The sequence below is a fragment of the Streptomyces sp. NBC_00984 genome, from assembly GCF_045162475.1.
Classification (GTDB): Bacteria; Actinomycetota; Actinomycetes; order Streptomycetales; family Streptomycetaceae; genus Streptomyces.
Window position 1 is genome coordinate 4,860,834 of record NZ_CP108734.1, and the last position, 57,671, is coordinate 4,918,504.

Genomic DNA, 57,671 nt, shown 5'->3' on the forward strand with positions numbered 1-57,671 from the left:
TACGAGGAGTTGGGCGATGGAGCGCTGAACTCCGCTGATGCCCTGGGGGGCAGGGTCGTACGGGAGCTCTTCCAGAAGGGGGGACGCACGGTTCCACAGCTGTTCGAAGACCTTGATCAGGTACTCGACCAGTCCCGGGTGGCGCAGTTCGAGGGCGACCTGGTCGTCGTCGCTGGCCGGGATGAACGCGACGGCCCGGTCGAAGACGATCAGGCGCGAGATGAGCTCTTCCAGCGTGCGGATCTCGACCTTGCCGTCGGCCAGGCGCTCCGCGTAGGCCCGGGTGCCCTGGCTGTGCCGGACGGTGTGCTGGTAGAGGGTGCGCATGCCGACTCCGCGGTCGACCACCAGCAGTGCGCGCTCCAGGCCCTCCCGGAGGCGGTCCTCGCCCCGGTCGCCGCCCGGCTGGACCGTGAGGACCTCGGTGCGGCACTCGGCGGTGGCGAGGTCGAGGGCCGCGTTGATGCGGTTGCTGCCCTCCAGCACCGTGATGGCGTGGGTGATGGGGGGATCCTGGGCGCTGATGTCCATGAAGGGTTCGAACGATTCGGCCAATTCCAGGGACAGTCTTCTGCGTTCCTGGATCTCGCGTTCGATGGGGTTCAATCGCTGTGCCAGCGCCGCGGACGGCGGGACGGGGCGGAGCCACTCGGCGTCGTCGGGGTCGGGGTGCAGCAGGGCGAAGTCCATCAGACAGGGTGCGGTGGCCACCTCGGCCCGCGATATCCGGCCGGAGCGCAGCGCACTGGCGTAGAGACGTCCTCCGTCTTCGCATAGTTCGGTGATCCCGTGAGGATGCGTACCTTTTGTGTTGCTTGTGGTCATATCTCCACCCCCCAGGTTCCTGAACATGCAGGAACATGATGCATCGACTCGGTGGTGTTCGTGTGCCCAGGTGAGACATCGTCTTAGGTGCGGGGGAGAAGAATCCACAAGTGAGGACGAAGCCGACTATGTATAAGCGATTGCTTCGCTCGGCGCTTGCCGTCTCATTCGTCGCGGCCCTGGGCTTCGGCGTACTGGGAAGCGATGAGATCAGCTGGGGTTCGGGGGCCGCCAAGGCCGACGGTGAAATCAGCTGGAGTACCGAAGCGGGCGCCGGGCCGGGCGAGATCAGCTGGAGCGTCGAGGCCTCGGGCCCTGCCGGCGAGATCAGCTGGCTCTCCGGGACGTCGGTCGCCTCCGACGAGATCAGCTGGGTCGTCGCACCGGCCCGACCGGGCGCATGACCATCCCGCCGGACGACCGGACCTTCCGGCGAGAGATGGCCACGGCCTACCGATCAGGCTGGCATTTCATCGATCTCGTCACTGCCATCCCCCACTGTGGCGACTCGTTGATGGTCACTCTGTTCGGCGACCCCATCGTTGTCGCACGCGAAGAAGACGACGAAGTACGTGCCTACCGCTGCCTCCGCAAGCCGCGTGGAGCCCCGCAGCCCGTTCGCTGTGCGATTCGGTACGACATGATCTTCGTCAACCTCGACCGGCGGGACCACCAGCTGTTCGAGCCAGAGACTATTTCCGCCACCCCCCGCAGTGCCTGAGCGATCCCCCGTCGTTCCATGTCGCTCAGTCACTCCCCCACACAACGGCGCCATCGTGACCTGAACACGATGGCGCCGTTGTGCTTTTCCCGGCCGCGCCCGCCCCGCCGGGCGCGGCTCACGGGCCGCGGGCCGGTCAGGCCCTGCCGAGCGCCCGGTCCACGGCGATCTCGATGACGATCCGGTCCGGGTTGGGCTTCGGCGTGCGCTCGTAGCGTTCTGCGTAACGGCGTACGGCGTCGGCCACCGCCTCGGGTTCCGTGCGCACCGTCGCGCGCCCCTCCAGCGTCGCCCAGCGGCGCCCGTCGATCTGGCAGACGGCGACCCGTGCGCCGTCCGGGCCCGCGGCCAGGACGTTGGCGGCCTTCCGGGTGTTCTTGCCGGTGATGACCCGCGCCAGCCTCGTCTGGGGGTCGTACGTGACACCCACCGGCACCACATGAGGTGTGCCGTCGGGGCGGGGCGTGGTCAGGGTGCACACATGGCGTGCGCGCCAGAAGGCGAGGTACTCGGGGCCGGGGTTCGTCACGTCGACTGCCATGGGGACAGCGTAGGCAGCGCGGGCGCGGCGCCGGCCCCGCCGTGGGCCCCGCTGCGGTGGCGGCGGGCCGGTGCGGCCGGTTCACTCGAAGCAGCGGATCAAGGGGCGGTTCCTGGCGCGGACAGTTCCCGGCATCAAGTTGAGTGGATTGGACTCAACATCGCCTTGAGTGGAATAGACTCAACTTTATACACGTTGACTAAGTCAGTGTTGTGGAGAGAGCCAGCCACCGCAAGGAGGAGAAAGCGCACGTGGACGCCGAGCTGACCAACAAGAGCCGGGACGCCATCAACGCGGCCACCAGCAGGGCCGTGAAGGACGGGCACCCCGATCTGACCCCCGGGCACCTGCTGCTCGCGCTGCTCGCGGGCGAGGACAACGAGAACATCATCGATCTGCTCGCCGCCGTCGAGGCCGACCAGATCGCCGTACGCACCGAGACCGAGCGGCTCCTGGGCGCCCAGCCCAGCGTCACGGGCTCGACCGTCGCCCCGCCGCAGCCCAACCGCGAGCTGCTCGCCGTCATCGCCGATGCCGCGCAGCGCGCGAAGGAGCTCGGCGACGACTACATCTCCACCGAGCACCTGCTGATCGGCATCGCCGCCGAGGGCGGCCGTGCCGGTGAGATCCTCAGTGGGCAGGGGGCCAGTGCGAAGAAGCTGCTGGACGCGTTCGAGAAGAGCAGGGGAGGGCGACGGGTGACCACACCCGACCCGGAGGGCCAGTACAAGGCGCTGGAGAAGTTCGGTACGGACTTCACCGCGGCCGCACGCGAGGGCAAGCTCGACCCGGTCATCGGGCGCGACCAGGAGATCCGCCGCGTCGTCCAGGTGCTGTCCCGCCGCACCAAGAACAACCCCGTGCTCATCGGCGAGCCCGGCGTCGGCAAGACGGCCGTCGTCGAAGGGCTCGCCCAGCGCATCGTCAAGGGCGACGTCCCCGAGTCCCTGAAGAACAAGCGGCTGGTCTCGCTCGACCTCGGCGCGATGGTCGCGGGTGCCAAGTACCGCGGCGAGTTCGAGGAGCGGCTGAAGACCGTCCTCTCCGAGATCAAGGAGAGCGACGGGCAGATCATCACCTTCATCGACGAGCTGCACACCGTCGTCGGCGCGGGCGCCGGCGGCGACTCCGCCATGGACGCCGGCAACATGCTCAAGCCGATGCTGGCCCGGGGCGAGCTCCGCATGGTCGGCGCGACGACGCTCGACGAGTACCGCGAGCGGATCGAGAAGGACCCCGCCCTGGAGCGCCGCTTCCAGCAGGTGCTGGTGGCCGAACCGAGCGTCGAGGACACCATCGCGATCCTGCGCGGGCTCAAGGGCCGGTACGAGGCCCACCACAAGGTCTCCATCGCGGACTCCGCGCTGGTGGCCGCCGCGACCCTGTCCGACCGCTACATCACCTCCCGCTTCCTCCCCGACAAGGCCATCGACCTGGTCGACGAGGCGGCGTCCCGGCTGCGCATGGAGATCGACTCCTCGCCCGTCGAGATCGACGAGCTCCAGCGCGCCGTCGACCGCCTCCACATGGAGGAGCTGGCCCTCAAGAACGAGACCGACCCCGGCTCCCGGCAGCGCCTGGAGAAGCTGCGCCGCGACCTCGCCGACAAGGAGGAGGAGCTGCGCGGCCTCAACGCCCGCTGGGAGAAGGAGAAGCAGGGCCTCAACCGCGTCGGTGAGCTGAAGGAACGTCTCGACGAACTGCACGGCCAGGCCGAACGCGCCCAGCGCGACGGCGACTTCGACACCGCCTCCAAGCTGCTGTACGGGGAGATCCCCGGCCTGGAGCGGGAGCTGGCGGAGGCGAGCGAGGCCGAGCAGGAGGCCGCCAAGGACACCATGGTCAAGGACGAGGTCGGCCCGGACGACATCGCCGATGTCGTCGGCGCCTGGACCGGCATCCCCGCCGGACGCCTGCTGGAGGGCGAGACTCAGAAGCTGCTGCGCATGGAGGACGAGCTCGGCAAGCGCCTCATCGGGCAGGGCGAGGCCGTGCGGGCGGTGTCGGACGCGGTGCGCCGTACCCGCGCCGGTATCGCCGACCCCGACCGGCCCACCGGCTCGTTCCTCTTCCTCGGCCCGACCGGTGTCGGCAAGACGGAGCTGGCGAAGGCGCTCGCCGACTTCCTGTTCGACGACGAGCGGGCCATGGTCCGCATCGACATGAGCGAGTACGGCGAGAAGCACAGCGTGGCACGGCTCGTCGGCGCCCCGCCCGGATACGTCGGCTACGAGGAGGGCGGCCAGCTCACCGAGGCGGTCCGCCGCCGCCCGTACAGCGTCGTGCTGCTGGACGAGGTCGAGAAGGCCCATCCCGAGGTCTTCGACATCCTGCTCCAGGTACTCGACGACGGCCGGCTCACCGACGGCCAGGGCCGGACGGTGGACTTCCGCAACACCATCCTGATCCTGACCTCCAACCTCGGCAGCCAGTTCCTGGTCGACCCGCTGACCAAGCCCGAGGAGAAGAAGGCGCAGGTCCTGGAGGTCGTGAGGGCCTCGTTCAAGCCGGAGTTCCTCAACCGGCTCGACGACCTGGTGGTCTTCTCCGCGCTGTCCGGCGACGAGCTCGCCCACATCGCGGGGCTCCAGATCGACCGGCTCGCCAAGCGTCTGGCGGACCGGCAGCTCACCCTCGACGTCACGCCCGAGGCCCTGGCCTGGCTGGCCGAGGAGGGCAACGACCCGGCGTACGGGGCCCGGCCGCTGCGCCGCCTCATCCAGACGGCGATCGGTGACCGGCTGGCGAAGGAGATCCTCGCGGGCGAGGTCAAGGACGGGGACACCGTCCGGGTGGACCGGGTCGGGGACGGCCTGCTCGTCGGGCCCGCGACCTCGGGCAGCACCTTGTAGGCGTCACATGGCCTGTTTCGATGCAGGGTCCCCGGCCGGAGGACGGCCGGTCCCCGGCCGGAGGGCCATGGGTCCCGGCCGGGGACATGCCGTCCGTACCAGCGGGCGGAAGGGCGTGCGTACCGGCCGGGACACGTCGGCGCCGCCGTGCGAGGAGCGAGGGATTGCGGTGATTTCGGGAGAAAGGGAAAGCGGCCGCCGTCATCGATGATCCACTGTTCAACATCGATATTGCGCCAAACGCCTCGCTCCGCACCGAGGGGTGGCATCTCCGGACCCGGCGCCGTCCCGGGCCGCGTCACCCGCCTCTGACAAGGGACTTCTGCTCGGGTGCGGGCAGTGTCCGCCCGGCGGTGCGCGAATAATCAGGACACCTCGGAGCGTCCGTCGTAGCCTGCTCGCAAGCAGGGTTGGGGGCCGAATTCGGCAGTCGGTAGCGTGCCCGCATGAACGAGCGGATGGGCGATGAGATAAAGCCGGGGCCTGAAAAGCCCAGATCTGACAATCTCTTCCACCTTGGCGAATTCCGTGCGCTTTGGGCTGCTTATGCCCAGTCGATCCTGGGTGACCAGCTGGCACGCGTGGCCCTGTCGTTGCTCGTGTTCGAACGCACCGACTCGCCAGGATGGACCGCGGCGACGTATGCGCTGACCACCTTGCCCGCTCTGCTGTCCGGGGTGCTCCTGTCCGGCCTGGCGGACCGTTTCCCCCGGCGTACGGTCATGATCAGCTGCGACCTGGTGCGGATGGTGATGGTCGGGCTGATGGCCCTGCCCGGGATGCCCTTGCCGCTGCTCGCCGGGCTGCTGGTGCTCGCGCAGCTGGCCGAGGCACCCTTCGGCGCCGCCCAGGGCGCACTGCTGCCCACCGTGCTCGGTACGCAGCGGTACGAACGCGGCCAACGGGTCATGCAGATCACCCACCAGGTCGGACAGCTGGCCGGCTTCGCCGGCGGCGGTCTGCTGGCCGCGTGGCTGGGCAGCAACCTCTCCCTGGGCGTGAACGCGGTGACCTTCCTGCTCTCGGCGACCCTGGTCAGGTTCGGCGTGAAGGCCCGTCCCGCGGCGAGTGCCGACGCCCGCAAGCCGCGGCTCGGCGCACAGGTCGGGGGTGCCGCCGCGCTGATCTGGTCGGACCGCAGGCTCCGGTCGCTGCTCGCGCTGGGGTGGCTCGCGGGGTTCGTCGTCCTGCCGGAAGGACTGGCCGCCCCGTTCGCGGACGAGGCCGGCGGTGGCGCCTCCTCGGTGGGACTCCTGCTCGCCTCGCATCCGGCGGGAATGGTGCTGGGAGCGGCCCTGCTGGGGCGGGCCAAGGTCGGCGACGAGTCGCGGCGCCGCCTGCTCGGGCCATTGGCGATCGGTGCGAATCTGCCGCTGCTCGCCTACTGGCTCGACCCCGGCGTGGGCGCGGCCATGTTCCTGCTGCTGGTGGCCGGGGTGTGCTCCGCCTACCAGATCACCGCCGGGGCCACCTTCGTGCTCCTGACCCCGGCCGACCGGCGTGGCCAGGCGCTGGGGCTCGCCAGGACGGGGGTGACCGCCATGCAGGGGATCGGTGTCGCCGTGGGGGGTGTGGCGACGGAGCTGTCCGGCTCGTCGGCGAACACCATCGGCGCGTCCGGACTCCTCGGGGTGCTGTGCGCGATTCTTGCCGCCGCCGCCTGGACACGGGCGCGGGGAGCCGACGCAGAGATGATTCCCCGGAGGGCGTAAGGCCTGTCCGGCGAAACGCGGCTAGGGTCGTCGGCAGGAAACCACGTGCGATCCACAGGAGTACCCAGCGATGTCTATCGATCCGTCCTCGATTCCGAATTTCGGGGGCCAGCCCGAACCGCAGGCGGCAGGACCCGAGGGCCCCGTTGTCCCTGACCAGGACCTCGTCAAGCAGCTTCTCGAACAGATGGAGCTGAAGTACGTCCTCGACGACGAGGGCGACCTCGCGGCGCCGTGGGAGGACTTCCGCACGTACTTCATGTTCCGGGGCGAGGACGAGCAGCAGGTCTTCTCGGTCCGTACGTTCTACGACCGCCCGCACGCCGCGGACCAGCGTCCGGTCCTCCTCGACGCGATCGACGACTGGAACCGCCGCACCCTGTGGCCCAAGGTCTACACGCACACCCACGAGCCCGAGGAGGGCTCCGAGGACACCGAGACCTCGGTCCGTCTGATCGGTGAGGCGCAGATGCTCATCGGCACGGGCGTCAGCCTGGAGCACTTCGTCTCGTCGACGGTCAGCTGGGTGCGCGCCTCGATCGAGTTCGACAAGTGGCTCCAGGAGCGTCTGGGCCTGGCCCCGGCCGAGGAGCAGACGGACGGCGGGGACCCGACCCCTTCGGGCGCCTGAGTCCCGTACGGCAGTGACAGCCCACCCCGGGGCGGCGGTCCTCGCGACCGCCGCCCCGGGGTGCGCCGGTTTCAGGGCGCCAGTCGTCGCAGGCGGCCGACCGCGTCGTGGAGGACGTCGTCGCGCTTGCAGAAGGTGAAGCGGACCTGGCTGCGGCCGGCGTCGGGGTCGTCGTAGAAGACGGAGTTGGGGATGGCGACGACGCCGCAGCGTTCGGGGAGCGCGCGGCAGAAGGCGTAGGCGTCCTTCTCGCCGAACGGGGTGATGTCGGTGGTGATGAAGTACGTGCCCTGGGGCCGGTGGACCTCGAACCCGGCCGCCCGCAGGCCGTCGCCGAGCAGGTCGCGCTTGCGGCGGAGGTCGGCGCGGAAGCCGTCGAAGTACGCGTCCGGGAGGCGCAGCGCTTCGGCGATCGCGTACTGGAACGGGCCCGCGCTGACGTAGGTCAGGTACTGCTTGGCCGTCCGGACGGCGGCGAGGAGCGGGGCGGCGGCAGTGACCCGGGCCACTCCGTTTTCGCGCACTCATCCGTATGCCGCGCAGCAGGTCCCCCCGGGCGTCTCCGGGACCGCCGGTGAGCGGGCCGCTGTGCGCGTCCCGTGATGCGCGGTTCCGAGGCATCCGCGCTTTCTTGGTCGCCGCCCGTGGCGCTTCGGCTCCGAACAAACTCTGGACCGTCCTCATGAAGCGGCCCTGTCACCGCCGGACGACGGAGCCGTGCGACCGCGGAACCTCTCCGGTCTCACAGCCGCACCGCCGGGTTCTCGGAGACGTGACACTGTCCGCCGTATCCTGACCGCACACGGGAAGGAGCCGTCCATGAGTGTCGACGCGATCGTGCACACCGAGTTCCCCGAGGGGTACACGGTCCTGTTCGGGGCCGACGGAAAGGTGATCATGACTCCGCAGAGCGAAGAGCACTCCAGCACCATCAGATCGATGCAGATCGACTCCGCTCTCGCCCTCGGCCGTCACGCGAAGGTCACTTCTGACGTCTACATCGATTTCCCCGCCGACGAGAACTCCGCCCCCGATCTGGCAATCCTTCGCGAGGACGCCCGCCGGGAGGGCAAGCGCTACAGCTTCGAAGACGTCCTGCTGATCTCTGAGGTCGTCTCGACCTCCTCCGCACGCAAGGACTACGACGACTGCACCGCGAAGTACGGCCGGTACGGCATCCCCGTCTACCTGGTCGTGGATCCCTACGCCCAGGAGGTCGTCCTCCACACCCAGCCGACCGCCACCGGTTACATCGCGGCACACACCCACAAGTACGGCACGGGCAAGCTGCCCATCCCCCTGGCCGACGGTCGCACCTTCACCCTCGACCTCGACGAACTCCCGCGTCCTGAGCCCGAGGCGAACGTCCGCTGACGAAGGATTCCCGGTGCGGCCTCGCCGTCGGCACCGCCGTCGTCGGACGTGGTCGTGTCCGGTCGGGGCAGGCCGCGGATCTCGGCCTGTCGCACCCGACGGGCTCAAGCGCCGCAGCGCGCGCGGAATCGCCGAACTCCGACCGACCGTCGACGTTCTTGCCGACGAAGACGTGTGCTTCGAACGCACCCAAGGCGGCGTGAGGTCAGGGCGCGAGGCGTCGAAGGCGGCTGGTGGCCTCGGCGAGAACGCCGTCTTTGTTGCAGAAGGCGAAGCGGACCTGAGTGCGTCCGACGGTGGGGTGGTCGCAGAAGACGGAGTTGGGGACGGTGACGACCCCGCAGCGCTCGGGGAGTGCTCGGCAGAAGGAGTAAGCGTCCATCTCTCCGACGTCGGACGCCCAGGGCGGCGTGCGTGCTTCGAAAGACGGGCGTCATGTTCCGAGGAGGGCGGTCAGGACGACGGCGGGATCGACGTCGGGTGGTCCGGCCGGCCACCAGGTGCCTTGATCCTTGGTGTATGGGTACCACAGTCCGTCGCGGCCCAGGCGCAGTTGGGCGTCGCGGCCCTCGACGGTCCAGCGGTTGCGCCAGGAGCGGAGCCGGGGTGGTTTGCCGTCGGCCCAGTCCGCGCGCAGCGCCTCGCGGTCGCGCTGCATGCGTGAGGCGGGTGGGTTCCAGGGGCCCTCCAGCACATCCAGGGATGCCGCGCCGCCGTGCCGCCACGCGCGGGTGGCGGCGGCGAGCTCGCGGGGGGTGCGGCCGCAGTCCGAGGAGATCCGGGCGAAGACCTCCAAGGTGGGGTGAGCGACGGCGAAACGGACGGCGTCCTGCCACTCGGTGAGCGGGGCGGGTGGCGCGGTGTCGGCGTGACGGGCGCTGAGGGCTGCGGCGAGCAGGTGGTGGGCACGTATCGCGGTGTCGGCGGCGAGCAGTTCGAGCGCAGCCGGGTCCACGCCAGGCTTTGGAACAGCCGAGGTCACCAGGGCCGGGCCGCGGTCTGGTTGTTCGGGTAGTGGTGGCGGGGCGGGCAGGGGCGGCAGTGCGGTGCGGGAGGCAAAGGCGGGCCCGGCGGGATCACCGCTGCGGGCCGGGGGTGCGGCGAGGTCCGGGCCTGCGGTTGCCGCGTACGCTGCGGCTTCGGTGGAGGCGCGGGCGGTGTTGCGGCGGCCGAGCTCGTCCAACAGCTCCCGCTCGCCGCGGCCCCGCAGGAGCAGCAGCACGAAGGGGTCACGGTCCAGGAGCCGGGCGACCTGGTAGCAGAGGGCGGCGGCGTGTTTGCAGGGGTAGCCCCAGTCGGGGCAGCTGCACTCGGGGTTGAGGTCCCGGGGGCCGGGCAGCAGCGGGACGCCGGCTGCCGCGGCGTCGTCGGCGAGGCCGGCGGGCATCTCGCCGTCGAGCAGTGCGGCGATGTTGGCGGCCCGCTCGGCGATCACGTCGAGCAGTTGGTCCCACTGCCGGTCCGTCAGCTGCTCGACCTGCGCTTTGGAGCGGTACGGGGTGCGGCGGCTGCCGTGCACCGGAGCGGCGGCCGAGCCGGGGGCGATGGTGACCGGGCCGACCGCGCCGCCGCGCGCGTAGGTCCGGCCGCGCTGGAGGCGGCCGGAGTCCAAGGAGGACTCCTCCAGGGAGCGCAGCCATTCGCGGCCCCACCAGGACTCGGCGAAGGGCGCGCGGCTGCCCTTTGCCGGAGGGAGTGCCTCAAAGGTGCGGGCGGCCGACTTGCCCGGCCGGCTACGCCTGGTCATTGTCCCGTCCTTCGCAGCGTGACCAGCTCGGCCAGTTCACGGTCGCTCAGTTCGCTGAACGCAGCCTCGCCCGAGCCCAGCACGGAGTCGGCCAGTTCCCGCTTCTGCCGGAGCATCTCGGCGACCCGGTCCTCCACGGTCCCCTCGGCGATCAGCTTGTGCACCTGGACCGGCTGGGTCTGTCCGATCCGGTAGGCGCGGTCGGTGGCCTGGTCCTCCACGGCCGGGTTCCACCAGCGGTCGTAGTGGATGACGTGTCCGGCCCGGGTCAGGTTCAGACCGGTACCGGCGGCTTTGAGGGACAGCAGGAACACCTTCTTCTCCCCGCTCTGGAAGGCGTCGACCATCTCCTCCCGGCGTTTGACCGTGGTGCCTCCGTGCAGGAACAGGGTGTCGACGCCACGGTCGGCCAGGTGGCGTTCGATCAGCGCGCCCATGGCCACGTACTGGGTGAAGACCAGGGCCGACCCGTCCTCGGCCAGAACGGTGTCCAGGAGTTCGTCCAGCAGTTCCAGCTTCCCCGAGCGGCCGGGGAGCTTGGCGCCCGCCGGTTCCTTCAGGAACTGTGCGGGGTGGTTGCAGACCTGCTTCAGGCCGGTGAGCAGCTTCATCACCAGGCCGCGCCGGGCGATGCCCTGCTTCTCCTCGATTTCGGCCATGAGCTCGCGTACCAGCGCCTCGTACAGCGAGACCTGTTCCTTCGTCAGTGACACCGGCTGGTCGGTCTCGGTCTTGGGCGGCAGTTCGGGAGCGATGCCGGGGTCGGACTTACGCCGACGCAGCAGGAAGGGGCGTACCAGCGCGGCCAGATGCCGGGCGGCCTGTTCGTCGCGGTCGCCTTCGACGGCCGTGGCGTAGCGGTCACGGAAGGAAGTGAGCGTGCCGAGCAGGCCGGGGGTGGTCCAGTCGAGCAGCGCCCACAGCTCGGACAGATTGTTCTCCACCGGGGTGCCGGTCAGCGCGACGCGTCCCCGCGAGGGGATCCCGCGCAACGCCCGGGCGGTCTGCGCGTGCGGGTTCTTGACATGCTGGGCCTCGTCGGCGACGAGCAGTCCCCAGGGCCGTTCGGCGAGGCGCTCGGCGTCGCGGCGCATGGTCCCGTAGGTGGTCAGGACGAAGCCGCCGCCCGCTCCGCCGTCGAGGCCGGACAGGCCGCGGCCGGGGCCGTGGAAGCGGCGTACCGGGGTGGTCGGTGCGAAGCGCTGGATTTCGCGCTCCCAGTTGCCGAGCAGCGAGGCGGGGCAGACCACCAGGGTCGGACCGGCGGTGGCTTCCCGTTCCTGGCGGCGCAGGTGGAGTGCGATCAGGGTGACGGTCTTGCCCAGGCCCATGTCGTCGGCGAGGCAGCCGCCCAGGCCGAGCGAGGTCATCCGGTGCAGCCAGTTCAGGCCGCGCAGCTGGTAGTCGCGCAGGGTCGCGACAAGGGTTTCCGGCGGCGCCTGGGGCTCACGCGCGGCGCGTGCCTCGGGGTCGGCGATCCGGGAGCGCAGCTCCTCCAGTACGCCGACCGCGGTGACCGCCACCTGTTCGCCGTCCACCTCGACGCTGCCGGTCAGCGCGGCGCCCAGGGCGTCGATCGCGGTGAGCGAGGCCGTCCTGGACCGCGCGGCCCGTCGCAGGCGGCGGACCAGCTCCGGGTCCACGACCACCCACTGGTCGCGCAGCCGCACGATCGGCCGGTGCGCCTGGACCAGCCGTTCCAGTTCGTCCTCCGTGAGTTCCTGGTCTCCGAGCGCGACCCGCCAGCGGAAGTCCAGCAGGCTGCCGGAGGACAGGAAGGACTCGGCCGAGGACTGCGTCCCCTTGCGGCGTACGGGTTCGAGGACGCCGGAGGCGGTCAGCTCGCGTACCAGCTCCTTGGGCCAGTGCACGGCGACCCCGGTGGCGGCGAGGCTTTCCGCCGCGTCGCCCAGCAGCGCCTGGGCCTCCTCGTCGGACAGCTCCAGGCCGGCCGGGGCTGCGGAGTCCAGCAGCCGTCCGGCCGGGGACCATGCGCGTGCGGCCCGCCGCAGCGTCAATAGCGTGTCCACCTGAGCACGCGGGCCGAACAGTTCCGGGACGGTGGCCTTCCCGGACCAGAGGTCCGCGGCGTCGGCGAGCACGGTGGGATCAGCCAGGCTGCGCAGTTGGACCACGGCCCGGAAGGAGTCCGCGCGGCCCAGTTCCAGGCGCAGCGACACCGCCAGACCCGTGTCGCGGCCGGCGGCGACCTCCGCCGCCCAGTCCCGCTGCTCGGGCACGGACTGCGGAGCGCGCGCCGCGAACGCCGGTCCGCCGGTCACCTGGCGGGCGGCGGGAGGGCGGGCGAGGGAGTCGGCCACGGCGTCCAGGAAGGCCCGCAGCAGCGGCTCGGCCGCCGGAAGCGTAAGGGGAGAGAGTCCGGGAACCGCGACCGCGCGGGCCTCGGGAGGCATGGCGGCTGCCAGGGAGCTGAGCCGCTCGTGGTCCTCGGCGTCCAGCGGGCCCACCCGCCACGCGTCGAATCCTTCCGGCGACACCCCGGGCAGCATCCTGCCCCGGGCGAGCAGACGCAGACCGAGCAGGGCCGCCGTGCCCCAGAACGCGGTACCGGCCGACGCCCGCCCGCTGCCGTCCGCTGCACCGAGCGCCCGGCAGCCGGTCAGCAGCGGCAGCGCCTGCTCCACCGACAGCCGCACGGCGATCACCCGCGCCCGGCGCACGGACGAACCGTGCGGGCGAACCACGGTGAGCCCCTCGGGTTCCACCCCGAGGTCCGGCGGCTCACCCCCGGGCGTCCAGAACGCCATCCGTCCCATCCGGGGCGGATCCGCGGGAAGGAACACCGCCTCGCCTGCGGCGAGCTCCGGCAGCCGGGCGAACAGTTGCTCCTGATTCGGAGCCGCCGGCTCTGGCGTGGCCGACTCGCCGGATCCGGCCGTGCAGGCGGCAGCGAACTCTGCCGACAGGGAAACCTTCGCCACTAAGCCCACTCCTGGCACAGACTCCTACAACCGCTCGGAAGGGTGCGGGTTGCCCGCGAGCCCTCGGCGGGTCAAGGCTATCCGTGCAGGCGGACATGACGTACCAAGAAGGGCTTCGCCCACTCGGCGCAGTACGGGAAGATGGCCCCAGCACCGGCCACGGAAGGCCGCGACACATATGCGGGCGCAGCCTCTTACCGGTGCCGGAACCCGTCTCCACTTTCAAGGGAACCCTTCGCCGTGAGCGCCGAGTCCGTGCCGACCTACCAGTTGAAGATCGCCCTGCGAGACACCAGCCCGCCGATCTGGCGTCGGGTCACCCTGCCCGCCGACACCTCGCTCGGCTGCCTGCACGACATCGTCCAAGTGTGCTTCGGCTGGGACGACTTGCACCTGCATTCCTTCACCGAGCCCAGCTCGGGCCGCCAATTCGTCGACTTCGGCGGTCCGTTGGACCGCGATCCCCTCCGCGACGCCGACGAGGAGTCCGTGACCGTTGCCGAGGTACTGACCTACGAAGGCGGTCGGCTGGAGTACACCTACGACTTCGGCGACGACTGGCGGCACCAGATCACCCTTGAGAAGACCCTCCCCGCGGCGTCCCCCGACCGACGCGTCCGCTGCACCGGGGGACGCCGCGCCATGCCCTACGCCGAGGACACCGGCGGTGCCTGGGGGCTGCAGGCCGTACTCGACGCCGTCGCGGACCGCGGCACACCGGCCCCCGAGCCATGGACCGACCTGGTCGAAACCCTGCGTGAGGAGGGGTTCGACCCCGCCTGTTTCGACTGCGACGCCCTGGACCAGGAACTGGCCGGACTGGACCCGCAGCCGCCCACGGCCGCCCGGGCCGCGGCCAAAGCCGCCCCCGGCGGGCGGCGCTGCTCCTGCGGCGAGATCCACGACGACGAGGACCTGGACGCGGAGTCCGTTCCGGTGCGACCCGTCTCCCTGGCACCGCGAGCGGAGCTCGCCGCGGCCGCGCGACAGGTGCCGCTGATCGCCTCCGCGCTCCGCCTGGCCCACTGGTGCCAGGGCGGACGAGCCGTCACGTCCCGCGACGTGCTCAAGCCCGCACTGGGCCGCCAGGCCGTCCAGGAACTGCAACTGTGGGCCCAGGACGACGAGCTGAGCGCACTCCGGCCCGCGGAGCGCGACAAGCGGCTGGCCCGCCTGCGCAGCTCCGGCGACCTGCCCTGCCTGGACGGCCCCTGGCAGCTCGCCCTGGACGGGGACCTGGTGGAGATCAGCGCAGGCACCGCCCGTCCGGGTACTGACCTGCCTGCCACCGTGGGAGACGAGGGAGTACTGGAGGTCTGGTGCCAGGCACTCGAGGACGAACTCGACACCCTGAACGACCTCGGGAACCTCGGCCTGCCTCCGGTGCTGCTGGCCGCGATGGGCATGCAGGACGAGGACGGCGACGGCTTGGCAGCGGTGGTGCTGCGGGCGCTGTACGAGGTTCCCGACGGCGAATGGCTGGACACGGCGCTGCTCGTCGGTGCACTCCGCGAGGGCCTCCCCAAGCAGGAGGCACGACTGGTCGAGCTGCTCTTCCTGCAGATCCTCGACCATGCGGCCCTGCTCCTCGCCGAGTACCAGGCAGCGGAGGTCGAGCCAGGCCCGGAGACGAGCCGGGACCGCGACCACATCCTCCTCGACATCCTCGGCATCGAAGGGAGCGCCGAAAACAGCGACGACGCTCCCCTGCTCGGGACGCGGCTCAGGCTCACCCCGCTGGGACGCCACGGACTGCGCGAGTACCTTCTCGCCGAGGGAGTCCACGCTCCGCTCATCGGCGAACTGGCCGACGCCGACGCCCCGACACTGCTCGACGTCCTGCTCGACTACGACCAGGACGCCGCCCAGGCCGAGATCACCGGATGGATCAGCCATCGGGGCCAGGGATCGGCCGCAGTCCAGCTCATCGATGCCTGCGCCGGGTTGGAGGCCGACGTGGCCCTCCGCCGCCTGGCCGCCGCACCGGTGCTGGCAGAGCTCGACGAACCCAGAGCGCTCGCGGTCCTGCGCAAAGCCGCAGCATCCCAGGTCCCTGGCTGCGCCGAGACTGCGGCGATCGCGCTGGTCGGCCGTGGTGAGATCCCCGAGGGACACGGTCGGGAACTCCAGCTGTGGGGGCTCGTCGATCACCTGTGGGGTCCGCTCGGCGTAGCCGACGAGGCATTCGCCGCGTTCCTGGACCAGGAGGAGGACTCGGTGCTCCCACTCCTGGAGCAGGCCGCCGACGATCTGTGGCGCTGCGACCACCCCGCCACCCGGGCCGTCCTGGAAGCGGCAGGGCGACACCTGCGGGCTCGGGACAAGACACTGGCCAAGCGCCTGCGTAGGTCCGAAACCAAAGTCGGATCCCAGCGCCGACGATGACGTCGGATCTGCGGCGAAGGTCAAGGAGCACGTCAAGCCCAGGGCGCCAGGCGTTGTAGGCGGTTGACGGCCTCGTGGAGGACGTCGTCCTTCTTGCAGAAGGTGAAGCGGACCTGGCTGCGGCCGGCGTCGGGGTCGTCGTAGAAGACGGAGTTGGGGATGGCGACGACGCCGCAGCGTTCGGGGAGCGCGCGGCAGAAGGCGTAGGCGTCCTTCTCGCCGAACGGGGTGATGTCGGTGGTGATGAAGTACGTGCCCTGGGGCCGGTGGACCTCGAACCCGGCCGCCCGCAGGCCGTCGCCGAGCAGGTCGCGCTTGCGGCGGAGGTCGGCGCGGAAGCCGTCGAAGTACGCGTCCGGGAGGCGCAGCGCTTCGGCGATCGCGTACTGGAACGGGCCCGCGCTGACGTAGGTCAGGTACTGCTTGGCCGTCCGGACGGCGGCGAGGAGCGGGGCGGCGGCAGTGACCCAGCCGACCTTCCAGCCGGTGTACGAGAAGGTCTTGCCGGCGGACGAGATCGAGACCGTGCGCTCGCGCATGCCGGGCAGTGAGATCAGCGGGATGTGTTCGCCCTCGAAGACCAGGTGCTCGTATACCTCGTCGGTGACCACCAGCAGGTCGTGCTCCACCGCCAGTCCGGCGATGGCGGTCAGCTCCTCGCGGGTGAGGACCATGCCCGTCGGGTTGTGGGGGCTGTTCAGCAGCAGCAGCCGGGTGCGGGGCGTGATCGCGTCCCGGAGGGCGTCGAGGTCGGGGCGGAAGTCCGGGGCGCGGAGGGTCAGCGGGACGCGGACGCCGCCCGCCATGGCGACGCAGGCGGCGTACGAGTCGTAGTACGGCTCGAAGGCGATGACCTCGTCGCCCGGCTCCAGCAGGGCGAGCATGGCGGCGGCGATGGCCTCGGTGGCGCCGGCGGTGACCAGGACCTCGGTGTCGGGGTCGTGGGTGAGGCCGTAGCGCCGCTGCTGGTGCTCGGCGATCGCGGTGCGCAGTTCGGGGACGCCGGGGCCCGGCGGGTACTGGTTGCCGTGGCCGTCGCGCAGCGCCCGGACCGCGGCCTCCCGGATCTCTTCGGGGCCGTCGGTGTCGGGGAAGCCCTGGCCGAGGTTGATGGAGCCGGTCCGTACGGCGAGCGCCGACATCTCCGCGAAGATCGTCGTACCGAACTCGGCGAGGCGGCGGTTGAGCAGCGGTCGTCCCTGTGTCATGGCTGCCATCCTGCGCGGAAGCTCTGGAGTTGCTCAAGTCTGCTTTGGCGGTTCGGGGGCGGGGGCATCCCCCACACACGCAGGAAGCGCACGGGAGCGGGGGGACCTCGCTTCGGGGGACGGAAGGACGTGAGGTCGGTGAAGGTTCTTGTCGGAGTGGTGATCGCGGTCGGTCTGATCGTGCTGCTCGTCTCGGTCCTGGTGAAAGCCGGGAACCGGTCGAAGGCGGGCGGGCGGGGCACGCGGCGGGGGGCCGCGGGCAGCGCCGCGGGAGGCAGCTGGTGGGCCGGGGGTGACGGCGGCGGCGGTTCGTCCTGCGGCAGCGGCAGTGGGCATTCCGGTGGGCACTCCGGAGGTCATTCGTGCGGCGGTGGTCACTCCTCGTGCGGTGGTGGCTCCTCGTGCGGCGGCGGGGGCGGATGCGGCGGAGGCAGCTGACCCGGACAGCTGGTTCCGGAGGTGCCCGGCGGGTGAACTCCCGCCGGGCACCTATTTGTTGGGGCTTTTTGCGAGTTGCCGGTGAACAGGTGATCCGAGAGGCCCCCGAGGGGATGGAAACCACGGCAAGTTGGGTAAAAACCCTGTGGATACGACTTATTCGTGGTTCCCTCGGTTGAGAGAAAATTCAGCCCTCGGACCCCAGTTGGACCTGATCGGGCGCTACCCACCTCCCACGTGCGTCACGTCGGGGGCGTCCCCTGTCCATGTGTCCACGCTTGCTTGCGGAGCCGACTCATGCTCACGACCCTCCAGACGGCTTATTCCGACACCCGTGCTGCCGACCTGGCCTGGGCGCTCGGGCGGGAGCCGCTCCCCGCCCTGGCCGTGCTCGATCTCGATCTCGCGGGCGCCAGGCTGCAGATGCGCCTGCTCGGCGCCTCCCACCAGGTACTCCTCGAAGAGGACCGCGGCACCTGTTCCGAAACCGTCGCCTGTATCCCCGGCAGCAGTACGCCGCTTCCGCTCGGTGTCTCCAAGCGGCTCGGGGAATGGGAGTACGAATTCGCGGCACGCGTCGAGACGCTCTCGGAGGGCTCGTTCGCGGGGCGCGCGCAGGAGCTCCTCGCGCTGGTGGCCGACCATCCCCACGGTCTCGCCGGGACGTTCCCCGGCAGCCCGCACGCCTTCACCGCCATGCTCGCCCAGCGGACCGAGGGCCAGGTGCGATGGCGCACCTGGCACGCGTACCCGCAGGAGGGGCAGTTGGTGGTGACGCGCACCCGAGTGGGAGTGCGGATGCCGGCGACGGCACTCCGGGAAGTGCCAACTACGTTGTGAGCACACCACTTACACCCTTGTGGGTGACAGGCTGCGATGTGATCGTGACGTAGCGTTCGCATCATGATCGACCAGCAGGTGCCGCTGCGAGGGGGCGCGGCGTGTCTTCCCGTACGGCCGAGGACCGGTCGGTGTCTCGTGCTGGCCGCTGTCTTCGTCTGTGCTGCCTGCGGTCTGGTGTACGAGCTCGAACTGGTGGCGCTCGCCTCCTATTTGATCGGTGATTCCGTCACCCAGGCATCGGTCGTGCTCTCCGTGATGGTGTTCGCGATGGGTGTCGGATCGCTTCTCGCGAAACGTTTACGCAGCCATGCCGCAGTGGGTTTCGGGCTGATCGAGGCGGCCCTCGCGCTCGTCGGCGGTTCCTCGGCGCTCGTGCTGTACGCGTCGTTCGCCTGGATCGGGGAGTCGCGGTACGCCCTGGTCGGGTTCTCGCTCACGATCGGCATCCTGATCGGTGCGGAGATTCCGCTGCTGATGACCTTGATCCAGCGCGTCGACCGGCAGGACGCGGGCGGCGCCGTCGCGGATCTCTTCGCCGCCGACTACGTGGGCGCGCTGGTCGGCGGGCTCGCCTTCCCCTTCCTGCTGCTGCCGGTGCTCGGACAGCTCACCGGGGCGCTGTTCACCGGCGCGGTCAACGCGGCGGCGGGCGGGGCGCTGGTGCTGTGTGTGTTCCGGCGGGATCTCAACCCGCGCTCCCGCTGGCTGCTGATCCTGTTCAACGTGGCGGTGATCGCCGTGCTGGCCGTCGCCACCGCACTGGTCGACGACTTCGAGCGGGCGGCGCGGCGCGCGGTGTACGGGGACGGGGTGCGGGTCGCGATGCAGACCGAGGTGCAGGAGGTGGTGCTGACCGGGTCGGGCCGCAGCTCCCTGGATCTGTATCTGGACGGGCGGCTTCGGGTCAGCGCGCGCGACGAGTACCGCTACCACGAGGCGCTGGTGCACCCGGCGATGAACGGGCCGCACGCCCGCGTCCTGATCCTGGGCGGCGGCGACGGCCTCGCCGCCCGGGAGGTGCTGCGCTATCCGGACGTACGCGACGTCACCGTGGTCGAGCTCGACCAGGGCGTCACCCGGTTGGCCCGTACCGACCGGGCGCTCTCGGAGCTGAACGGCCACGCGTTCCGCGACCCGCGGCTCACGGCGGTCACCGCGGACGCCTTCAACTGGCTGCGGGCGGCGCACGGCCGCTATGACGTGGTGATCTCCGATCTGCCCGATCCGGGGATCTCCACCAGCACGAAGCTCTACTCGGCGGAGTTCTACGGGCTGGTCGCCGAGGCACTCGCGCCCGGCGGCCGGGTGGTGGTGCACGGGGGCCCGCCGGTCTCCCGGCCACGTACGTTCTGGACGGTCGAGGCGTCGATGCGGGCGGCGGGCCTGCACACCCGCCCGTACTGGATGAGCGGCCGGCTCTCGGATTCCGCGGCCGGTCCCGACCGGGCCAGGCACCGGGCGCGCCCCGCGCACGGCTGGGGCTACGTCCTCGCCCGTCCGGGGAAGAGGCCGGAGCTCGGTCTCGCCGTGAGGGCGCCGGCGCTGCGGTCGATGACGGAGCCCGCGCTGGTGAACGCGGGACGGGAGGCGGAGCGGGCGCGGCCGGCGGGGCTGCCGCCGTCGACGCTGGTGCATCCGCGGTACTGGGAGGACCGGTGAGTGCGGCGTGGCTTTCCCATGTGTCTGCGGGGGGCCGGGGAGCCGGGTGCGGTTCTGCCGTGCGGTGGGCCGGGGAGCCGGGGGCGTGGCCCGTGTGCCCCGTGGTCTCGCGGGGTGGAACCGCTGACGTGACGGCCGGGGCTGAGTAGGCTCGGTTTCCATGGAGCATGAGGTGTTCGTTCCGGTTCCGGTCCCGTCCCTCCGGCGGACGCTGGGTGACCCCGCCCGCGTCGCGCGATGCGTGCCGGGGCTTCAGCAGGACGCCGACGCGGCCGCGGGCCCGCTGTCCGGCCGGCTCAAGATCCGGGTCGACGGCCACACGATCACGTACCGCGGCGCGCTGAGACTCACCGATGCGCCGCAGGACGGCCCGGAGGGGGCGCGCGGGGAAGCGGTCCTGGTGACCGGCGAGGGCTCCGAGGCCAGGGGAAGCGGCTCGGCGAAGCTGACCCTGACCATCGGCCTGACCGAGCGGGACGGCGGTACGGCGATCGGGTTCGCGGGTACGGCGAGCGGTGACGGCCGGCTGCTGGAGCTGGACGCGGCGGCGGCGCTCGCGGCGGCCCGCCGGCTGCTGGACCGCTTCGCCCAGCAGCTGGTGACGGAGACGCTGGCGGCCGGCGAAGAGATGGGCGAGGAGACCGGGGAGGCCGAGCGGTCCGTCGGGGAAGCGGTGGAGCAGGCCATCGAGGAGGCGGCCGAGGAGGCCGACACGACCGGCGCGGCCACCGTCGCCGACGACACCCCGCCCACCCATGACGCGGCGGCCGACGAGGCGCCCTCCGCGGGCGCGGGAAAGCCCGAGGAGCCCACCGCGGGGGAGCCGGAGGAGCCGGAGGAGCCCGGGAACCCGCCGGGTACCGGCGCCGTCTTCGACGCGCCCGTGCCCCCGCCGTCGCTCGACCCGGTCTCCGAGGTGGAGTTCACCGTCCCCGAGGGCCCTCCGGCGGAGGCCGCGCACGCCAGGCGCACCATGATCGGCCGCAGCGCCGAGGAGGTCGACCACGCGCCGCCGCGCGGCCGGTACGCGCCCGTTCCGTCACCCGATTCGACCACCGCGGGCGCCACGCTCCGCTGGGTCGCCCCGGCTGCCGCGCTCGCGCTGGCGTCCGCCGTGGTGGTGAGCCGGGCACTGAGGCGGCGGCGGTAGCGGTCGCGCCAGTAATCTCGGTCGGGTGAGTAGCAGCGAGAAGGACGTCCGGCTGTCCGTCGGCGACGCAGAGTTGACCGTGAATCCCGCCAACGGCTGTCGCATCGACAGTCTGCGGATCGGTGGCACCGAGCTGCTGCGGCAGGGGGAGCGGTACGGCTGCTTCCCGATGGTGCCGTGGTGCGGGCGCACCGGGAACGGGCTGTTCCACAACGGCGATGTCCCGCACCGGTTGCCGCTCAACTCCCCGCCGCACGCCATCCACGGCACCGGCCGGGACACCGCCTGGCACACCGCCCGGCTGGGCGAGCGGGAGGCGTCGTTCTACTACGACCTCGTCGACCCCTGGCCGTATCCGGGCCGGGTGACCCAGACCTTCGAGCTGGCCGAGGATTCGCTCACGCTCGCCTTCGGCATCGAGACGTACGGGGACTCGTTCCCGGCGCAGGCCGGCTGGCACCCCTGGTTCCTGCGCAACCTCGGCGGGGGTGGCAAGGACGCGCAGCTGGCCTTCGACCCGGCCTGGCAGGAGGAGCGGGGCGAGGACCATCTCCCGACCGGCCGCCGCGTCCCGCCCCTGGGCGGCCCCTGGGACGACTGCTTCGGGATGCCGGACGGCGTCGAGGTGACGCTCACCTGGCCGGAGCAGCTGGAGCTGACCGTGAAGAGCCGGGACGAGTGGGTCGTGATCTACGACGAGCAGGACGAGGCGGTCTGTGTGGAGCCGCAGTCCGGCCCGCCGAACGGGCTGAACACCGCGCCCCGCTATGTCACCCCGATCGATCCGCTGGAGATCTCGACGACGTGGAGCTGGCGCCGGCTCTGACCCGGCCCCGACTCGGCTCCGGCCCGGCCCCGACTCGGCTCCGGCCCGGCTCAGGAGTCGGCGCGAGTTGATGTGAGACGCGCGCCTTAAGCTCGTAGCCATGACTGACGTACGTGCTGAGCTGCTCCAGCAGATCAAGGACAAGGCCGTGGTACACGGCAAGGTGACCCTCTCCTCGGGTCTTGAGGCCGACTGGTACATCGACCTGCGCCGCATCACGCTGGACGGCAAGGCCGCTCCGATGGTCGGTCAGGTCATGCTCGACGCGACCGCCGAGCTGGACTACGACTGCGTGGGCGGGCTGACGCTGGGCGCCGACCCGGTCGCCACCTCGATGCTGCACGCCTCCGCCGCGCGCGGGCAGGAGCTGGACGCGTTCGTCGTCCGCAAGGCGCAGAAGGCGCACGGGATGCAGCGCCGCATCGAGGGCACGGACGTGAAGGGCCGCCGCTGTCTGGTGGTCGAGGACACCTCGACCACCGGCGGTTCGCCGCTGACGGCCGTCGAGGCGGTGCGCGAGGCCGGTGGCGAGGTCGTGGCCGTGGCCGTGATCGTGGAGCGCGGTGCGGCTCCGGCCATCGCCGAGGCCGGTCTCCCGTATGTCCACGTCTACTCGGTGGCCGATCTCGACCTGGCCTGACGACCGGCCCGACCTGCGGTTTCTTCCGGGGGTGGGCCGTTTCACGTGAAACGGCCCACCCCTTCCGCAGGTCCGGGCTCCGTGCGCCGGAGCGCTGGGGCGGTGGGCCGGGTGGAGCCGGAGCGAGAGTCTGGAAAGATGGGGGCGACGATGACGTCGCCCCCAGGTCAGGGAACCAGCACGCACACCCGCACATCCCAAGGAGCGGTCAGATGCCCATCGCAACCCCCGAGGTCTACGCCGAGATGCTCGACCGGGCGAAGGCAGGCAAGTTCGCCTACCCGGCCATCAATGTGACGTCGACCCAGACCCTGCACGCTGCACTGCGCGGCTTCGCGGAGGCGGAGAGCGACGGCATCGTCCAGATCTCCACCGGTGGGGCGGAATTCCTGGGCGGCCAGTACAACAAGGACATGGTCACCGGCGCCGTCGCCCTGGCCGAGTTCGCGCACATCGTCGCCGCCAAGTACGACATCACGGTCGCGCTGCACACCGACCACTGCCCCAAGGACAAGCTGGACGGTTACGTACGTCCGCTGCTCGACATCTCCGCCGAGCGCGTCGCCCGGGGTGAGAACCCGCTGTTCCAGAGCCACATGTGGGACGGTTCGGCCGAGACGCTGGCCGACAACCTGGCCATCGGCCAGGAGCTGCTGGCCAAGGCCGCCGCCGCCAAGATCATTCTTGAGGTCGAGATCACCCCGACCGGCGGCGAGGAGGACGGCGTCACGCACGAGATCAACGACGAGCTGTACACCACCGTCGACGACGCGCTGCGCACCGCCGAGGCGCTCGGCCTGGGTGAGAAGGGCCGCTACCTGCTGGCCGCCTCCTTCGGCAACGTCCACGGTGTCTACAAGCCGGGCAACGTCGTGCTCCGTCCCGAGCTGCTGAAGGACCTCCAGGAGGGCGTCGGCGCCAAGTACGGCAAGAAGTCGCCGTTCGACTTCGTCTTCCACGGCGGCTCCGGCTCCACCGAGCAGGAGATCGCCACCGCGCTGGAGAACGGCGTCGTGAAGATGAACCTCGACACCGACACCCAGTACGCCTTCACCCGCCCGATCGTGGACCACATGTTCCGCAACTACGACGGTGTGCTGAAGGTCGACGGCGAGGTCGGCAACAAGAAGGTCTACGACCCGCGCAGCTGGGGCAAGTCCGCCGAGGCGGGCATGGCCAAGCGCGTCACGGAGGCCTGCGCCAACCTGCGCTCCACCGGTACCAAGCTGAAGTAGCAGCCGGTACGAAGTGTGGTCGTGGGCCCGGTATCCCGTGGGGTGCCGGGCCCATGGCATGTCCGAGAGACGTCTTCCGAGCGATATATGAGGGGTCGCTGTGAGTTCCACTGCGCGCTATGACTTCGACACCGTCGTCGACCGCCGGGGCACCTGGTGCGTCCAGTGGGACGGGGTGGCGGACCGGTTCGGGGTGGACGGGCTGCTGCCGTTCACCATCTCCGACATGGACTTCGAGACCGCCCCGCAGGTGCTGAGCGCACTGCGCTCCCGTCTCGACCACGGGGTGTTCGGCTACACGGACTGGCGGCAGGACGACTTCCGCTCGGCGATAGCCCACTGGTACGCGACCCGGCACGGCACGGAGGTGGACACCGGGCAGCTGGTGTACGGGCCCTCCGTGCTCAGCCAGCTCTCGCAACTGCTGCAGATGTGGACGTCGCAGGGCGAGGGCGTGGTTGTCCACACCCCCACCTACGACGGTTTCCGCAAGGCGATCACCGGGCTCGGGCGTGAGCTGCGGGGCGTGCCGGTGGGGGACCGGGCCGCGCTGGAACGCGAGCTCGCCCGCCCCGACAGCAAGGTCCTGGTCCTGTGCTCGCCGCACAATCCGACGGGCCGGGTGTGGACGGAGGCGGAGCTGGGCGAGATGGCGTCGCTCGCCGCGCGGTACGGGGTCGCGGTGATCAGCGACGAGATACACGCGGACTTCGTGCACGAGGGGCATGCGCATGTGCCGTGGACCCGGGTCGCGGGCGACGGGCGCTGGGCGCTGGTCACCTCCGCGTCGAAGGCGTTCAACTTCCCGGCGCTGACCGGTTCGTACGGGCTGATCAGTGATCCGGCCGACCGGGCGGAATTCCTGCGCCGGATGGAGACGGCGGAGGGGCTCGCCTCCCCGGCGGTGCTGTCGCTGACCGCGCACATCGCCGCGTACCGGGAGTCGGAGGCGTGGCTGGACGCGCTCCGGGGGTATGTCGCCGGGAATCTGGCGCTGGTCGCGCAGCGGCTGAACGAGGCGTTCCCGGAGCTGGGGTGGCAGCCGCCGCAGGCCGGATATCTGGCCTGGATCGATCTGCGGCCCGCGGGCGTCGACGGCGACGAGGCCTTGCAGCGGGTGCTGGTCGAGCAGGAGAAGGTCGCGGTGATGCCGGGCGGTGTGTACGGGGCGGAGGGCTTCGTGCGGCTGAACGTGGGGTGCCCGCGCTCCAAGGCGGAGGCCGGGGTGGATGCGCTGATCCGGGGCGTACGCGCCGTGACGGCGCGGGCGTCGTAGGGTCTGCCGCCATGGATGTGTTCGAAGCCGCGCGCGACGGCGACCTTGCCGCGGTGCGGGCCGCCCTGGACGCCGGATTCGATGTCGCCGCGGTCGATGAGCAGGGGTGGAGCCTCCTGCACCGGGCCGCGACGGGGGCGGAGGCGGACCCGGCCCGTGCGGCCGCCGTCCTCGCCGCGCTGCTGGACGCCGGGGCGCCCGTGGAGCATTCGGGCGGTGACGGGCGCACCGCCCTCTACCTCGCCGCCGAGTTCTCGCAGTCGCCCGAAGCCGTCGAGCTGCTGATCGCCCGCGGGGCGGACCCCGACATCACCGACGGCCATGGCAACCACGTCACCGTCAACGCCTGGGCCCCGGAGGTCGCCGCGCTCCTGGCCGCTGCCGCCGGAGTCGGGCCGCCGGCACCGGACGAGCCGGGGCCCGCGCCGGAGCGGAAGCTGTCGCGGGCGGAATGGCGCGCGGCGAAGAAGCGGATCGGTGAGGTGCTGGCCGGGCTGGACGCGGCGGGGTTCGTCGCCCTCGCCGACACCGGAACCACCCAGTCCGACGGCTTCGACGACTGCTCCGAGGCCGCCGGGGAACGGGGCCGCGGCCCGGACGGCCTCGTCGGGTTCTGCTACTACACGCGCCAGGACGCCGCACGCGCCCGGAAGACGGGACACCTCCTCCTGGCGTTCTGGGGCGCACCGGACGGCAGCACCCGGAAGATGGAACACGCCGGTGAACTCGTCGTCCGGGCGTTCCGCGGAGCCGGCTTCCCCGTGGACTGGAACGGTGCGGGCGACAGCCGCCCCTCCGTCGACCTGACGGGCTGACCCCGCCGGCCGGGCGCCCCCGCCCGATGGCCCTCCCGGCACGGAGCGGGGATGCTGCTCGTATGCCTGACGCAGCCGAGACGGGAGCCATCCGCGTCGCCTCCGCCACCGGACGCTGGGTCGTCCTCACCACCGTCCTCGGCTCCAGCATGGCCATGCTGGACTCCACCGTCATCAACGTCGCCCTGCCCCGTATCGGCAAGGACCTCGGCACCGACCTGGCCGCCCTCCAGTGGACCGTCAACGCCTACATGCTGACCCTCGCCGGGCTGATCCTCCTCGGCGGCGCCCTGGGCGACCGGTACGGGCGGCGGCGGGTCTTCGTCGTCGGCGTCGTCTGGTTCGCCGCCGCGTCCGTGCTGTGCGGCCTGGCGCCGAACGCCGCCGTCCTGATCGCCGCCCGTGCCCTCCAGGGCATCGGCGGGGCGCTCCTCACGCCCGGTTCGCTGGCCCTGATCCAGGCGAGCTTCCACCCCGACGACCGGGCCCGCGCGGTCGGACTGTGGTCGGGGCTCGGCGGGGTCGGGGCCGCGATCGGGCCGTTCGTCGGCGGATGGCTCGTCGACGGGCCGGGCTGGCGGTGGGTGTTCCTGCTCAACGTGCCGCTCGCCGTGGTCTGCGTGCCGGTGGCGCTGCGCCACGTACCGGAGTCGCGCGATCCGCACGCACACGGGCGCTTCGACGTGCTGGGCGCCGTGCTCGCGGCCCTCGCCCTCGCCCTGGTGACCTACGCGCTGATCGAGGCGCCGGGGCAGGGGGCGTCCGGCGTGGTGATCGGGGCGGCCGTCGGCGGGGTCCTGCTCGGGGCGGTCTTCGTACGGGTGGAGCGCACCCGGGCGGAACCGATGCTGCCGCCCTCCGTCTTCGCGTCCCGGCAGTTCACCGTCGTCAACATCATCACCCTCTGCGTGTACGCGGCGCTCGGCGGCTACTTCTTCCTCGCCGCGATCCAGCTCCAGGTGGTGGCCGGGTACTCGGCGCTCGGCGCGGGCACGGCGCTGCTGCCGACGACGGTCCTGATGCTGCTCTTCTCGGCCGCCTCGGGTGAACTGGGGCAGCGCATCGGGCCCCGTATCCCGCTCACCGCCGGCCCGCTGGTCGCCGCCGCGGGAATGCTGCTGATGCTGCGGGTCGGGCCCGGATCGAATTCCGTCTCCGGCTACCTCACCGATGTGCTTCCCGCGGTCGCCGTCCTCGGCGTCGGACTCGTCACCATGGTCGCCCCGCTCACCGCGACCGTCCTGGCCTCCGTGGACACCGCACGGGCCGGCCTCGCCAGCGGGATCAACAACGCGGCCGCCCGCGCCGCGGGGCTGATCGCGGTGGCCGCGCTGCCGCTGCTCGCCGGAATGGGCCCGGAGGCCTACCGGAACCCCGACGAGTTCGCGGTGACCTTCCGCCGGGCCATGCCGATGTGCGCCGGGCTGCTCGTGCTGGGGGCGGTGATCGCCTGGGCGACGGTACGCAGACCCCCGGTCGCGGCCGACGAGGAGGAGCAGGCGCGGCCCGAGTGCACGGTGCACTGCGGCATCGCCGCCCCACCCCTGGAGCCCGTGCACGAGAAGGAGGAGAACCCGGGCGCGAGCTGACCGCCCGAGCCGGCCGTCCGAGCTGACGGGCGCCGGCCCGGCGCCCGGGTACCCCCGGCACGCATGTGCCAGGCACACTTGAACCCATGTCGATCCACGAGAACCTGCTCGGGGGCCCTCCCCCGACCCACCTGCCCGACGACCCGGAGCCGCGCGAACTGCTCGCGAACGGCACGGCTCCCGCCGATGTCGCCGCGAAGTACCCGACCTCCTCCCTGGCCTGGGCACAGCTCGCCGACGAGGCGTTCGACGGCGGCCGCGTCATCGAGTCGTACGCCTACGCCCGCACCGGCTACCACCGCGGCCTCGACGCATTGCGCAGGGCCGGCTGGAAGGGCCACGGCCCCGTACCGTTCGAGCACGAGCCGAACCGCGGCTTCCTGCGCGCCCTGCACGCCCTGGCGCGGGCCGCCCGGTCGATCGGTGAGCAGGAGGAGTACGAGCGCTGCTCGACGTTCCTGCGCGAGTCCTCGCCGACCGCCGCCGAGACCCTCGGCTAGAGCTTTCCGCCGGACCCCGCGGACAGGTGGTACGTCCGCGGGGTCTGCGCACTCCTGGGGCGTCCGTCTAGGATGCCGACAGGGGACCGGAGCTCCATCACCTCACGGAAGGGGCGGACCGCTACCCGGAAGCTTGTGTCGAGGAGACAGCAATGTCGACGATCCACCCCGACCCCGAAGCCACCGGTGCGCAGACCCCGCACCTCGACTTCGCGGGAACGACTCCGTACGAGGACTATGTCCAGGCGGATGTCCTGACCCATCTCCAGCACCCTCGCTCCGACGATCCGGGCGAGATGGTCTTCCTGGTCACCACCCAGGTCATGGAGCTGTGGTTCACCGTCATCGTCCACGAGTGGGAGACCGCCGCGCACGCCCTGCGCGAGGACCGGCTGACCGTCGCACGCGACGCGCTCAAGCGCTCGGTGCGGGAGTTGGAGGCGCTCAACGCCTCCTGGACCCCGCTCGCCCAGCTCACCCCCGCCCAGTTCAACTCCTACCGCTCCGCCCTCGGCGAGGGATCCGGATTCCAGTCGGCGATGTACCGGCGGATGGAGTTCCTGCTCGGCGACAAGTCCGCGTCCATGCTCGTGCCGCACCGGGGCGCGCCCCGCGTCCACGCCGAGCTGGAGAAGGCGCTCGGCGAGCCGAGTCTCTACGACGAGACGCTCGCCCTGCTCGCCCGGCGCGGGTTCGCCGTGCCGCAGGCCGTGCTCGGCCGGGACCTGGCGCAGAAGTACGAGCCGTCCTCCGAGGTCGAGGCGGTCTGGGCGGAGATATACGCCGACCCCGAGCGCCACGACGAGCTGGTCCGGCTCGGCGAGGCGCTCACCGACGTCGGTGAACTGGTGTGGCGCTGGCGCAACGACCATCTCGTCGCCACCCGGCGCGCGATGGGTTCGAAGACCGGGACCGGCGGCTCCGCCGGGGTCGCCTGGTTGGAGAAGCGGGCCACGAAGAACGTCTTCCCCGAGCTGTGGACGGCGCGCAGCCATGTCTGAGTCCTTCGCCGCCATGTCCGGGACCCTCGCCGCGCGGGCCGCGGCACTCGACGCCGCCGATCAACTCGCCGATCTGCGGAAGCTGTTCACCCTCGACGACGGGGTGTACCTCGACGGCAACTCGCTCGGCGCGCTGCCGGCGCACGTACCCGCCCGGGTTCAGGAGGTCCTCACCCGCGAGTGGGGAGAGCTGCGCATCCGGTCCTGGGACGAGAGCGGCTGGTGGACCGCGCCGGAACGGATCGGTGACCGGATCGCCCCGCTCGTCGGGGCCGCCGCCGGGCAGATCGTCGTCGGCGACTCGACCAGCGTGAACGTCTTCAAGGCCGTCGTCGCGGCCACCCGGCTGGCGCCGGAGGGGCGCGACGAGATCCTCGTCGACGCGACGACCTTCCCCACGGACGGGTACATCGCCGAGTCCGCGGCCCGGATGACCGGTCACCGGCTCGTCCCGGTCGCCCCCGCCGAGGTGCCCGGCGCGCTGGGCCCCCGTACCGCGGCCGTTCTGCTCAACCATGTCGACTACCGCACCGGCAGGCTCCACGACCTGCCCGGACTCACCGCAGCCGTGCACGCGGCGGGCGCCGTCGCGATCTGGGACCTGTGCCACAGTGCGGGCGCCCTGCCCGTCGGCCTCGACGCGCACGGCGTGGACCTGGCGGTCGGCTGCACGTACAAGTACCTGAACGGCGGCCCCGGTTCGCCCGCCTACATCTACGTCGCCGAACGCCACCAGGCGGTCTTCGACTCACCGCTGCCGGGGTGGACGTCGCACGCCGACCCGTTCGGCATGACCCCCGCGTACGCACCGGCCGACGGCGCCGTACGGGGCCGGGTCGGCACCCCCGACATCCTCTCCATGCTGGCGCTCGAAGCCTCGCTCGTCGTGTGGGACGGGGTGTCGGTCGAGGCGGTACGGGCCAAGTCCCTGGCGCTGACGGACTTCTTCCTGGAGTGCGTCGCCGGGTACGTGCCCGAGGGCCGGGTCACCTCGGTGACCCCGGCCGCGCACGCGGAACGCGGCAGCCAGGTCGCGCTGCGCTGCGCGGACGCGGAGCCGGTGATGAGCGCGCTCATCGCGCGGGGCGTCGTCGGGGACCTGCGCCGGCCGGACGTGCTGCGGTTCGGATTCACGCCGCTGTACGTCGGTTTCGCGGACGTGGAACGGGCGGCGCGGGAGCTGGCCGAGGCGCTGGCGGGCTAGGGCGTGTTTGAGAAGTCCCGTCGGCAGGCCGGGAGTTCCGGGCGGGTCAGGGTGCTGTCGACGCCCTGACCCGCCGCGGGCGCGGGCAGGATGTGGTGCGACGGCGGCGGACGACGGGGGTACACCACATGATCTTCGGCATCGACCGCGACGAGGGCGGCCCCGTCCCCACCGTGCCGCCGCCCGGCTGGGTGCGGGCCTCGCGCACGGTCCTGTCCGGCGTGGTGCGACGGCCGGACGACCTCCGCGTACTGTGCGAACTGGGCTTCCCGCAGGGCCCGTTCCGGATGGCCCCGCCCCTCGCGGCCGAGGACTGCGCCGTGGAACGGTCCACGCTGGTGCACCTCGGCGACGGCACCGTGCATGCCTTCCCGGACGAGATCGCACTCTTTCCGGGGGATTTCCGCCCGGTGCACGCGGATCTCTCCTCGCTGCGGCACCTGCTCGGCCTGCTGCACCGGCGAAAGCTCCGGGTGGCGCGCGAGTGCACGGGCGGCGACCAGCGTGCGCCCTACGCCGAGCTCGCCGGGTTCGCCGACGGGGTGCGGGCCGAGTTCGACGGCGCCGATCCCGCGGTCTTCTCCGAGGACAGCCCCTGGACCTACTTCTTCGGTGATCTCGAGGGCGGTCTGTACGGGGCGTACTACTACCGGCTGGAGCGGGAGTGGGACCGGGCGGTCCGCCGCCGGGGGACGGGAGCCTTCCGTACTGGTACCGTCCCCGCAGGTCAGGCCAGTTGGGCACAGCTACAGGACGGTTGGAGCAGCATGTCGGATTCTGCCGCGCGTGATCGGGACGCAGCCGAGACCGAGTCGGCCCTCTCGCATCCACCGGTCGCGCCCGACGCATCCGCCGCCTACGGCAGCCACCCCGACCAGCTGATCGACTTCTACGCCCCGCGCGACGGGCGGACCGGGGCGCCGGTCGTGGTCGTCCTGCACGGCGGGGCGTGGCGGGCGCCGTACGACCGGCAGCATGTGTCGCCGTTCGCGGACTTCCTGGCCCGGCGCGGATTCGCCGTCGCCAGCGTCGAGTACCGGCGCGGCAGCGAGATCCCGCAGCAGCGGGGGGCCGGCCCGGTGGCGGGCCGTTGGCCGGAGACCTTCGACGATGTCGCCGCGGCGATGGACGCCCTGCCGGCGCTGCTGGCCCGGGAACTCCCTCAGGCCGATGCCCGGCGGATCGTCGTCACCGGGCACTCCGCGGGCGGGCAGTTGGCCCTGTGGGCCGCCGCCCGGCACGTACTGCCCGAGGGCTCGCCGTGGCGGCTGCCCGCGGCGCCGCAGCTGCGGGGCGTCGTCGCCCTCGCGCCGATCGCCGACTTCGCCACCGCCGTCGGGCTGGACGTGTGCTCCGGGGCGGTCGGTCAATTCCTCGGCCGCGAGGAGGACTTCGGGGAGCGGGCCCCGCACGCCGACCCGGCCGTGCTGCTGCCCACCGGCATCGCCACCACCGTGGTGCAGGGCACCACCGATGTCGATGTGCCGCAGGCGGTCGCGGAGGCGTTCGTCGACGCGGCGGCGAAGGCGGGCGAGACGGTGGGGCTGACCCTGCTGCCCGACGTCGGCCACTACCCGCTGATCGACCCGGCGGCGGACGCGTGCGCGGTGGTGGCGGAGGAGCTCGCACAGCTGGCCTGGTGAGGGCGGGGACGGCGGTGCGGAGGAGTCCGTAGTACTTGCGACGGACGGCACAGGATCCGTATCACTGCTGACGACCGGGGCCCGGCCCGCCCCCTACCGTGGAAGCGTGACCGAGACCAAGAGCAGAAGTCCGGAGTACCGGATGGCCGCGGGGGCGATAGGCGGCCTCCGGCAGGCCCTCTTCCACGATGCGTTCGCCTACCGCCCGATGCCGCGGCTGCGGATCGACGGGCCGGTGGTCCGCCGGCTGCCGAAGCGGGTGCGGGCGCGTGCCACCTGGGCGCCGCACGCGATGGTGGTGCTGGCCGCACTCATCGTCTTCCTGACGGGGGCCTCCCGGACGAGCTTTCCGCCCGCCGAGGTGATCGCGGCGCTCCCGGCCGTCTGCGTCGTGATGACGCTGGTCAGGCCGGTCGGGGCGTTCTGGATGTCGCTCGCGTCGACCCCGGTGACCGCGGTGCTCGGCGGCGACGGGTGGCCGTGGGGGCCGAGCACGTTCTTCGCACACCTGGTCGTGCTGGTCGTCGTCGCGGTCAGGACCGGGCCGCGCACCGCCGCCTGGATGTGGGGCCTGACCGTACTGCTCGGCACGTTCATGGAGAACGCCGTCTGGCGCTCCGGGACCACCACCGTGGGCATGGCGCTGACCTCCGCGTTCGCCCTGCTCATGGTCTCCATGGTGCAGATCCGCCGTGAGGCGGAGCGCGAGGTGACCGTGCAGCGCACCGTGACCGCCGTCGAACGCGACCGGCGCACGCTGCTGGAGGAGCGCACGACCATCGCCCGTGAGCTGCACGACGTGGTCGCGCACCACATGTCGGTCGTCGCGATCCAGGCCGAGGCCGCCCCGTACCGGGTGGAGAATCCGCCGCCCGAGCTGGAGCAGGCCTTCGTCACGATCCGGGAGAACGCCGTCGCCGCCCTCACTGAACTGCGCCGGGTCCTCGGTGTCGTACGGGCGGAGGGCTACCAGGCGCCGGACGCCCCGCAGCCCACCCTCGCCCAGCTCGACGGGCTCCTCGCCAATGTGCGCGAGGCGGGCCTGGAGACGGAGAAGACGATCACCGGTGCGGTGCGTGAGCTGCCACAGGGGGTCGAGCTGTCCGCGTACCGGATCATCCAGGAAGCCCTCAGCAACACGCTGCGGCACGCACCGGGCGCATCCGCCAAGGTGGAGATCGGCTATGTGCTGGGCGGGCTCGGTCTGCGGGTCGTCAACGGGCCGCCCACCGGTCCGGTGAAGCCCTCGCCGGGGGCCGGTCACGGGATCACGGGGATGCGGGAGCGGGTCGCGATGCTGAACGGCGACATGACGGCCGAGGCGACGGGCGAGGGCGGTTACGAGATCGCCGCGTTCATCCCCGTACAGGCCGATCCCGAGTCCCAGGAGCAGGACGGGACGCGCGGGGCCGGGCCGGTCGGGTTCGGGAAGACGGAGCGGGCGGAACAGGCGGACCGAGCATGAGCACCCCCACCACCCCGCCCATCCGGGTGCTGATCGTGGACGACCAGATGATGGTCCGCGAGGGCTTCTCGGTACTGCTCAACGCCATGCCGGGGATCGAGGTCGTCGGCGAGGCGGTCGACGGCCGGCAGGCCATCGCGCAGGTCGCGGCCCTGCGCCCCGATGTGGTCCTGATGGACATCCGGATGCCGGAACTCAACGGCATCGAGGCCACGCGCGAGATCGTCGCCGCCGACGCGGACGCCAAGGTGCTGGTGCTGACCACCTTCGACCTCGACGAGTACGTCTACCAGGCGCTGCGCGCCGGGGCGTCCGGCTTCCTCCTCAAGGACGCCTCCGCGCGCCAGCTCGCCGACGGGGTACGGGTGGTGGCCGCCGGTGAGGCGCTGCTCGCCCCGACCGTCACCAAGCGGCTGATCAACGAGTTCTCGAAGCTCGCGGAGTCCCCGCGCTCGCCCGCCCTCGCCCGGATCGGCGACCTCACCGAGCGCGAGACGGAGGTGCTCGTCCTCATCGCGCAGGGCCGGTCCAACGCCGAGATCGCCTCGCATCTGGTGGTCGCGGAGTCCACCATCAAGACGCATGTGAGCCGCATCCTGGTGAAGCTGGGACTGCGGGACCGCACCCAGGCGGCCGTCTTCGCGTACGAGGCCCGGCTGGTCACACCGTCCTGAGGTGCCGGGGGCGCGGGTTGCGCGCGGAAGCGTGCGGTTGCGCGTGGAAGCGTGCGGAGTGGGCGGAAGCGTGCGGGGTGGGTGGTCGGCGGCGGTGGGGTGCGGTTAGCGTCCGCCTATGCACCCGTCTCCCCGTTCCGCGGCCGATGCCCCCTTCGCCCCCTGGTCCCCGGCCTTCGTCGCCGACCCGTACCCCGCCTACGCCGCGCTGCGCGCCACCGGCCGGGTGCACCGCTTCGAGCCGACCGACCAGTGGCTCGTCCCGCACCACGCCGATGTGTCCGCGCTGCTGCGCGACCGTCGCCTGGGGCGCACGTATCTGCACCGCTTCACCCACGAGGAGTTCGGCCGCACGCCGCCGCCCGCCGAGCACGAGCCCTTCCACACCCTCAACGGGCAGGGGATCCTCGACCTGGAGGCCCCCGACCACACCCGGATCCGGCGCCTGGTCTCCAAGGCGTTCACCCCGCGTACGGTCGAGCAGCTCGTCCCGACCGTGCGGCGGCTGGCCGCCGAGCTGGTCGACTCCTTCGTCGAGGCGGGCGGCGGCGATCTGCTCACGGCGGTCGCCGAGCCGCTGCCGGTGGCCGTCATCGCCGAGATGCTCGGCATCCCGGAGTCCGACCGGGCCCCGCTGCGGCCCTGGTCCGCGGCGATCTGCGGAATGTACGAACTGAACCCGTCCGAGGAGACCGCCCGCGCCGCCGTCCGCGCCTCGCTCGACTTCTCCGCGTATCTGCGCGAGCTGATCGAGGAGCGGCGCAGGAACCCCGGTACGGATCTGATCTCCGCGCTCATCGCCGCCCACGACGAGGGGGAGCGGCTGAGCGAGCAGGAGATGATCTCCACCTGTGTGCTGCTGCTGAACGCCGGCCACGAGGCGACCGTCAACACCACCGTGAACGGCTGGTGGACCCTGCTGCGCCACCCCGAGCAACTGGCCGCCCTGCGCGCCGACCACGGGCTGCTGCCGACGGCGATCGAGGAGCTGATGCGGTACGACACCCCGTTGCAGATGTTCGAGCGCTGGGTCCTGGACGACATCGAGATCGACGGCACCGTCATTCCGCGCGGTTCGGAGGTGGCCCTGCTCTTCGGCTCCGCCAACCGCGACCCGGCCCGCTTCACCGCCCCGGACACCCTGGACCTGGCCCGGCGGGACAACCCGCACATCACCTTCGGGGCGGGCATCCACTTCTGCCTGGGCGCCCCGCTGGCCCGGGTAGAACTGGCCGCGTCCTTCGGCGAGCTGCTGCGCCGCGCCCCGGACCTGCGGCTTGCGGCCGAACCGGAGTGGAACCCGGGCTATGTGATCAGGGGCCTGAAGGAACTCCGCGTGGAGCTGTGACGAGGCCGCGGGCCGGGACTCCGATGCGCCGGGCGTCCGGCTGCCCGGCGCTCAGCATCCTGGCCCACAGGCCAGGGGCGGGCCCTCCAGTACGTCGAAGGCCACCCCGAAACCGGTGAGGGCGGCGAGCGCCGCCGCCGCCCCGAGCGCCCGCCGCCACTTCCGCCCCGCGAGGGCGACGAGGACGAGCCCGGCCGTGATGCCGCCGAGCGCCATGACCGGCAGCCCGAGCCAGAGCACGTTCCACTCCGTCGCGCCCTCGAAGCCGCCGAAGATGCCATGCCTGCCGTACGGCGCCCAGGCGAGCGCCCCGGCGGCCCCGCCCGCGGCGACGACCAGGCATCCTGCGATCCCGCGGACGGCTTCGCTTCGGTTCTCCACGAACGGGGTGACGCGGGGGCACCGCGGTGAGGTTGCATCTCGCGTCGAGCCTGCACCTGGCCGGGGAGTCCCTGCACCTGGCCGGGGCTCCCGGCCCCCCACGTCACTGTCAGGTCAGGACATCGCGTCTGCGCAATGCCGCCACCCCGGCCCCGACCAGCACCGCCGCGACGGCGGTGAGCGCGAGCACCGGGCCCCATTCCATTCCCGTGCCACCAGGCAGCTTCGGCAGATGCGTGAACGGTGACACGTCCATCACCGCCTGCGGCATGTCGACGGCGGGCCCGAGCCACCCCAGCGCCAGACAGATCCCGGTAATGCCCCAGGCCGCCACCGCCGCCTTCGGGAACGCCCCGTACAGCAGGACCGTCACCCCGCCCAGCAGCCAGATCGCCGGCAGCTGTGCCAGCGACGCACCCAGCACGGCCGGGAGTTCGTGGCCGTAGCCGGCGGCCAGGCCGAGGCCACCGGCCACCATGAGCAGGGCCGCGCCGCCGAACGCGATGACCAGATGGCCGGCCGCCCACCCGATCCGGCCCACTCCGCCCGCCAGCACCGGCTCGGCGCGTCCGGCGGTCTCCTCGCCGTGCAGCCGCAGCACCGACGCGACGATGTACAGCGCAGCGACCATCCCGAGCACGGAGACCATCGTGGCAAGGAACGCGTCGGTCAGACCGGACTGTCCGCCCATCCGCTCGAAGATCTCCCGGGTCTTCGCGTTGTCACCGACGAGATCGGCCGCCCCGCCGGTCAGTCCGCCGAAGGCGACACCGACCACGGCGAAGGAGAGCGTCCACCCGGTCAGCGCACCGCGCTGGAGCCGCAGCGCGAGACCGAACGCCGTGGAGATCCGCCCCTGCGCGGGCCCCGGTCTGGTCGCCAGGAAGCTCATGCCGACATCGCGCCGACCGGCCAGGCCGTACGCGAGGACGGCCTGGACCGCCACGGCTGCCGCGAAGACGAGCAGCACCCACCAGCGCTCGTCCGCGTACGCCCGTACGTTCTCCGCCCAGCCGAGGGGGGAAAGCCAGGTCAGCACGGAAGAGCCGTCGTCCGTCGCCGAGTCGCCCGCCGCCTTCAGGACGAACGCGGCACCGATCACCGCCGCCGTGAGCCCCTTGGCGAGCCGGGCGCTCTCGGTGAACTGCGCGGTGATCGCGGCCGTGCAGGCGAACAGCACACCCGTCCCGGCGACTGCCAGGGCGAGCGCCACCGCCCCGGCGCCGCCCGCGCCGGACCCCGCCAGGCCCGCCACGATCACCAGCGCCAGCGCCACGCTCGCGATCACCGCGGTGAGCAGCGCTGCGGTCAGCGGGGCGCGGCGTCCCACCATCGCGGAGGAGAGCATCTCCTGGCGGCCGGTCTCCTCTTCCTCCCGGGTGTGCCGGATGACGACGATCAGGCTCATCACGGCCGCCAGGACCGCTCCGAAGCCGGCCATCCGCCAGCTCACGAGCCCGCCGACCGAGTCGTCGAAGACCGGTCCGTACATCGCCCGGAGCGAGCTGTTGCCGTTCATCGACGCGGCGAGTTCGGCGCGCTGGGCGGCGGTGTCGTACAGCGAGGCGATGGAGCTGCCGACGGAGGAGAAGGAGCCGCCGAGGGCGAGCACCCAGATCGGCAGCATGATCCGGTCGCGCCGCAGTGCGAGCCGCAGCAGGGGCCACGTCCCGGCGAGCTGCCCGGTCGCGGCCCTGGTCCGGCGCCGGGTGCCGGCCGGGGCGGTCGTGGTCACGGCAGTCATCGCGCCGCCACCCCCGCGCCCTCGTCGCTGCCGGGCGCGTCCGTCGCGTTCCTCGCGTTCGTCGCGTTCGTCGCGTTCGTCGTGTCCGCCGCGTCCGTCGTGTAGTGGCGCAGGAACAGCTCCTCCAGCGTGGGCGGGGTACTGGTCAGCGTCCGTACGCCCGACGCGGTGAGCGACTTGAGCACGGCGTCCAGCTTGTCCGTGTCGACCTGGAGCGTGACCCGCAGGCCCTGGACGTCGAGGTCGTGGACGCCGGGCAGACGGTCGAGCCCGGCGGGCGCACCGGCCAGCTCGGCGCTGATGTTCGTACGCGTCAGGTGGCGCATGTCCGCCAGCGAACCCGTCTCCACCGTCCGCCCCTGGCGGATGATGCTGACCCGGTCGCAGAGCGTTTCGACCTCGCTGAGGATGTGGCTGGAGAGCAGGACCGTCCGCCCGCGCGCACGCTCCTCGGCGACGCAGTCCTGGAAGACCTCCTCCATCAGCGGGTCGAGTCCGCTGGTGGGTTCGTCCAGGATCAGCAGATCCACATCGGAGGCGAAGGCGGCGACGAGAGCGACCTTCTGGCGGTTGCCCTTGGAGTACGTACGCCCCTTCTTGGTCGGGTCGAGCTCGAACCGGTCGACGAGGCCCGCGCGCCGGGCCCGGTCGAGGCCGCCGCGCAGGCTCCCGTACAGGTCGATCACCTCGCCGCCGGAGAGGTTGCGCCACAGCGTGACGTCACCCGGGACGTACGCCACCTTCCGGTGGAGCTCCACCGCGTCGCGCCACGGGTCGCGGCCGAGCAGCTGGGCGGCGCCGGAGTCGGCCCGCAGCAGACCCAGCAGCACCCGGATGGTGGTGGACTTCCCGGAGCCGTTGGGCCCGAGGAAGCCATGGACCTCGCCGGCCTCGACGGTGAGGTCGAGGCCGTCCAGCGCGTGTGTCCGACCGAACGACTTGTGCAGTCCGGCCACCGTGATTGCCTTCGTCATGTTTTGAACGTACGCTACTTTCATAAATTTGTGAAGTTAAAGAAGCGTATAAAGTTGACGTCATGGCGGGGGCCGGGAAAGCAGGGGAGACGATCGGGCGATGACCAGCGAAACCGAACAGAGCATGCGCTCCGGGCGTGACGCGGAGGCCGTGTCGCGGTTCGTGGAGCGGTTCGCGTCCGACATGACCGAAGCGGGGATGCAGCGGATGGCGTCCCGGGTCTTCGCCGCACTCCTGGCGGACGACGACGGCTCCATGACCTCCGCCGAGCTCGCCGTGGCGCTGCAGATCAGCCCGGCGGCCGTGTCCGGTGCGGTCAGCTACCTCACGCAGGTCAGCATGGTCGGCCGCGAGCGCGAGCCGGGCTCGCGCCGCGACCGCTACCGCGTGCACGACGAGGTCTGGTACACCACCTTCGTCAGCCGCGACCGGGTGCTGACCCGCTGGGAGAGCACCCTCAAGGAAGGCGCCCGCACCCTGGGCGAGGACACCCCGGCCGGTGCCCGGCTCGTCGAGACGGCGGCGTTCTTCGAGTTCCTTCAGGACGAGCTGGGCGGGTTGATGGACCGCTGGCGCGAGCAACGCAAGACGCTCGACCTCCCGTCCGGCGATGGGCACGCGGACGCCTGACGGGCGCGCGGGGCCCGTCCGCGTGGTCCGGCGTCCGGTCCGGCCCCCGTGCCCGGACGCTACCCCTCCGCCACCGGCAGCATCAGTCCCCAGGCCCCCGCCCGCACCGTCCAGGTCCGCGTCCGGACCGGGCCGCCGACCTGTATGTCCGCCCGGTAGCGGAAGTCCGCGCCCGAGACCGTGACGGCCTTCGCCTCCGTCGTCTCCGGGTCGGCCGCCGGCGGGCGGATCACCACCTCCGCCAGGCCCCCGTCGCCGCCCTGCGAGGTCACGGTCACCGATTCGACCGGGCGGTCCAGATCGTTCAGCAGGACACCGTCGGCCTCGACCCGCAGCCGGTGCGTGGGCGGCGGGGCGGCGGGCGTCGCCGGGGTGGGGCGCACCAGCGTGCGGACCAGGTTGCGGCAGGTGTCCCAGACCGCGGTGACCCCCGTGTGCGTGGCCGCCGCGCCCGACAGCGTGCTCAGGGCCGGGATGTGCAGCGCGCCCAGGACCACGCCGTCGCTGTCGTCGACCAGCAGGTCGAGCCTGCGCACGGCACCGTCCAGCGCGGTGCGCGCCGCCGCCACCGCGCCCATGGGCACGCCGAGCGAATGGGCGAGTTCCAGCGCGGCCGCACTGCCGACCGGGATCAGCGAGAGAACGCTCCCGGCCGGCTCCCGCTCCCGGTGCAGCTGGGCCACCGCCCGCCGAAGCGCGCGGTCGTCGCCGACCACCACCGGCCGCCGACCGCCCCGGCGGGCCAGGGCACGGGCGAACTCCTCGGGCCCGTCGGGCAGGCAGATCTTGGCGTGCGAACCGGCGCTCAGCACGTCCTTCGCGATACGCACGGACTCGCCGTCGGTCCGGCGGGCGACCGGGTCGATGACCACCAGCAGCTGGTGCGCACCGTCGCCGGGGGGCTGGGCAGCCGACACCTCGGTCCTTCCTCGGGTAGCATCTTGGTGCAAGAGCCCCTTGCGCTATTGCGCCAGGGGCTTCGTCTATTCCGGGGCACCCGGTTCGACGGTTCAGGCCTTGTCGTACATCGTCGTACGGCATGTACGACGTTTACGTACGCCCCCTGACCTTGGACATGCCCCGCCCGGAAGGGGTGTACGCCTGTGCCCGCACTTGTGCTGCTCGGTGCTCAGTGGGGTGACGAGGGCAAGGGAAAGGCCACCGACCTCCTCGGTGGATCCGTGGACTATGTGGTGCGTTACCAAGGCGGCAACAACGCCGGCCATACGGTGGTCGTCGGTGACCAGAAGTACGCACTGCATCTCCTCCCCTCCGGAATCCTTTCGCCGGGGTGTACCCCGGTCATCGGAAACGGTGTCGTCGTCGACCCGGCCGTCCTGCTCTCCGAGCTGAGTGGGCTGAACGACCGCGGCGTGGACACGTCCAAGCTGCTGATCAGCGGCAATGCCCATTTGATCACCCCGTACAACGTCACGGTCGACAAGGTGACGGAACGGTTCCTCGGGAAGCGCAAGATCGGCACGACCGGTCGAGGCATCGGCCCGACGTACGCCGACAAGATCAACCGCGTGGGCATCCGCGTCCAGGACCTCTACGACGAGTCGATCCTGGAGCAGAAGGTCGAGGCGGCCCTGGAGCAGAAGAACCAGCTCCTCGCCAAGGTCTTCAACCGGCGCGCGATCGAGTCCGGCAAGATCGTCGAGGAGATGCTCCAGTACGCGGAGCAGATCAAGCCGTACGTCGCCGACACGACGCTGATCCTGAACGACGCCATCGACGCGGGCAAGGTCGTCCTCTTCGAGGGCGGTCAGGGCACGCTGCTCGACGTCGACCACGGCACGTACCCCTTCGTCACCTCGTCGAACCCGACCGCGGGCGGCGCCTGCACCGGTGCCGGCGTGGGCCCGACGAAGATCAGCCGGGTCATCGGCATCCTCAAGGCGTACACCACTCGCGTCGGCGCGGGCCCGTTCCCCACGGAGCTGCTCGACGAGGACGGCGAGGCGCTGCGCCGGATCGGTGGCGAGCGCGGTGTCACCACCGGCCGTGACCGTCGCTGCGGCTGGTTCGACGCGGTCATCGCGCGGTACGCGACCCGGGTCAACGGTCTCACCGACTTCTTCCTCACCAAGCTGGACGTGCTGACCGGCTGGGAGCAGATCCCGGTGTGCGTGGCGTACGAGATCGACGGCAAGCGCGTCGAGGAACTCCCGTACAGCCAGACCGACTTCCACCACGCGAAGCCGGTCTACGAGATGCTGCCGGGCTGGTCCGAGGACATCACGAAGGCCAAGACCTTCGGTGACCTGCCGAAGAACGCGCAGGCGTACGTGAAGGCGCTGGAGGAGATGTCCGGCGCCCCGATCTCCGCGATCGGTGTCGGCCCCGGCCGCACCGAGACCATCGAGATCAATTCCTTCCTGTAGGGAATCCTGCGGGGAGCATCGCGGCGGCGGCCGACCGGTTACGGGTCGATCGCCGCCGCACACCCGCGTACGCGGGCCGGATGGTGTGACTAGTCTGTCCGCCATGAAGGAGCCAGAATGCTGCTGAGATTCCGGGTGGCGAACGTCCGGTCCCTCCGCGACGAGCAGGAACTGTCGTTCGTCGCGTCCGAGGGCAGCGAGAGGGAACAGGCCGCGGCGCGTGAACTTGTCCTCTCGGACGACAGCCGGCTTCCCGTCCACACCGTCGTCGGTATCTTCGGAGCCAATGCCTCCGGTAAATCCAATGTGATCGCCGCGCTCAAGAACATGCGTCATGCGGTCCTGCGCTCCTATGCCGACTGGACGTCCTATGACGGCATTCCCCGTGATGAGTTCGCGCTGGATCTCAAGGCCGCGTCGGAGACGTCCCTGTGCGAGGCAGACTTTGTCCTCGGTGACGGCGTCCGCTGGACGTACGGATTCGAGCTGGGCGCGCGGCGGGTCGAGGCGGAATGGCTCTACGCGTACCCCAAGGGCCGCCGCCAGGTCTGGTTCGACCGGGACGCCGATCGCGACAAGGTCTTCGACTTTCCCGGCGACCGGCTCCACGACCGCACGCGCCTGGCCCGTACGACCAGGCAGGACGCCCTCCTCCTGACACGCGCCGCGAACGACGGCCACGAGCAGCTCACCCCGGTCTTCGACTGGTTCAAGAACAACCTCTGGGACGTGACTCCCGAGACCGAGCGCACCCAGCGCGAGAACTACACGGCCATGAAACTGCTGCGGAGCGAAGACTTCCGGCGGCGGGCCGAAGAACTGCTGCGGGTCGCCGATCTCGGCATCGTGGGCGTGGAGGTCGAGCAGTCGTCGTCGGGACGCCCACTGGTACATCTGATCCATGCGGGCGGCGGGGAGCGCACGGCGATGGACTGGTCCTCGGAGTCCTGGGGCACCCGTTCCTGGTTCGCGTTGATCGGCCCGCTCCTGCTCGCCCTCGACACGGGCGCGGTGCTGCTGATCGACGAACTGGACGCCAGCCTGCACTCGCGCTTCGCGGCAGAGGTCGTACGCCTCTTCCAGGCACCGTGGGTGAACCCCAAGGGCGCGCAGCTGGTCTTCACCGGTCACGATCCCTCCCTCCTGCGGACACCGGGCGGCGGCCGGCTCCTGGAGCCGGGGCAGCTGTGGCTCACCGAGAAGGACGAGCGCGGCGCGACGGAGCTGTCGTCGGTCGCGGACTGGGAGCCCACGGACGAGGAGGACCTGATGGCCTCGTACCTCGCGGGGTCCTTCGGCGCTGTTCCGAAGGTCTCCGAAGGGCAGATCGGGCGACGGCTGATGCGGACGGACGACTTGGCGCGGATGGAGGCGGAAGAGGTCTGATGGCGAGGCCAAGGGGAGGGGACAGCGTTTCCCGCAAGAAGGGCGGGGCGAAGGGCCGTACGAACCGTGCCCGCCAGGTGTACATCTTCACCGAGGGCGAGGTCACCGAGCCCGAGTACATCGACATCATCGCGAAGAAGGGCACCCTCGCCAAGCCGGGCGAGAGCGTCGAGCACCACTTCGAGAACGAGAACGCCGTAGGCAAGCACCGCAAGCCGTACGCCATGGTCAAGGATGCCGTCCGCACCCTGCGCAAGGTCGAGCGCGAAGCCAAGGACGCCGGGCTGAAGGAAGGGGACTGGAACTATCCCCAGGTGTGGGTGCTCTTCGACCGCGACGACCACCTGAACATCCCCGAGGCCAAGAGGCTCGCGGACAAGGAAGGTGTGAGGGTTGCCTACTCGCACCCCTGCTTCGAGCTCTGGCGGCTTCTCCACTACACGAACTACACCAGCAGTTTCGGCGGGGTCTGCACGGACGCCAACAGCCGGCTGCGCTCCCGCCCTGGCTTCGCGGCCACGTACGGGCGCCAGATCCGCACCGTCTCCGAGCAGCAGTCGAAGCACATGCGTGAGGAGCAGGTGCTGAGCAAGGACGGGCAGCGCTACAAGGACGCCAAGAAATACGCGAAGGCGATCAACAATCGCGTCGAAGCGGTCAATCCCGAGAGGTGGGATCCGTACACCGATGTCTCGAATTTCGTCGAGGAGGGACTTCTCCTCAGCGGCTATTAGGCTGCGTCGGCGTACGTCCGCGATCGGCCGGGTGGCCCGCCATCTGTCACCCGCTGCCGTCCTTCCGTAATCACCAGCACCACACCATCAGGGAGTCCATCCGTGGCCAAGCTCACGCTCGATCAACTGGAGCGTCATCTCTTCGCCGCGGCGGACATCCTGCGCGGCACCATGGACGCCGCCGAGTACCGCGACTTCCTGTTGGTGCTGCTGTTCCTGAAGCGGGCGAACGACGAGTTCGACGCCGCCCGCGACCGGATCATCTCCCAGGAGTTGGCGCAGGGCGCGTCCAGGGAAGAGGCCGAGGAGGAGGCGGACGAGCCCTCCCACTACGCGAGCGTCAGGATCATCTACGTCCCGGAGCAGGCCCGCTGGGCCCGGCTGGCCGGTGCGGTGGACGACGTGGCCACGAGCTACCTCCAGCCCGCCCTCGACGCCCTGGAGGGCCATAAGGGCAACGAGAGGCTCCGTGGCCTGTTCGGACACGTCAACTTCAACCGGATCGGCGGAGGCGGCGGCACCGGAACATCGGCGGCCAAGCTCGCGGACAAGCGGCTCGCCGCGCTCATCGGCCACTTCGGGAGCCTGCGGTTGCGCGGTGAGGACTTCGAGTTCCCGGACGTCATCGGCGCCGCGTACGAGTACCTGCTGAAGGACTTCGCCGACTCGGCGGGCGCCAAGGGCGGCGAGTTCTACACCCCGCGTGCGGTCGTGCGGATGATGGTGGAACTGGCACGGCCGCAGGCCAACCAGCATGTCTACGACCCGTGTGTCGGCTCCGGCGGAATGCTCATCCACACCAAGGAGTACATCGAGGAGCACGGCGGCGACACCGAGGACCTGGCCCTGGCCGGGCAGGACGCCAACAACGGGTCGTGGGTGATGGCCACGATGAACATGCTGTTCCACGGCGCCAGCGACTTCGACCTGAAGACCGGTGACACGCTCACCAACCCGTTGCACGTCGACAAGTCGTACGACGTGGTGCTCAGTAACCCGCCCTTCTCCATGGACTACAGCGCGGAAGATCTGCCCGATCTCGACGGCCGTATGAAGTACGGCTACACGTCGGAGAAGGGCAAGGCCGACCTGATGTTCCTCCAGCACATGCTGTACATGGTGGAGGGGCGGGGCGGCTCCGTCTTCACCGTGATGCCGCACGGTGTGCTGTTCCGCAGCGGTGCGGAGGGAGACATCCGGGCCCGGCTGATCGAGGACGACCTGCTGGAGGCCGTGATCGGTCTGCCGTCCAACATCTTCTACGGCACCGGCATCCCCGCCTGCGTGCTGGTGCTCCGTGCCAGGGGCCAGAAGTACCCGGACCGGCAGGGCAAGGTCCTGTTCATCAACGCCGACCGCGAGTTCCACTCCGAGCGGGCACAGAACGTGCTGCTGCCGGAGCATGTGGAGAAGATCGTCTCCACGTTCCACGACGAGGTGGGCGACGGGGTGGGCGTGCCGCGGTTCGCCCGCTGGGTGAAGCGGGAGGAGCTGGAGAAGAACGGCTACAACCTCAACATCCGCCGCTACGTGGACAACACCCCGCCGCCCGAGCCGCAGGACGTGCGCGCGCATCTGTCGGGCGGGGTGCCGAAGGCGGAGATCGCGGCGGCGGAGAAGGCGAAGCTGCTGGAGGCCTACCGGGTCGGGGCGACCGACCTGTTCGCTGATCGCGGGCCCGATTCCGCGTACGTCGACTTCCTTCCCGAGGACGAGCGGCCGGACGCCGAACGGCTGACCGCCCTGGCCGAGGGCCGGGAGCGGGAGCTGTGGGACGCGTTCGACAAGTGGTGGGCCGTGGAGACGGAGCAGATCGCGTCCCTGGCGCCCTACAAGGACGACGACCGTACGGAGTTCGAGAAGCGGTCTCAGCTCGCCCGGCTGCGCGCCGACCTGATCGACTCATTCCGCAAGTTGCTGCTCAACGTGGACCTGCTGGATCAGTACGCGCTTGCGGGAGCGGTCGCCGGGTGGTGGCAGGACGCCAGGAACGAACTGAAGGCCCTGGCCGGCAACGGCTTCAAGGGCGTCGTCGAGGGCTGGGTCGACACGGTCGAAGCAATGCTGGAGCCGGAACCGAACCCATGGACCGGCGGCGCGCGCAAGCGGTCAGGCTCGGAGCGGCGTCAGGCGTACGGCCACAAGGTCGTGGCCCGGATCGCCCCGGACTTCCTGCGCGAACTGGCCGAGGCGGACGCGCTCAAGGCCAAGCTGGACGTGAAGGTCAAGGCGGCCGAGGAGGCGGAGGCGGCGCGGGCGGCTGCGGCGGCGGGCGCGGTGGGGGATGACGACGAGGCCGGGTCTCTTGATCCGGCGGTGGCGGACGCTCTGCTCAGCGAGCCGGACCTGAAGAAGCTGAAGAAGGAGCGGACTGCGGCGGGCAAGGCGGTGAAGGCGCTGGAGGAGGTGTTCTATCCGCTGGACGGGTTGGGGGGCGCCGCGAAGGCCGGTGCGCGCGCCGCTGCAGCGAAGAAGGCGAAGGCGGCGGAGCCTGCGGCTGCTGCCGCCGCTGAGCAGACGGCACTGGACGTGACGGTTGCCGACGCCGATGCGGAAGAGGAGCGGCCTACGCCCGGTCTGCATGAGGTACGGGACGCGCTGGGCGAGGCGGGTGCGCGCGAGATTGTGCTCGGCATCCTCCGGGACGACTTGGCAGCGAAGCTGGAGGGCCATGTGGTGCGGCGTCGGCGGGAGTTGATCGACGTGTACGTGGGGTGGGAGCGGAAGTACCTGGTGTCGCTGCGGGACATCGAGGCGCGGCGTGCGGCTGCGTCGAAGCGGCTGGAAGGGTTCCTGGAGGAGTTGGGCTATGTCGGCTGAACCGGACGAGATTCGCTGGGTCCCCGTGGGGGAGGTCGGTGAGGTGCGGATGGGGAAGCAGCTTTCGCCGGCCAGCAAGGATGCTCCTGGGCAGATGCCTTATCTGCGCGTTGCTAACGTCTTTGAGGGGCGCATCGACTATCGAGATGTAAACTCTATGGGGTTTACGGATGCGGAAAAGGTGATCTATTCCCTTCGCCCGGGAGACATTCTTCTAAATGAAGGCCAGGAAAGTCTGACGAATGTCGGGCGTAGTGCCGTTTATGATGGCATGCCTGATTCGATCTGTTTCCAGAACACTCTCATTCGCTTCCGCGCGAGTGGGAGTGTGGTGCCCGAGTACGCTCAAGCTGTCTTTGTTAACTGGCGTCGTATGGGTATTTTTGCGAGGGTGGCGGAGAAGACTAGTATCTCTCACTTGGGTGGGAGTCGCTTCGCGAGGATGATGTTTCCGCTGGTCCCTCGGCGAGGGCAGTGCCGAATCGTTGAGATCCTGGATGCGGTCACCGGTTCCGAGCAGGTTGCACTGGAAGAGGTTGCGAAGCTCCGAACCATTCGAAAAGTCCTCGTTGAGCAGATCTCCCGTTTCGAATATGTGCCCATGGTGAATATTATCGTCGACGGCCCTCGGAACGGTATTTACAAGCCCGAAGGGCACTATGGCGAGTCGGGTACGCCAATTGTTCGCATCAACAGCTTCGATGGTGGACCCTCTAATTTGACTCGTGGCTTGCTGCGTGTGAAAGTTTCTGATTCTGAGGTGCGCAGGTACGGGATTGTGGTCGGGGATGTTCTGATCAATCGAGTAAACACCCCTGGTCTCGTTGGGAAGTCCACGGTGGTGTCTGATCTTGTCGAGGCCACTCTGTTCGAGTCGAACATCATGCGATGCCGGATCGATTCCTCTAAGATTCATCCGAAAATCGTCGAGGCTTGGCTTTCTGGGTCCGTTGTCCGAGCCCATTTCGCAAGCCGAACGAAACCGGCTGTTTCGCAGGCAAGTATCAATCGGTCTGATGTGTTTTCTTGTCCGATCCCGAAAATGGATTCAGGCGAGCAGTCGGAATTTCTCGAAAAGCTTGAAGCAATCGACCTGGCAATTTTCGAGAGTCAAGCGCGGGTAGTTAAGCTGGCTCAGTTGAGAAAAGGTCTCACGGGTGACCTGCTGGGTGTCGCTAGTTCGGCAGTGGCCCAAGCTTGAAGGTTTGAACCTGGTCAGCGTAGAAAAGGAAGAGCCATGCCCGTTCGGAAGCCGCCCACCGCCCGTCAGCGGCGGCTCGGGGTCGAGCTTCGACGGATGCGCGAGCACGTCGGGCTCTCCCTGACCGATGCCGCCGCGCTGCACCGCGTGGACAAGACCGCCATCAGTAACACCGAGTCCGCGCGATTCGGTGTCAGCGCCGACCGCGTACGCGTGTGGGCCTCCAACTACTCCTGCCCGGACCGCACATACGTGGATGCCCTGGCTGACATGGCCCGGGAGCGCGCCGGGTCGAACTGGTGGGACGAGTTCCGGGACTCGTTCTCCTCATTCATGCTGGACCTGGTGGAGTTGGAGCATCACGCCGTATCGCTGCGGCACGTGCAGATCACGCACTTGCCCGGTCTGTTGCAGCACGAGGACTACGCCCGCGCCGTCTTCGGCGAGGCTGTCCCGCCGTTGACCCCGGAAGCGATGGATCTGCAGGTGGACTTCAGGACGCGGCGCCGGGCCCTGCTCGACCGCCCGAATCCGCCCGACTGTTCGTTCCTCCTCCATGAAGCTGCCCTGCGGATGCTCTTCGGCGACCGTGCTGTTGTGCGGCGGCAGCTGGAGGACCTGTTGAAGTACTCCGAGCGGGACTCCGTGACGTTGCGCGTCATCCCGTTCGCCGCGGGCGGGTTCCCCAGTGCGGGCAGTTCGACGATGTACGCGAGCGGGCCGGTCCGGCAGTTGGACACCGTGCAGATCGATGTGCCGAACAGCATCACGTTCCTCGATGCCGAGACCCATCTGACGAACTACCGTGCCGTGTTGGATCGTATGGAGACGCGTTCGCTGGAACCGGAGCGTTCGCGCGACTTCATCCGCAGAGTGCTGAACGAGCTATGAAAGCCTGAGGATCGTGGAAATTCAGTGGCGCAAGTCCTCGTTCTCGGAGCAGTCGGGGAACTGTCTGGAGCTTGCTGTTGTAGGTGGCGGCGTCCTCGTCAGGGAGAGCGACGATCCCGCGGTGGTCATCCGGACGACCGCAGCCAAGCTGGCGGCCTTCCTGGAGGGGGCCAAGGCCGGCGAGTTCGACGATCTCGTGTAGCGGGAGCCTCTTCTGCCGCATATGCCAATCCACTTCCTGCCGCATCAATGTTGATGCGGCAGCATTTTTGTCGCTACTCTTTGGTGACTGGTGGTAGCTGTGTGGCTACCGCCTAGACGCAATGCGCCCCGGCGGTGTCGTTACCACCCCGGGGCATGGCCAACGCCTCAGAGGAGCGTCAGCATGTTCCACCGTATCCGTACCTGCCTGCCACGAACACTCGTGCAGGTGGTTCTGCCCTTCCTGGCCCGCGTCCTGCGCGTCCTGCGTGCCCCCACTCCTGTAACTCCCGTACCCCCGTCGGCCCCCGCGCCCCGCATCGGCGCTCATCCCCACCCCCGCCCCCAACTCCCGTACGCGCAAAGCCCCCGCCCCATCGACCCCGGGCGCCGCGCCCACCGCACCGCCATGCGGCTCGCGCTCGACGGGCTGGTCGTCGTGGCTGGGGTGGGGCAGGCGCACAGCGTCGGCAGCCTGGTGCTCGCGACGACGAGGAGGGCCGCCTGATGAGTGTGGATCAGGTACGCGTCAGCCGGGTGCCCAGCAAGCCCGTGCGGCGGGAGGCGGACGGGTCGCTCGCCATCGATCTCTGGTTGCGTCGCGACGGCGCATTCGAAGCCGATGCCGCGCTCCGTCTCACCCCCGCCGAGGCCGAGACGCTGCACGCCCAGCTCTGTTACGCGCTCGACGACGACACGGCCGCCCTCATCAACCCGGTCTCGGCTCGGCCGGACTGTCGCAAGACCACCCTCACCACGCGCCGCCAGACCTGAGCGGACCATCTCCATCTGCCAGGCCCCGCAGCTCCGTTGCGGGGCCTGGCCCGCGTGCCCGCCCCGCCCTGGCGCACAATGGATCCTTCGCACGGGTTCGCCAGTACGCGGGGAGGCACGGGGGATGGTCGCCGAAGTGGTCGAGGGGACGACCGAGCAGGTCGAGGCGGAGTGGCCGCTGCTGGCGCATCTCAAGGCGATGGGGTGGCAGCACATCGAGGGCGCCCGGCTGAAGGACGCGGGCGAGCGCGACGACTTCCAGAACGTCCTGCTGGACCGGCGGCTGCGGGCAGCCGTGCGCAGGAACTCCTCGTGGATGACGGACGACGCGCACACCGACCCGGCCGTCCTCGCGCTGCGCGCCGCCGCACGGCACGTGTCCGCGCAGTCGCTGCCGCAGGCCAACCGCGACGCGACCCAGCTCCTCCTGGACGGCTTCCTGCACGCACGCCCGGACGAGCGGGACGTGAAGACACGGTTCGTCGACTGGTCGTACGAGGCGCTGGAGGGCACCCGGGAAGAGGTCCTGGCCCGTAACGACTACCTCGTCGTCGACCAGTTGAGGGTCTGCGACGCGGACGGCAAGCCGGCCGTGCTGGACCTCGTGCTCTTCGTGAACGGCATCCCGCTCGTCGTCATCGAGTGCAAGTCGCCGGATGTCCGTGACCCGCTGGGCAAGGCCATCCGCGACCTGCGCGCCTACACCGGGCGCCCGGTGGGCGACGACACCCGCAGCGGACCGGGCGCGCTGCGGGGCGTCCCGCACCTGTTCGCGCCGGTCCAGCTGCTGATCGCCGCCGACGGGACGGAAGCCGCGCTCGGGACGTACTCCTCCTCCGAGGAGCACTACGCGCTGTGGCGCAGCATCAGTTCGGACTACGCGAAGCCGGAGCATCTCCGGCAGGAGCTGCGTGGCTGGGGGCTCCTCGACGCGAAGGCCCGGCCCACCCTCCAACAGCAGCTGACCGCGATCGTCCTCAAGCCCGGCAATCTGCTCAACATCGTCCGGCACTACGTCTTCGAGAAGCCGCTCGGTGACGACAAGAGCACCGGAGCGAAACGGCGGGGACAGGCAGTGGAGCCCCGGACGGCGAAGGTGGTCTGCCGGCATCAGCAGTACCGGGCGACGGAGAAGATCGTCGAGCGGCTGCATACGCGCCGGAGCCGCGCTCTCACCGGCCGGGACCTCGACGAGCGCGGCGGTGTCATCTGGCACACCCAGGGCGCGGGCAAGAGCTTCACCATGCAGTTCCTCGCCCGGCGGCTGCACGCGAGCCCGGACCCCGCGCTGAACGGCATCACGATCGTCGCCGTCACGGACCGCATCGACCTTCAGCGGCAGTTGCGCAAGGCTGTCGCGCTGAGTGAGTCCGAGGTACGGGAAGCGAAGTCCCGGACCGACCTGGAGAGCCTGCTGGGCCGGGCCGGACGCCACGGCGGGCGTGCGGTGATCTTCGCGACCATCCAGAAGTTCCTCGGCGATCTGGTCCGTGTCGACAACGGGACGAGTGACACGACCGGCGGCGAGGAACGCTCGCTCGACGGGGACTTCGAGGCCGGGCGGGCGAAGGCAGCAGCCGGTGCGAGTGCACAGGAGGTCGCCGACCCCGCACCGGACGCGGAGACCCTGCGCAAGGCCGCGAGGATCTTCCCCGAGTGCAGCGACTCGGACCGGGTCCTCGTCCTGGTCGACGAGGCCCACCGCTCCCACACCTCCGTTCTCCACGCCTGCCTGCGCAAGGCCCTCCCCAACGCGGCGAGGGTCGGCTTCACCGGTACTCCGCTCATGGAGGGCAGGCTCACCGACACCGGACGCATCTTCGGCCTGGAGCCGAGCACCACACCGGGCGGGGAGCCGGAGTTCCTCGATACGTACCGCATGACCGAGGCGGAACGGGACAAGGTCGTCGTGCCCGTGCGCTACGCAGGGCGGGCCACCAAGGCCGAGGTGCGGGACAAGGAGCAGCTGGACGAGTGCTTCGAGGACCTGATCGAACCGCTGGACGAGACCGAGAGGGCGCGCGTACGGGCGAAGTACAGCACCCCGTCCAAGCGCGCCGTGGCCGAGTCGCCGCCGCTGATCTGGCGCAAGGCTGCCGACATGCTGGAGCACTACGTCACCGGCCCGCTGACGGGCGGGTTCAAGGCACAGGTGGCTGTGGTCAGCAGGAAGGCAGCCGTTCTCTACCGCAATGCCTTCCAGGAGGCGCGCACCGAACTGCTCCTGCGCGTCGAAGAGTTCGACCGAAGCGGACGGCGGGAGTCCCTCCGGGGAAGGGCTCCGGAGACGTACACCCGCGAGGAATCGCTTCTCCTGCGCGCCTGGCAGTTCCAGGAGCTGCTGCGACGCATCGACTTCGTGCCCGTGATCTCGGCCGGCTCGGAACAGAAGTCCGGGAGATGGCGCGAGTGGACCGACGAGAGGAAGCAGCGCGAGCACATCGCCCGGTTCCTCCAGCCGTTCCCCGAACTGCCTCCGGACAATCCCTGGGCGGTCACGCCGCCCGCCGAGCCGAATCCGGTTCCCGCCGGTTCCGTCGGCGGCATGAACCCCTGGAGCGATCTGGTCTGGGGCGATGAGGCGGCCGATCCGCCGCCCGTCGCCTTCCTCATCGTGAAGTCCATGCTGCTCACCGGATTCGACGCCCCCATCGAGCAGGCGCTCTACCTGGACCGGCCGATCCGCGACGCCGAACTGCTCCAGGCGATCGCCCGAGTCAACCGGCCCGCCCGCCGTAAGACGGAGGGGCTGGTGGTCGACTACTACGGCGTACTGAACAACCTCGCCGTGACCCTGGCCGCCTACCAGGGCAACCCGCGCGCTCTCGACTCGCTGCGCGACATGTCCGAAGAGCTGCCGGAGCTCGGCCGGACGGCCGGGGAGTTCCGCGCGTTCCTGGAGGCAGTGGGGATCGACGCGGACGGCCTCACGACGAGAGCAGGACTGGCGCAGGCGGTGCTCGAGCTCTCGGACCCCGCACGGCGGGCGGACTTCGACCGCACGCTCGGCGAGTTCCTGGGCGCGGTGGACCGGGTCCTGCCGCACGAGGACGCCCTGGAGTTCCTCCCCGAGGCGCGGGCGTGGAGCGTTCTTCAGATGCGTGTACGCCGTCACTACCGCGACGACACCGGCGGCGGCTTCGTGATGCGCGGTTACGGCCGCAAGGTACGGGCGCTCATCGCGGACCACCTGGAGGCACAGGAGGTGGACCAGGCCGTTCCGCCCGTGTCGATCCTCGCTCCTGACTTCGACGAGGTGGTCGGCCGGCTTCCGGTGCGTGAGGCCGCGGCCGAACAGGTCCAGGGCCTGCGCTACCACCTGGAGGAGCGGCAGGCGGTGGAGGACCGGGCGGTGTACCGGCAGCTGTCGGCGGAGCTGGAGCGGGTGCTGGAGGAGTTCGCCGGACGCTGGGAGGACATCGTCCGTGAGCTGGGGCCGCTGGTCGAGCGCGCCCGGCAGGCGGAGGAGGCCGACCCCGCCGTTGCCGACCTCAGCCCCATGGAACAGCGGCTCTACGTACTGCTCGGCGAGAAGCTGGCAGAGAGCGAGGTGCTGGACGATCCGGCACCGCTGGAACTGCGCCGGGTCGTGGCCGAGGTGTACGGCGAGATCACCAGCCGGGTGAGCCTGGCCTCCTTCGGCGGCGAGGCCGCTCACGTGGCCTGGCTGGAGGCTTGCCTGTACACGCGGCTGCGTGAGATCGGGTACCGCCAGAGAGGCGAAGGGCGCAAGGAGGTGAAGAGGCTCGCCTCGACGCTCGCTGGGTACGCCACGCAGCACCTGGAAGCGTTCCGGTCCGAGGTGCGGAGAGAATAGCTGTATGCCCCACTTCCCCGACTCGGTGTCTCCCCTCGGTGAGCCCGCGCTCACCGAGGACGGGGTACTGGTCGTTGACGGGCGGGAGCTGAGCGTCCGGATCAGTGCCCGTCGTCGGCGTCTGGGCCTGACCGTCGAGCGGGACAGGTCGCTCACCCTGCACGTGCCCAAGGGGTGCGGGGTCCTGCGGGCCGAAGACTTCGTACGCTCCAGCTCCGGCTGGATCGAGGCCAAGGCCCGGCTCAGCGAGGAGCGACGCCAGCTCCATCCCAAGAGGTCTCTCAGAGACGGCGAGATCCACCGGTATCTCGGGCGGGACCATCGGCTCCTCGTCGTCGACAACACGCCCGACGAAAGCAGCCCGGTCCCCGCTGTTCGCCTCGTGGCCGGAAGACTGCGGCTGGACCGTACGGTCGCGGCCGATGCGGTGCTCGCCCGCAAGGCGATGGCGGACTGGTACAGCAGGGCGGGGCGGCGCTGGATGCGGGGGCGTCTGCAGCCCTGGGCCGCCCGGATGGACGTTCCCGAGCCGACGGTACGGGTGCGGGACCTGGGCCACCGGTGGGGAAGCTACCGGGCCGGTGCGGACGACAACGGGGTGATCTCCCTGCACTGGGCGGTCTTCCAATTGCCGATCCATCTGGTGGATTACGTGGTGGCGCACGAACTCGCCCACGTCCGGGTCGCTGGGCACGGTCCCGAATACTGGCGTCTGCTGGGCAGGGCCTTGCCGGAATGCCGTCGGCTGAAGACCGAGCTGGACGAACTGGGTCGTCGGGTGTGGATGGGAGACCTCGCCTGATCGTTTCCGGCGTTCGTTCCGCCGGATCCGTATCGCAGTCCTCGCCGCAGATCCGCAGCCCCTTCGGTGTCGCGCACGGCAGGTGTCCGTGGCGCCCTCCTGTTCCGGAGCGCGCGGGCCAATGGTCCAGACCTTGACAGGTCCAGACCATTGGGGCTTGAGTGGTGGGACGTCCAGACGGCCCGCTGAGGTGTTCGGCGTGCCCTGCCGAAGGAGTGAGCAGCGCTGAAACGTATCAAGGGCCTTCTGATCGTGCTGAGTTCCGTCGTTGCGACGGCCGCCTTCCTCCCCACCGCCTCCGCCTCCGCCGCCGCGGATCCGGCCCCGAAGTGTGCGCCCGTGTGGAGTTCGTCGACCGCCTACACGCAGGGCGGCACGGTCGCGCATCACGGCCGCAACTGGACGGCCAAGTGGTGGACGCAGAACGAGAATCCGGGTGCCACGACCGTCTGGGCCGACCAGGGGGCCTGTACGGGCGGGGTCTCGGACTTCGTCATCGGCGAGGCGCAGTTCGACGAGATCTTCCCGGACCGCAATCCCTTCTACACGTACCAGGGCCTGATCGACGCCCTGCACGCCTACCCGCGCTTCGCGAACACCGGCACGCCGACCACGCGGGCCCAGGAGGCCGCGGCGTTCCTGACCCACGCGGACTTCGAGTCGGTCGGGCTCCAGTACGTGAAGGAGATCAACGAGGCCAACTACTGGCGCAAGTGCGACTACAGCCAGCCGTACGGCTGCCCGGCGGGACAGAAGGCCTACTACGGCCGGGGCCCGATCATGTTCAGCTGGAACTTCAACTACAAGGCCGCGGGCGACGCGCTCGGCCTCGATCTCCTCAACAACCCCTGGCTGGTCGAGCAGGACCCGTCCGTCGCCTGGCAGACGGCCCTCTGGTACTGGAACACCCAGAACGGCCCCGGCACGATGACCTCGCACGAGGCGATGGTCGGCGGTGCGGGATTCGGCGAGACGATCCGTTCGCTCAACGGCTCCCTGGAGTGCGACGGTGGGAACCCCGGCTCGGTCGCCGCCCGGGTCGCCAAGTACGAACGGATCACCGGCATCGTCGGTACGGCGCCGGGCTCCCGGCTGGGCTGCTGACGGCCTGCCGCCGGGCCGCCGGGTCCGGCGTTCCGCATGCTGGACGGGGTCGGAGTTTTTCCTTCGGCTCCGTCCGTGGTGCGTCGCATGATCCGGATGAACTCCACGCGGAATTCCTCCTGTTGGGGGCGGGGATGGCGGTGTGGACGTGCCGGCGGCCCGCCTGCGGACGCTCCGTCGGGAAGGGCTCCCCCTATTGGTCCAGACCTTGACAGGTGCAGACCAGCGGCGCTTGAGTGACCGTCAACCCCCCATGGCGGCGCACCGGCCGGCTCGTTGCGCCGCACCGAAGGAGTGATCGCATGATCAGACGCATCATGGGCCTGCTGGCCGCGCTGGGCGCGGTCGTCGCAATGGTCGTCGTTCTCCCCGCCACCACCGCCGCGGCAGCCGACTGCGCGGCACCCTGGAACTCCTCGTCCGTCTACACCGGCGGCGGATCGGCCTCCTACAACGGACACAACTGGACCGCCAAGTGGTGGACCCAGAACGAGACCCCCGGCAGCTCCGACGTCTGGGCGGACCAGGGCAGTTGCGGCGGTGGCGGTACGGACCCGGGCACCCCGTCCGGCTTCGTCGTCAGCGAGGCGCAGTTCAACCAGATGTTCCCGAACCGGAATCCGTTCTACACGTACAGCGGACTGACCGCGGCCCTGAGCGCCTACCCGGGCTTCGCGAATACCGGAAGCGACACCGTCAAGCGCCAGGAAGCGGCGGCGTTCCTCGCCAACGTCAGCCACGAGACGGGCGGTCTGGTGTACGTGGTCGAGCAGAACACGGCCAACTACCCGCACTACTGCGACAGCAGCCAGCCCTACGGCTGCCCGGCCGGCCAGTCCGCGTACTACGGCCGCGGGCCGATCCAGCTCAGCTGGAACTTCAACTACAAGGCCGCCGGTGACGCCCTCGGCATCGATCTGCTGGGCAATCCGTACCTGGTCGAGCAGAACGCCTCGGTCGCCTGGAAAACCGGCCTCTGGTACTGGAACACCCAGAACGGCCCCGGCACCATGACCGCCCACAACGCCATGGTGAACGGGGCGGGGTTCGGCGAGACGATCCGCTCCATCAACGGCTCCCTGGAGTGCAACGGCGGCAATCCCGCCCAGGTCCAGAGCCGTATCGACCGCTACCAGGCGTTCGTATCGATCCTCGGCACCACACCCGGCTCCAATCTGAGCTGCTGACCCGCATTCCGCGGATCCGCGATGGTGGACCCCCACCCGACGGGGGCGTGTCCGGCCCGGCCGGACGCGCCCCCTCTCCGGTTCACCGGGCGGTGTCCGCTCCCGTGGCGTCCAGGGACCGGAAGGCGAGCCACAGGTCGTAACGGGCACTGGGCGCCTGGAGCAGTGAGCGGCCGAGCACCGATTCGAGCCGGGTGAGACGTTTGCGGACCCCCGGCACCGAAATGCCCAACACCGCGGCTGTCGGGGTGAGGTGAGCCTCGCAGCGGAGCCAGGCGCGGAGGGTGTCCCGCGGGTCCGTGGCGCTCCTGGGAGTGTCGGGTTCGGTGAGCGGGCGCAGCTGCTGGGCCGCCCATTCCCGTACGGCCGGAGTGTGCAGGATGTCGTCCAGGCCGAGGGACCGCCGAGCCTTCTTCTTCTCCCGGCGGGCCCCCGCGGTCCCGGTGGGGGTGGCGCGGATACGCAGGGCCAGGTCGAGGGCGGCCTGGTCGCCGACCCGGTTCAGGTCGAGGCCGAGCAGTTCGCCGATCAGCCGGAGCCGGGCGGCCAGGGTGTTGCGGTGGATCTTCAGGTGCAGGGTCGCGTGCGAGGAGAACGCCAGCCAGGAGGCGAGCGTCGCCGCGAGTTCCTGGCTGCCCGGGTCCTGGCCGCGCCGCGGCAGATAGGTGAGCAGCGGGTGCAGCAGCTCGTCCGCCCACCGTGCGCCGTCCGCCCCTGCGGCCACGGCCGGATCCGGCGCCGAGCCGAAGCGGGCATGCCGGTCCGGCAGCCCACGGGCCACGGCCAGTGCGTGGAAGGCCTGCCGGTAGCCGGTCGCGGTGTCGGGCAGCGGTACGTCCTCGCTCACGCCCACGACGCACTCGGTCACCACTTCGGCGACCCGGAGGCCGAGTCGTTGTTCGGCCGCGTCCGCGTCCGCCGGCACGACGAGGATCAGATGGCGCGCGTAGACCGGGCACCGGACGATCCAGGACCGGCCGCCGGAGAGCTCCGCGCAGATCCGCGCCACCTCGTCCCGGCGGCCGCTCGGGCACTCCACGACGTACAACCGGACGGGGTCGGGCAGCGTGGGCTTCAGGGCGCCCGCCACCTGGTGCGCGATGGACAGCTGACCCGTCATGAGCAGATGCAGCACCGCTTCCCGGCTGCGGGACTCCGCGAGGTCGACGCGGCGCCGCTTGCGTTCCACGGCCTCCGCGGCCCAGCACATGGCGAGCGGCATCGCCACGTCGGAGAGCAGGATGGCGAGCCCGTCCGGCAGCGGGCGCGGTGCGACCACGGCGAGGATCGGGGCGGCGGCGTCCTGCGGGCCGTCCAGCGGGAACAGCAGCGCGGTGTGCGGGCCCCGGTCGAAGGCGAAGGAACGCGCGTCGAGCCCCGACAGGCCCTTCGC

47 protein-coding genes and 2 pseudogenes (2 of these 49 cut by a window edge) are annotated in these 57,671 nt (G+C 70.6%); 37 read left to right on the plus strand and 12 right to left on the minus strand.

Features of this window, described 5'->3' with window-relative positions:
- Positions 1–852, minus strand: the 5' portion of a protein-coding gene (locus OG520_RS21655) for a helix-turn-helix transcriptional regulator (RefSeq protein WP_406014263.1). It extends 159 nt beyond the left edge of the window; 852 of the gene's 1,011 nt are visible here — the first part of the coding sequence; the start codon lies at positions 850–852; its stop codon lies off the left edge, out of view.
- A gap of 101 nt (positions 853–953) precedes the next feature.
- Here OG520_RS21655 and OG520_RS21660 point away from each other — a divergent pair, with 101 nt between their 5' ends.
- Both OG520_RS21660 and OG520_RS21665 read left to right on the plus strand, forming a co-directional pair.
- The gene (locus tag OG520_RS21660; RefSeq protein WP_399329297.1) at positions 954–1,229 is read left to right on the plus strand and encodes a hypothetical protein; all 276 of its coding nucleotides are present in this window, start codon (positions 954–956) and stop codon (positions 1,227–1,229) included.
- The gene (locus tag OG520_RS21665) at positions 1,226–1,546 is read left to right on the plus strand and encodes a (2Fe-2S)-binding protein (protein WP_072487853.1); all 321 of its coding nucleotides are present in this window, start codon (positions 1,226–1,228) and stop codon (positions 1,544–1,546) included. Before OG520_RS21660 ends, OG520_RS21665 begins: the two co-directional genes overlap by 4 nt.
- A gap of 136 nt (positions 1,547–1,682) precedes the next feature.
- Here OG520_RS21665 and OG520_RS21670 read toward each other — a convergent pair whose 3' ends face one another.
- The gene (locus OG520_RS21670) at positions 1,683–2,087 is read right to left on the minus strand and encodes a pyridoxamine 5'-phosphate oxidase family protein (RefSeq protein WP_406014264.1); all 405 of its coding nucleotides are present in this window, start codon (positions 2,085–2,087) and stop codon (positions 1,683–1,685) included.
- A 251-nt stretch (positions 2,088–2,338) separates the two neighbouring features.
- Between OG520_RS21670 and clpB the strand changes: the two genes are divergently transcribed.
- From clpB to OG520_RS21685, 3 genes are all read left to right on the plus strand, one after another.
- The gene (gene clpB / locus OG520_RS21675) at positions 2,339–4,939 is read left to right on the plus strand and encodes an ATP-dependent chaperone ClpB (RefSeq protein WP_399329299.1); all 2,601 of its coding nucleotides are present in this window, start codon (positions 2,339–2,341) and stop codon (positions 4,937–4,939) included.
- A gap of 458 nt (positions 4,940–5,397) precedes the next feature.
- On the plus strand, positions 5,398–6,651 hold the full coding sequence (locus tag OG520_RS21680) for an MFS transporter (protein WP_406016535.1): 1,254 nt from the start codon (positions 5,398–5,400) through the stop codon (positions 6,649–6,651).
- A gap of 70 nt (positions 6,652–6,721) precedes the next feature.
- Positions 6,722–7,282, plus strand: coding sequence for a YbjN domain-containing protein (locus tag OG520_RS21685; RefSeq protein WP_266417332.1), 561 nt, complete (start codon positions 6,722–6,724; stop codon positions 7,280–7,282).
- 71 nt (positions 7,283–7,353) lie between these two features.
- Here the strand turns inward: OG520_RS21685 and OG520_RS21690 are convergent.
- A pseudogene (locus OG520_RS21690) lies at positions 7,354–7,782 on the minus strand (aminotransferase class I/II-fold pyridoxal phosphate-dependent enzyme); the annotation flags it as partial.
- 319 nt (positions 7,783–8,101) lie between these two features.
- Between OG520_RS21690 and OG520_RS21695 the strand changes: the two are divergent.
- The gene (locus tag OG520_RS21695) at positions 8,102–8,656 is read left to right on the plus strand and encodes a Uma2 family endonuclease (protein ID WP_406014265.1); all 555 of its coding nucleotides are present in this window, start codon (positions 8,102–8,104) and stop codon (positions 8,654–8,656) included.
- A gap of 205 nt (positions 8,657–8,861) precedes the next feature.
- On the opposite strand, the pseudogene OG520_RS21700 reads toward OG520_RS21695, so the two are convergent.
- The 3 genes and pseudogenes from OG520_RS21700 to OG520_RS21710 all read right to left on the minus strand — a co-directional run.
- Positions 8,862–9,044 (minus strand): annotated as a pseudogene (locus tag OG520_RS21700) (aminotransferase); the annotation flags it as partial.
- A 45-nt stretch (positions 9,045–9,089) separates the two neighbouring features.
- Positions 9,090–10,403: an SWIM zinc finger family protein gene (locus OG520_RS21705; protein WP_399329303.1), complete on the minus strand. Its 1,314-nt coding sequence runs from the start codon at positions 10,401–10,403 to the stop codon at positions 9,090–9,092.
- Complete coding sequence (locus OG520_RS21710; protein ID WP_406016536.1) at positions 10,400–13,180, minus strand: SNF2-related protein; 2,781 nt, start codon at positions 13,178–13,180, stop codon at positions 10,400–10,402. The genes OG520_RS21705 and OG520_RS21710 overlap by 4 nt, the downstream gene beginning before the upstream one ends.
- 405 nt (positions 13,181–13,585) lie before the next feature.
- Here OG520_RS21710 and OG520_RS21715 point away from each other — a divergent pair, with 405 nt between their 5' ends.
- Positions 13,586–15,730 (plus strand): IS1096 element passenger TnpR family protein, encoded by a 2,145-nt coding sequence (locus OG520_RS21715; protein WP_399329304.1) that lies wholly within the window; start codon positions 13,586–13,588, stop codon positions 15,728–15,730.
- A 32-nt stretch (positions 15,731–15,762) separates the two neighbouring features.
- Here OG520_RS21715 and OG520_RS21720 read toward each other — a convergent pair whose 3' ends face one another.
- Positions 15,763–16,947, minus strand: coding sequence for a pyridoxal phosphate-dependent aminotransferase (locus OG520_RS21720; RefSeq protein ID WP_406014266.1), 1,185 nt, complete (start codon positions 16,945–16,947; stop codon positions 15,763–15,765).
- Between the two features lie 726 nt (positions 16,948–17,673).
- On the opposite strand from OG520_RS21720, the gene OG520_RS21725 reads away from it, so the two are divergent.
- The 16 genes from OG520_RS21725 (at position 17,674) to OG520_RS21800 (ending at position 35,244) form a co-directional block, all read left to right on the plus strand.
- On the plus strand, positions 17,674–18,216 hold the full coding sequence (locus tag OG520_RS21725; protein ID WP_266417337.1) for a DUF2617 family protein: 543 nt from the start codon (positions 17,674–17,676) through the stop codon (positions 18,214–18,216).
- Between the two features lie 63 nt (positions 18,217–18,279).
- Positions 18,280–19,878, plus strand: coding sequence for a polyamine aminopropyltransferase (locus OG520_RS21730; protein ID WP_406014267.1), 1,599 nt, complete (start codon positions 18,280–18,282; stop codon positions 19,876–19,878).
- 160 nt (positions 19,879–20,038) lie between these two features.
- Positions 20,039–21,028: a carbon monoxide dehydrogenase gene (locus OG520_RS21735; protein WP_406014268.1), complete on the plus strand. Its 990-nt coding sequence runs from the start codon at positions 20,039–20,041 to the stop codon at positions 21,026–21,028.
- 25 nt (positions 21,029–21,053) lie between these two features.
- A complete protein-coding gene (locus OG520_RS21740) occupies positions 21,054–21,854 on the plus strand; it encodes an aldose 1-epimerase (RefSeq protein ID WP_406014269.1) in 801 nt (266 codons plus the stop codon).
- Between the two features lie 100 nt (positions 21,855–21,954).
- On the plus strand, positions 21,955–22,494 hold the full coding sequence (gene pyrE, locus OG520_RS21745) for an orotate phosphoribosyltransferase (protein WP_136326594.1): 540 nt from the start codon (positions 21,955–21,957) through the stop codon (positions 22,492–22,494).
- Between the two features lie 212 nt (positions 22,495–22,706).
- Complete coding sequence (fbaA, locus tag OG520_RS21750; RefSeq protein WP_266417350.1) at positions 22,707–23,729, plus strand: class II fructose-bisphosphate aldolase; 1,023 nt, start codon at positions 22,707–22,709, stop codon at positions 23,727–23,729.
- Positions 23,730–23,829: 100 nt separating this feature from the next.
- Positions 23,830–25,005 carry a MalY/PatB family protein gene (locus OG520_RS21755; protein WP_406014270.1) on the plus strand — a complete coding sequence of 392 codons (1,176 nt, stop codon included), beginning with the start codon at positions 23,830–23,832 and terminating at the stop codon, positions 25,003–25,005.
- 11 nt (positions 25,006–25,016) lie between these two features.
- Positions 25,017–25,820 (plus strand): ankyrin repeat domain-containing protein, encoded by an 804-nt coding sequence (locus tag OG520_RS21760; RefSeq protein ID WP_406014271.1) that lies wholly within the window; start codon positions 25,017–25,019, stop codon positions 25,818–25,820.
- 62 nt (positions 25,821–25,882) lie between these two features.
- Positions 25,883–27,409 (plus strand): MFS transporter, encoded by a 1,527-nt coding sequence (locus OG520_RS21765; protein ID WP_406014272.1) that lies wholly within the window; start codon positions 25,883–25,885, stop codon positions 27,407–27,409.
- Positions 27,410–27,495: 86 nt separating this feature from the next.
- A complete protein-coding gene (locus OG520_RS21770) occupies positions 27,496–27,909 on the plus strand; it encodes a DUF3151 domain-containing protein (protein ID WP_266417359.1) in 414 nt (137 codons plus the stop codon).
- 152 nt (positions 27,910–28,061) lie between these two features.
- The gene (locus OG520_RS21775; protein WP_389976976.1) at positions 28,062–28,910 is read left to right on the plus strand and encodes a tryptophan 2,3-dioxygenase family protein; all 849 of its coding nucleotides are present in this window, start codon (positions 28,062–28,064) and stop codon (positions 28,908–28,910) included.
- Positions 28,903–30,114 (plus strand): kynureninase, encoded by a 1,212-nt coding sequence (gene kynU, locus OG520_RS21780; RefSeq protein WP_406014273.1) that lies wholly within the window; start codon positions 28,903–28,905, stop codon positions 30,112–30,114. Before OG520_RS21775 ends, kynU begins: the two co-directional genes overlap by 8 nt.
- A gap of 767 nt (positions 30,115–30,881) precedes the next feature.
- Positions 30,882–31,757, plus strand: a complete 876-nt coding sequence (locus OG520_RS21785) for an alpha/beta hydrolase (RefSeq protein ID WP_399329314.1) — start codon at positions 30,882–30,884, stop codon at positions 31,755–31,757.
- A gap of 142 nt (positions 31,758–31,899) precedes the next feature.
- Positions 31,900–33,222, plus strand: coding sequence for a sensor histidine kinase (locus tag OG520_RS21790; RefSeq protein WP_406016537.1), 1,323 nt, complete (start codon positions 31,900–31,902; stop codon positions 33,220–33,222).
- Entirely contained in the window at positions 33,219–33,896 is a 678-nt protein-coding gene (locus tag OG520_RS21795; protein WP_266417374.1) for a response regulator transcription factor, read from the plus strand. The genes OG520_RS21790 and OG520_RS21795 overlap by 4 nt, the downstream gene beginning before the upstream one ends.
- A 118-nt stretch (positions 33,897–34,014) precedes the next feature.
- A complete protein-coding gene (locus OG520_RS21800; protein ID WP_406014274.1) occupies positions 34,015–35,244 on the plus strand; it encodes a cytochrome P450 in 1,230 nt (409 codons plus the stop codon).
- A 51-nt stretch (positions 35,245–35,295) separates the two neighbouring features.
- On the opposite strand, the gene OG520_RS21805 is transcribed toward OG520_RS21800, so the two are convergent.
- From OG520_RS21805 to OG520_RS21815, 3 genes are all read right to left on the minus strand, one after another.
- Positions 35,296–35,625, minus strand: a complete 330-nt coding sequence (locus OG520_RS21805; protein WP_399329316.1) for a hypothetical protein — start codon at positions 35,623–35,625, stop codon at positions 35,296–35,298.
- A gap of 109 nt (positions 35,626–35,734) precedes the next feature.
- Positions 35,735–37,369 (minus strand): ABC transporter permease, encoded by a 1,635-nt coding sequence (locus tag OG520_RS21810; protein WP_406014275.1) that lies wholly within the window; start codon positions 37,367–37,369, stop codon positions 35,735–35,737.
- The gene (locus OG520_RS21815; RefSeq protein WP_406014276.1) at positions 37,366–38,343 is read right to left on the minus strand and encodes an ATP-binding cassette domain-containing protein; all 978 of its coding nucleotides are present in this window, start codon (positions 38,341–38,343) and stop codon (positions 37,366–37,368) included. The genes OG520_RS21810 and OG520_RS21815 overlap by 4 nt, the downstream gene beginning before the upstream one ends.
- A 100-nt stretch (positions 38,344–38,443) precedes the next feature.
- Between OG520_RS21815 and OG520_RS21820 the strand changes: the two genes are divergently transcribed.
- Positions 38,444–38,974, plus strand: a complete 531-nt coding sequence (locus tag OG520_RS21820; protein ID WP_406014277.1) for a GbsR/MarR family transcriptional regulator — start codon at positions 38,444–38,446, stop codon at positions 38,972–38,974.
- Positions 38,975–39,033: 59 nt separating this feature from the next.
- Here the strand turns inward: OG520_RS21820 and OG520_RS21825 are convergent, their stop codons facing one another.
- The gene (locus OG520_RS21825; protein WP_399329320.1) at positions 39,034–39,891 is read right to left on the minus strand and encodes a diacylglycerol kinase; all 858 of its coding nucleotides are present in this window, start codon (positions 39,889–39,891) and stop codon (positions 39,034–39,036) included.
- Between the two features lie 186 nt (positions 39,892–40,077).
- Between OG520_RS21825 and OG520_RS21830 the strand changes: the two genes are divergently transcribed.
- The 13 genes from OG520_RS21830 (at position 40,078) to OG520_RS21890 (ending at position 56,278) form a co-directional block, all read left to right on the plus strand.
- Complete coding sequence (locus OG520_RS21830) at positions 40,078–41,361, plus strand: adenylosuccinate synthase (RefSeq protein WP_266417391.1); 1,284 nt, start codon at positions 40,078–40,080, stop codon at positions 41,359–41,361.
- A gap of 117 nt (positions 41,362–41,478) precedes the next feature.
- Entirely contained in the window at positions 41,479–42,747 is a 1,269-nt protein-coding gene (locus OG520_RS21835; protein ID WP_406014278.1) for an ATP/GTP-binding protein, read from the plus strand.
- Complete coding sequence (locus OG520_RS21840) at positions 42,747–43,481, plus strand: RloB family protein (RefSeq protein WP_406014279.1); 735 nt, start codon at positions 42,747–42,749, stop codon at positions 43,479–43,481. The genes OG520_RS21835 and OG520_RS21840 overlap by 1 nt, the downstream gene beginning before the upstream one ends.
- A gap of 102 nt (positions 43,482–43,583) precedes the next feature.
- Positions 43,584–46,301 (plus strand): N-6 DNA methylase, encoded by a 2,718-nt coding sequence (locus OG520_RS21845; RefSeq protein ID WP_406014280.1) that lies wholly within the window; start codon positions 43,584–43,586, stop codon positions 46,299–46,301.
- Entirely contained in the window at positions 46,291–47,502 is a 1,212-nt protein-coding gene (locus OG520_RS21850; protein ID WP_406014281.1) for a restriction endonuclease subunit S, read from the plus strand. The genes OG520_RS21845 and OG520_RS21850 overlap by 11 nt, the downstream gene beginning before the upstream one ends.
- Positions 47,503–47,538: 36 nt before the next feature.
- The gene (locus OG520_RS21855) at positions 47,539–48,393 is read left to right on the plus strand and encodes a helix-turn-helix domain-containing protein (protein ID WP_406014282.1); all 855 of its coding nucleotides are present in this window, start codon (positions 47,539–47,541) and stop codon (positions 48,391–48,393) included.
- Positions 48,394–48,397: 4 nt separating this feature from the next.
- A complete protein-coding gene (locus tag OG520_RS21860) occupies positions 48,398–48,595 on the plus strand; it encodes a DUF397 domain-containing protein (protein ID WP_406016538.1) in 198 nt (65 codons plus the stop codon).
- A gap of 183 nt (positions 48,596–48,778) precedes the next feature.
- The gene (locus OG520_RS21865) at positions 48,779–49,102 is read left to right on the plus strand and encodes a hypothetical protein (protein ID WP_406014283.1); all 324 of its coding nucleotides are present in this window, start codon (positions 48,779–48,781) and stop codon (positions 49,100–49,102) included.
- Positions 49,102–49,368 carry a hypothetical protein gene (locus tag OG520_RS21870; protein ID WP_406014284.1) on the plus strand — a complete coding sequence of 89 codons (267 nt, stop codon included), beginning with the start codon at positions 49,102–49,104 and terminating at the stop codon, positions 49,366–49,368. Before OG520_RS21865 ends, OG520_RS21870 begins: the two co-directional genes overlap by 1 nt.
- 124 nt (positions 49,369–49,492) lie before the next feature.
- Positions 49,493–53,185, plus strand: coding sequence for a type I restriction endonuclease subunit R (locus OG520_RS21875; RefSeq protein WP_406014285.1), 3,693 nt, complete (start codon positions 49,493–49,495; stop codon positions 53,183–53,185).
- A 4-nt stretch (positions 53,186–53,189) separates the two neighbouring features.
- Positions 53,190–53,987: a M48 family metallopeptidase gene (locus tag OG520_RS21880; RefSeq protein WP_406014286.1), complete on the plus strand. Its 798-nt coding sequence runs from the start codon at positions 53,190–53,192 to the stop codon at positions 53,985–53,987.
- Positions 53,988–54,239: 252 nt separating this feature from the next.
- Positions 54,240–55,091, plus strand: coding sequence for a glycoside hydrolase family 19 protein (locus OG520_RS21885; RefSeq protein ID WP_406014287.1), 852 nt, complete (start codon positions 54,240–54,242; stop codon positions 55,089–55,091).
- Between the two features lie 302 nt (positions 55,092–55,393).
- Positions 55,394–56,278: a glycoside hydrolase family 19 protein gene (locus tag OG520_RS21890; RefSeq protein ID WP_266417394.1), complete on the plus strand. Its 885-nt coding sequence runs from the start codon at positions 55,394–55,396 to the stop codon at positions 56,276–56,278.
- Positions 56,279–56,360: 82 nt separating this feature from the next.
- Here OG520_RS21890 and OG520_RS21895 read toward each other — a convergent pair whose 3' ends face one another.
- On the minus strand, positions 56,361–57,671 hold the 3' portion of the coding sequence (locus OG520_RS21895) for a helix-turn-helix domain-containing protein (protein WP_406016539.1). 168 nt of this gene lie beyond the right edge of the window; 1,311 of the gene's 1,479 nt are visible here — the last part of the coding sequence; the start codon falls outside the window, past its right edge; its stop codon occupies positions 56,361–56,363.

What these genes read in the sequence shown, in the direction of transcription:
- OG520_RS21660 (WP_399329297.1), top strand. Translation starts at nt 954, where the DNA reads ATGTATAAGCGATTGCTTCGCTCGGCGCTTGCCGTCTCATTCGTCGCG.
- OG520_RS21665 (WP_072487853.1), top strand. Translation starts at nt 1,226, where the DNA reads ATGACCATCCCGCCGGACGACCGGACCTTCCGGCGAGAGATGGCCACG.
- OG520_RS21670 (WP_406014264.1), bottom strand. Translation starts at nt 2,087, where the DNA reads ATGGCAGTCGACGTGACGAACCCCGGCCCCGAGTACCTCGCCTTCTGG.
- OG520_RS21680 (WP_406016535.1), top strand. Translation starts at nt 5,398, where the DNA reads ATGGGCGATGAGATAAAGCCGGGGCCTGAAAAGCCCAGATCTGACAAT.
- OG520_RS21685 (WP_266417332.1), top strand. Translation starts at nt 6,722, where the DNA reads ATGTCTATCGATCCGTCCTCGATTCCGAATTTCGGGGGCCAGCCCGAA.
- OG520_RS21695 (WP_406014265.1), top strand. Translation starts at nt 8,102, where the DNA reads ATGAGTGTCGACGCGATCGTGCACACCGAGTTCCCCGAGGGGTACACG.
- OG520_RS21705 (WP_399329303.1), bottom strand. Translation starts at nt 10,403, where the DNA reads ATGACCAGGCGTAGCCGGCCGGGCAAGTCGGCCGCCCGCACCTTTGAG.
- OG520_RS21710 (WP_406016536.1), bottom strand. Translation starts at nt 13,180, where the DNA reads ATGGGACGGATGGCGTTCTGGACGCCCGGGGGTGAGCCGCCGGACCTC.
- OG520_RS21720 (WP_406014266.1), bottom strand. Translation starts at nt 16,947, where the DNA reads ATGGCAGCCATGACACAGGGACGACCGCTGCTCAACCGCCGCCTCGCC.
- OG520_RS21725 (WP_266417337.1), top strand. Translation starts at nt 17,674, where the DNA reads ATGCTCACGACCCTCCAGACGGCTTATTCCGACACCCGTGCTGCCGAC.
- OG520_RS21730 (WP_406014267.1), top strand. Translation starts at nt 18,280, where the DNA reads ATGATCGACCAGCAGGTGCCGCTGCGAGGGGGCGCGGCGTGTCTTCCC.
- OG520_RS21735 (WP_406014268.1), top strand. Translation starts at nt 20,039, where the DNA reads ATGGAGCATGAGGTGTTCGTTCCGGTTCCGGTCCCGTCCCTCCGGCGG.
- pyrE (WP_136326594.1), top strand. Translation starts at nt 21,955, where the DNA reads ATGACTGACGTACGTGCTGAGCTGCTCCAGCAGATCAAGGACAAGGCC.
- fbaA (WP_266417350.1), top strand. Translation starts at nt 22,707, where the DNA reads ATGCCCATCGCAACCCCCGAGGTCTACGCCGAGATGCTCGACCGGGCG.
- OG520_RS21760 (WP_406014271.1), top strand. Translation starts at nt 25,017, where the DNA reads ATGGATGTGTTCGAAGCCGCGCGCGACGGCGACCTTGCCGCGGTGCGG.
- OG520_RS21765 (WP_406014272.1), top strand. Translation starts at nt 25,883, where the DNA reads ATGCCTGACGCAGCCGAGACGGGAGCCATCCGCGTCGCCTCCGCCACC.
- OG520_RS21770 (WP_266417359.1), top strand. Translation starts at nt 27,496, where the DNA reads ATGTCGATCCACGAGAACCTGCTCGGGGGCCCTCCCCCGACCCACCTG.
- OG520_RS21775 (WP_389976976.1), top strand. Translation starts at nt 28,062, where the DNA reads ATGTCGACGATCCACCCCGACCCCGAAGCCACCGGTGCGCAGACCCCG.
- kynU (WP_406014273.1), top strand. Translation starts at nt 28,903, where the DNA reads ATGTCTGAGTCCTTCGCCGCCATGTCCGGGACCCTCGCCGCGCGGGCC.
- OG520_RS21785 (WP_399329314.1), top strand. Translation starts at nt 30,882, where the DNA reads ATGTCGGATTCTGCCGCGCGTGATCGGGACGCAGCCGAGACCGAGTCG.
- OG520_RS21790 (WP_406016537.1), top strand. Translation starts at nt 31,900, where the DNA reads ATGGCCGCGGGGGCGATAGGCGGCCTCCGGCAGGCCCTCTTCCACGAT.
- OG520_RS21795 (WP_266417374.1), top strand. Translation starts at nt 33,219, where the DNA reads ATGAGCACCCCCACCACCCCGCCCATCCGGGTGCTGATCGTGGACGAC.
- OG520_RS21800 (WP_406014274.1), top strand. Translation starts at nt 34,015, where the DNA reads ATGCACCCGTCTCCCCGTTCCGCGGCCGATGCCCCCTTCGCCCCCTGG.
- OG520_RS21810 (WP_406014275.1), bottom strand. Translation starts at nt 37,369, where the DNA reads ATGACTGCCGTGACCACGACCGCCCCGGCCGGCACCCGGCGCCGGACC.
- OG520_RS21815 (WP_406014276.1), bottom strand. Translation starts at nt 38,343, where the DNA reads ATGACGAAGGCAATCACGGTGGCCGGACTGCACAAGTCGTTCGGTCGG.
- OG520_RS21820 (WP_406014277.1), top strand. Translation starts at nt 38,444, where the DNA reads ATGACCAGCGAAACCGAACAGAGCATGCGCTCCGGGCGTGACGCGGAG.
- OG520_RS21835 (WP_406014278.1), top strand. Translation starts at nt 41,479, where the DNA reads ATGCTGCTGAGATTCCGGGTGGCGAACGTCCGGTCCCTCCGCGACGAG.
- OG520_RS21840 (WP_406014279.1), top strand. Translation starts at nt 42,747, where the DNA reads ATGGCGAGGCCAAGGGGAGGGGACAGCGTTTCCCGCAAGAAGGGCGGG.
- OG520_RS21850 (WP_406014281.1), top strand. Translation starts at nt 46,291, where the DNA reads ATGTCGGCTGAACCGGACGAGATTCGCTGGGTCCCCGTGGGGGAGGTC.
- OG520_RS21855 (WP_406014282.1), top strand. Translation starts at nt 47,539, where the DNA reads ATGCCCGTTCGGAAGCCGCCCACCGCCCGTCAGCGGCGGCTCGGGGTC.
- OG520_RS21865 (WP_406014283.1), top strand. Translation starts at nt 48,779, where the DNA reads ATGTTCCACCGTATCCGTACCTGCCTGCCACGAACACTCGTGCAGGTG.
- OG520_RS21870 (WP_406014284.1), top strand. Translation starts at nt 49,102, where the DNA reads ATGAGTGTGGATCAGGTACGCGTCAGCCGGGTGCCCAGCAAGCCCGTG.
- OG520_RS21875 (WP_406014285.1), top strand. Translation starts at nt 49,493, where the DNA reads ATGGTCGCCGAAGTGGTCGAGGGGACGACCGAGCAGGTCGAGGCGGAG.
- OG520_RS21880 (WP_406014286.1), top strand. Translation starts at nt 53,190, where the DNA reads ATGCCCCACTTCCCCGACTCGGTGTCTCCCCTCGGTGAGCCCGCGCTC.
- OG520_RS21890 (WP_266417394.1), top strand. Translation starts at nt 55,394, where the DNA reads ATGATCAGACGCATCATGGGCCTGCTGGCCGCGCTGGGCGCGGTCGTC.